Origin of the sequence: Micromonospora sp. NPDC049359, assembly GCF_044466585.1 — a bacterium.
Classification (GTDB): Bacteria; Actinomycetota; Actinomycetes; order Mycobacteriales; family Micromonosporaceae; genus Micromonospora.
The window spans coordinates 198,718-255,548 of record NZ_JBITMW010000011.1 but is presented as its reverse complement, the minus strand read 5'-3'; the positions used below and the strand labels follow the sequence as shown (position 1 = coordinate 255,548).

Genomic DNA, 56,831 nt, shown 5'->3' with positions numbered 1-56,831 from the left:
TACCGCCGGAACGCCGTCGCGTACCTGGGCGACCCGGCGGTCGCCGCCGTGGTCGTGGAGTCGGTCCGCTTCGGCGACCAGGGCCTGAACGGCGTGCAGGTGCGCACCGTCGACCCGGGCCGACCCAACCGACCGCTGGCCGTCGGCTACCGCGACCGTGTCCTCACGGTCACGCTCGCCACCGACGCCGCGGGCAAGACGGTGAGCACCACCGACGACGTCGCGGCGGCCGTGAACGCCCGCCAGGCGAACCGGTTCCGGGCCACCGTCGAGGACGGCTCGACCGGGCTGCCGATGCCCGTCGCCGGTCCGGCCCGCCTCGACGACGGGCTCCAGGGCACCGAGGTGCCGGCGAAGCCCTGGACGGTGCAGGCCCTGCGTCTCGGCGTACACCGGGACGGGTCCCGGATCGGCGTGCTGGCGTACTCCCAGGAACACGCCCGGGAGTGGGCCACGCCGCTGGTGACGCTGGAGTTCGCCGAGCGCATGCTGGCGAACGCGCGTACCGACCCGGCGACCCGTGAGCTGCTGGAGCAGGTCGACGTGTTCGTCATCCCGACGGTCAACCCGGACGGCGCGAACTACTCGTTCAACGACTACAACTTCCAGCGCAAGAACCTGGTCAACCACTGCGAGGGACCGGCACGGGACCCGAAGTACCGCACCTCCTGGGGCGTCGACGTGAACCGGAACTACACCGTCGGGTCGTACTTCGACGGGTACGTGGGCGCAAGCGCGAACTGCCTCTCCGGCAACTACGCCGGTACGGCGGAGCTGTCCGAGGCGGAGAGCGGCAACGTCATCGCGCTGGCCAAGGCCCATCCCAACATCAGGTTCGCGATGAACGTGCACTCCTACGGCGGGTACTTCATGTGGCCGCCGGGCGCGTACCGGGCCGACGGGCGGATCACCCTGCCCCGGCCGTCGATCGACGAGTCGACGCTGTTCCTCGACAGCGCCCGGCGGATCGTCGGCGCGATCGCGCAGGAGCGTGGCACGGTCACCTGGCCGTCGCAGACCGGCCCGGTCGCCGACGTGCTCTACTCCGCCGCCGGCAACTCGGCCGACCAGCTCTACTACGAGCTGGGCATCTTCGCCTGGGACTTCGAGGTCGGCAACGACCGCTGGAACCCGGCCACCGGCGAGTGGGAGGGCGTCGGTTTCCAGCCGCCGTTCGACGAGGCGCACGGCGAGTCCCAGGAGTATGCGGGCGGCCTGGTCGAACTGGTCCGGGTGGCCCGCGACCACGCCGCCGCCGAGGCCGCCACCGGCTGACCCGCTCCCGGTTGACCCGAACGACGGACGCTCCGGCCGGCCACGGATGAACCGTGGCCGGCCGGGTAAGCAGCAACACTGCCTGGTGGGGAGACGACCGGGTGCACGGGCGGGCGGCGCATTGCCGGCCCGTCCGTGCACGCCTCGTCACACGTTCGAGGTGACCCAGTTCCAGGCCGAGACGACCCACTCGGTCTGCTGGAGCCAGGCCACGCCCAGGCCGACGAGGAAGACCGCGGTGGCCAGGTGCGCGCCCCGCGCGCCGCGCCGAACTCGCCCGAGCTGCCGCTCCAGCACCAACCGTCCGACCGCGCGGGCCAGGGCGAACAGGCCGACCGCCACCAGCAGGCTCAACACGAGCACGAGCAGCGGGCCGGACAGGTCGCCACCGCCGGAGAGCGCCCAGATGCCCCAGCACACGAAGGCGAACAGGCCACCCGCCGCGCTCCACTCGCCGCCGCGACGCAACTGCGCCAGCCGCCAGCTCAACGGCCGGCGCGGGACGGGTTCGCCCGGCCAACCCGTACCGGTCGGCTCCTCGACCACGGGGAACGGTTCGGTGCGCGGGGTACGCGGTTGACCCACCGGCGCGACACCTCGGCGGAAGCCGTCCCGCTGCGCCGGCACATCGACGCCTGCCTGCGGTGGGACCTCCACGGTGCGTTCCGCCCACGGCTGCGTCTGGTCTGCCATCTCGTTCCTCCCCCTGACGGACGGCCTCAGCACCGCCCGAACCCGAGGGTAGCCAGCCGGCAAATCGGTCGCAGACCGCCGTCCGGCGTGACCAAGATCCGCACAACTTACGAGATGTTGCTGCCTCCGACGCTCGGGAAGCAGCAACATCCCTGATGTTGTGGGGATCTTGATGGCGTGGGGAGGTACGGTCGGCTGATGGGTGACCCGGACCGACGCCGGCGACGGCTGCGCCACCATCCCGAATCCGACGCGGCCCCTCGCAGCGCCGACGGCTCGACGGCCAGCACGGCCGGCGTCCACGACGGTGGAGATCCGCCACCGCGACGTCGAGGGGCCGGCGGCGACGACCGCGACGGCGAGCGGGGGCTACGCGGGCTGGTCGGCTCCGGCTCGTCCCAGGTGGGGCTGAGCGCGGCGCTGCGGGCCCGCGACGCCGCCCGGCCGAGCGACGACGACCTCGCCGCCGCAGAGGCCCGGGTGGTGGTCGTGCGCCGCAACTGGGTACCCCGCGAGGACCTGCCCCGCCCGCCGCGCTGACGGCGGGCGACGCGGGTCGGCAGGGTCAGGGCAGGTCGGGCAGTTCCCGGGTCTGCTCGTACTCGGCGACCTGGGTGATCCGGCGGGCGTGCCGCTCGTTTCCGGAGAACGGCGTGTTCAGGAACGCCTCGACGATGCCCGTGGCCTCGTCCAGCGTGTGCTGACGGGCGCCCACCGCGACGACGTTCGCGTCGTTGTGCTGCCGGGCGAGCTGAGCCGTCTCGACACTCCAGGCCAGGGCGGCACGAACCCCGGCGACCTTGTTCGCGGCGATCTGCTCACCGTTGCCGGACCCGCCGATGACGACCCCGAGGGAGGTCTCATCGGCGACCACCCGGTCACCGGTGTGCAGGCAGAACGTCGGGTAGTCGTCGTCCGGGTCGTAGCTGTGCGGGCCGACGTCGACCACGTCGTACCCCTGCTTGGCCAGGTGGTTGGCCAGGTGCACCTTCAACTCGAAACCGGCGTGGTCGGATCCCAGGTAGACGCGCATACCGGGCAGTCTGTCAGGCCGCGCTCCAGAGCGACGCAGGGGCGGCGCTCTGGAGGCGGGTACGTCACACGGTCGGGCGGTACGCGCTCAGCGGGGCAGCTCGGCGACCACCAGGCCACCGCGCGCCTTCGGGGTGAACCAGGTGCTCTTGCGGGGCATCTTCTCCCGGGCCAGATTCACCGCGACGAAGTCCGCCACGGTCACCGGCGCGATGAGGACGGCCAGCTCGGCACGCCCGGCGTCGACCTCTCCGGTGAGCCAGCTCGCCGGGTAGTCCCCGCCCACGTAGGTGATCCGCTTGTCGCCCGGGTCCAGACCCAGGGCGTCGCGCAGCAGCAGCCGCTCGACCAGGGCGTGATCCAGGTTTTCCAGGCGGGCGTCGGCGGTGGCGGGCAGGCGCACCGCGTACCCCTGGTCGGCCAGCCGGAGGTGGACGGTGCCGCCGGCCGTCGGGACCTCGACCGGGCCGTCGATCGGCTCGACCTCGGCCCCCGCCGCGCGCAACCGGTCGAGCAGCTCGGCCGGCGTGGTGGTCAGCTCGCTGACCAGCCGGTTGTACGGCTGGATGGCCACCGACGCCGGGGTGGTCACCACGGCCAGGAAGCGCGACAGCCCACCGCTCTGGGCGGCCAAGCTGCGGTGGTTGCCGTCGGCGACGACCAGCTCACCGCCGCCCGCCAGGGCGGTCAGCGCGTCCTGCTCCGGGCCGGGGCCGAGCAGCCAGATGGCGTGGGTGCGGCCCGCCTGGTCGGTGTCGGTCGCGGCCGGCGCCCCGGCCGCGTCGGTCGCCGCCGCGAGCGCGGCGTGCAGCTCGTCGCCACTTCCGGTCTGCAGCAGGAGTACGGGTGAGAGCAGGTGACCCAACGCCTCGGCCAGCGCCACGCGCTCGCGCACCTTGGCGATGAACACGTCCTCGTTGCGGATGACCAGGCCCGGCTCGTCGGCGCTGGTGGAGATCTGGTCGGTGTCCACCATCGCGAACAGCCCGTACGCCGGTTCCTCGCCCGGGGCGCTGATCCGGTACAGCACGACCACCTGCTCGGCGGGTGTGTAGCTGCCGTCGGCCTTGGCCTCGGCGAGTCGGGCCACCGAGGCCGGCAGCGCGTCGAGGAACGACGTCCCCAGGCTGTCCGGAGCGCGGTGCGGCATCTCGATGCCGAGGGCACTGTGCGGGTTCGCCTCGATGATCGCGGTGATCTCCGCGTCGTCGGCGAACTCGTCGTAGTTCTGCGCGCCGGTGCCGCCAGTGGTGATCCAGGCCCGGGTGATCGGATGCACGACCGTCATGCCCACTGACGCTACCGGCGTCGCCGGACCGGACGACGGGGACCCGCGCGGCGTCCACCAGATGAAAGCGCCCATCCGCCGGCGTGCGGTCAGCCGGCGCGGCCGGACGCGCCGTTGTGCCGGCGGTGTCGCCCCGCGACGACCGGTCCGGCGTTGCCGCGCCGACCGCCCCCGACCGGACCGGTGACCGCGTTGCGGCGAGGCGAGGCGGGCGGCCCCGGCACGGGACGCTCGGGCGGCGGCGCCGGAACGGGCCGCGGGTTCAGCGGCGGAGTGGGCACGGGGCGCGGCGCGGTGGGCGCCGGCGGGGGCGGAGCCGGTTCGGCCGGCGCGGCCGCCACCACAGCGACCGGTTCCAACGCCGCCACGACCGGTTCCAACGTCGCGACGACCGGTTCCAACGTCGAGGGCGCCGGGTCCACCGGTGCGGGCGTCGCCAGCGCGGCCCGCGCGGGTGTCAGGCGCGAGGTGACCGGCACCCGGGCCACGCCGACCACGATGGGCGGCGCGAGCAGGTCCGCCACGTCGGCGGGAAGGTCGGGGCGGACCGTCGGCCAGCGGGAACCGTCGACCGACCAGTACGCCGCGCCGGGAGTCTCGATCACCCCCTGCCGGGTCAGCTGATCGTCACCGGACGCACGGTGCTTGGCCATCGGGACTGCCTCCACGAGCTGCGGTGTGCGGCCCTGCGGGGCCACTGCGCGGACACCGAGGGAAACGACGTCCCCCGCCCAGCGGTGACGCTGTGACCGTTTCCGGCCCCCGCAGCCGCACCGGGCCTCCGGCGCGACGAACCCCCGCCCGGACAACCGAAGGAGTCCGGACGGGGGCGGGTGACGGTCGTGGTCAGTCGAAGATCGGGGACTGCTCGCGGGTGCGCTTGAGCTCGTAGAAGCCCGGGGTGCCGGCGACCAGGAGGACGCCGTCCCAGAGCCGACCGGCGGCCTCGCCCTTGGGACGCGGCGTGATCACCGGGCCGAAGAACGCGACCGGGCTGCCGTCCGGGCCGGGCGCGTGGACGACCGGGGTGCCGACGTCCTGCCCGACGGGGCGCATGCCGGCCTCGTGGCTGGCCCGCAGCGCCTCGTCGTACTCGGTGCTGTCGGCGGCGGCGGCCAGCGCCGGGTCCAGGCCGGCCTCGGTCAGCGCGGCGACGAACAACTCCGGCCCGAGCTGCTCCTTACCGAGGTGGATGCGGGTGCCCAGCGCGGTGTAGAGCTTGCGCAGCACGTCCGAGCCGTAGCGCTGCTCGGCGGCGATGCACACCCGCACGGGGCCCCAGCCGTTGTCCATCAGTTCCCGGTACTGCTCGGACAGGTCCCGGCCCTCGTTGAGCACCGAAAGGCTCATCACGTGGTAGCGGATGTCCACTTCGCGGACCTGCTCGACCTCCAGCAGCCAGCGGGAGGTGATCCACGCCCACGGACAGATTGGGTCGAACCACATGTCGGCGGTGACACGATCGGTCACGGTGAGGTCCCTTCGCGACGGGTGGCGCCGGCAGTCCGGCGTCTCGCCTCGATACTCACCCCGCGAAGCATGCACCGGCACCCGAATGAGAGCGTGACCTCGACCACCGATGGCAGGCCGTACGTGGAAGACTCGGACCGGGCCGAACGTCACGAGCGGTCGGCAGACGGGCGCCGCCGGGCGTACGGCGAGACGTGGGATGGAGACGAACAGTGCCGGGAGTGCGTAACCTGACGCAGGTCGAGGCGACCGAGCGGGCCCGCCTGCTTGAGGTGACCGGGTACGACATCAGGCTGGACCTGGCGACCGCCGTGCTGGCCGCCGACGGCCGCACCTTCCGGTCGACGACCGAGGTCAGGTTCCGTTGCGCCGAGCCGGGGGCGAGCACGTTCATCGAGTTGGCCGCCGAGTCGGTGCGGTCCGCCACGCTGAACGGCGACCCGGTGGACCTGTCCGACTGGTCGGCCGAGAAGGGCCTGACCCTGACCGGGCTGGCCGGCGACAACACCCTGGTCGTCGACGCGGACTTCGCCTACTCCAACAGCGGGCAGGGGCTGCACCGCACGGTCGACCCGGTCGACGGCGAGACGTACCTCTACAGCCAGTTCGAGACGGCCGACGCGCAGCGGGTGTTCGCCTGCTTCGACCAGCCCGACCTCAAGAGCGTCTACACCTGGCACGCGACGGTCCCGGCGCACTGGCGGGTCGTGTCCAACATGCCGGTGCAGAGCGAGGAGCCGGCCGGCGAGGACCTGAAGACCCTCCACTTCACCGAGTCGCCCCGGATGAGCACGTACATCACCGCGCTGTGCGCCGGCCCTTACCACGAGGTGCGCGACAGCCACGACGGCATCGACCTGGGCGTGTTCTGCCGGGCGTCCATGTCGCGCTACCTGGACTCCGACGACCTGTTCCTCATCACCAAGCAGGGCTTCGACTTCTTCCACGAGAAGTTCGGCGTGCGCTACCCGCTGCCGAAGTACGACCAGCTGTGGGTGCCCGACTTCAACGCCGGCGCGATGGAGAACTTCGGCTGCGTCACGCACGCCGAGTCGCACTACCTGTACCGCTCGCAGGTCACCGACTACGAGTACGAGCAGCGGGCCAACACGATCCTGCACGAGCTGGCGCACATGTGGTTCGGTGACCTGGTCACCATGCGCTGGTGGAACGACCTGTGGCTGAACGAGTCGTTCGCCGAGTGGGCCAGCCACTGGTGCAACACCAACGCCACCCGGTTCACCGAGGCGTGGACGACGTTCCTGTCGATCCGCAAGAACTGGGGTTACCGACAGGACCAGCTCTCCTCCACCCACCCGGTCTACACCGAGATGCCGGACATGGAGGCCGTCGAGGTCAACTTCGACGGCATCACCTACGCCAAGGGCGCGAGCGTGCTCAAGCAGCTCGTCGCGTACGTGGGCGAGGAGCCGTTCGTGGCCGGGCTGCGGGCGTACTTCGGCAAGCACGCGTGGGGCAACGCCACCTTCGACGACCTGCTCACCGAGCTGGAGGCGGCCTCGGGCCGGGAGCTGCGCAAGTTCGCGGCACAGTGGCTGGAGACCGCGCAGGTGAACACGCTGCGCCCGGAGGTGACCATCGGCGCCGACGGCACGTACGAGCAGGTAATCGTCCGGCAGGAGGCGCCGACGGCGTACCCGACGCTGCGCACCCACCGGATCGGCGTGGGCCTGTACGACCTGGCCGACGGCCGGTTGGTCCGCCGCGAACGGTACGAGGTGGACGTGACCGGTGAGCGGACCGACCTCGCCGAGCTGCGTGGCCTCCGGGCGGCCGACGTGCTGCTGCTCAACGACGATGACCTGAGCTACACCAAGCTGCGCCTGGACGACCGGTCGATGGCCACGGTGGTGCAGCACATCGGCGGCTTCGACTCGTCGCTGGCCCGCGCGCTGTGCTGGACGGCCGCGTGGGACATGACCCGCGACGCCGAGCTGGCGACCCGCGACTACGTGGCGCTGGTGCTGGCCGGGCTACCCGCCGAGACCGACATCAACCTGGTCACCGCCACCCTGCGCCAGGCCACCACCGCGCTGACCCTCTACGCCGACCCCGCCTGGGCGGCCACCGGCTGGGCGGGACTGGCCCGCACGGCGAAGGACGCGCTCGCCGCCGCCGAGCCGGGCAGCGGCTTCCAGCTCGCCTGGGCCCGGGCGTTCACCTCGGCCGCCCGCTCCGACGAGGACCTGGCCACGTTGCGCGGCTGGCTGGACGGCACCGGAGCGCCGGAAGGTCTGACCGTGGACACCGAGCTGCGCTGGACGGTGCTCGGCGCGCTGGTGGCCAACGGCGCGGCCGGCGCGGCGGAGGTCGAGGCGGAGCTGGCCGGCGACCGTACGGCCAGCGGCGAGCGGGAGGCCGCGTACGCGCACGCGCTGGTGCCGACGGCGGAGAACAAGGCGGCCGTGTGGGCGCTGCTGACCGGCCCGGACGCGCTGCCGAACTGGCGGAACCGGGCGCTGTTGCAGGGCCTGGCCCACCCGGCGCAGGTGGAGCTGGTCACCCCGTACCGGGAGCGGTACTTCGCCGCGGTCGGGCAGGTGTGGGCCAGCCGGGACAGCGAGCCGGCGCAGGAGTTCGCCCAGCTCGCGTACCCGACGTACCTGGTGGACGACGACACGGTGGCGGCCACCGACGCGTGGCTGGCCGGGGACGGCAACCCGGGCCCGCTGCGTCGCCTGGTCGCCGAGGGTCGTGACGGCGTGCTGCGGGCGCTCAAGGCCCGCGCGAAGGACGCCCAGCAGAGCTGACCCAGCGAGTACGCGGCCCGGGGCCGGCGTGGGTGCGAACCCGCGCCGGCCCGGACCCGTCCTCCTGGCCGCGCTGAGACAACCCGCGACACGTCGAAGCCCGACCCACCGTGCGGCGGGTCGGGCTTCGTCGTACGAGGGAGGGATCAGCCCTTGCCGGCGTGGCTGGCGAGCTGGTCGAGCCCGTTGATGATGCCGCCGGCCAGGTCGCCGCCGCTGAACGCGCCGACCATCGAGAGCGCGGCCAGCTTGGCGTACGTGTCGGGGATGCGCTTACGCGCGTGCCGCCCGGTGACGATCTCCAGCTGCCGCTGGTTGGGCGACAGGGCGATCAGCACCGACTTGTCCGGGTCGGCGAGCTGGCGGTGCAGCCGCTGGGCGTGCTCGCGGATCGGCTCGTCGAGGCCGCCGACGAACACCGAGAAGACCAGGCCGGTGCCCTTGTCGGCCAGGCGCAGGGCCTCGTCGATGCGCAGCAGCTGACGGGTCGAGAAGGGCCCGTCGAGCACCTCGGGCGGATTCTCCGTCCCGGTCTGCTTCTCACCAACGGTCACTTGCGCCTCCGGTTCCACCGGCCGGCGCCTCGACGCTGGCCTGCTCTAGCTTGTGGCTGGTCAGCGCGGGCGCCTGCGCGCCCGCCGTCAGCGCGGTGCCGGCCGAGTCGGCCAGCTGCTCCGGGCGGCCCAGGAACCAGACCGGAGTGAAGTCGAAGGGCCGGCCCGGCCGGTAGCGCTTGGCGCCACCACCACCGCCGGTGGCACCCCCACGGCTACCGGCGTACGACAGGCCGGCGATCACCAGCACTGCCGCCAACGGGATGCCGGCGAAGATCAGCACCGTCTCGGTAACAGACAATCCCAACGCCCCCAGGCGGAAGAAGGACCTCGAACAAGCGGGTCGGATGGACGATCATGATGGCAACCGGCCAACTCCGTCGCCATTCACGTTAGCGGAGTCGACGGCCCGCCAGATTGCGGGGTGCCGATCCCACCCGTCACTGGCGTGCTCCAGTTGCGCAGCGGTAGCGATGAGCCGCGCGTCGTCGCCGTACCGGCCGGTGAGCAGCACCCCGACGGGCAGCCCGTCGGTGGTCGTGGTGCCCAGGGGCAGGGAGACCGAGGGGGCGCCGGTGACGTTGAAGATGGCGCAGTAGGGCGAGAAGCGGCGCTGCCGGTCGAAATCGGCCGCCGGATCGCCGTCGGCGGTGAACCAGCCGACGGGCGCCTGCGGGGCGGCCAGGGTGGGGCAGAGCAGGAGGTCGCAGTCGGCGGTTCGGGCCGCGCCGAGGCGTACCTGCGCCTGTAGTTCGCCGAGGGTCGCGGACAGTGTCCCCGCGGACACCTCGGCGCCCCGGGCGCGGAGCAGCCGGGTCAGCGGCAGCAGCTCCGACTCGCGGTGCGCCGGGACTGGGGCGAGCGCCAGGACGTACCAGATGATCTCGAACAGCGGCCACACCGCCGGCGTGAGCGGCGGCGGCACCTCGACCACCTCGTGGCCGGCGGCGGCGAGCAGCGCGGCGGCGGAGTCGACGGCCGCGACGCAGTCGGGGTGCACCGGCTCGTCGGCGAGCATCGGCGTGGTGAACCGGCCGATCCGCAGGCGGCCGGGCTCGGCCCGACGGGCGGCGGCCAGGTATCCGCCGGGCGGCGCGGGCGGCGACAGGTACGGCTCGCCGGGCACCGGGACGGCCATGACGTCGAGCAGCGCGGCGATGTCGGCCACCGTCCGCCCGATCGGCCCGCTGGTGGGCAGACCGAACGCGCCGGAGCCGAGCGGCCCGCCGGAGACCAGGCCACGGCTGGGCTTGTAGCCGACCAGGCCGCAGAGTGACGCCGGGATGCGCAGCGAGCCGCCGCCGTCGGAACCCTGGGCCACCGGCACGAGGCCGGCCGCGACCGCCGCCGCCGCGCCGCCACTGGAACCACCGGCGGTGTACGCCAACTGCCACGGATTGCGGGCCGGTGGCGCGACGCGGCCCTCCGAGTAGAGCGAGCAGCCCAGCTCCGAGGTGGTCGTCTTACCGAGACTGACGAGGCCGGCGGCCTTGATGAACCGGACCACGTCGGCGTCGACCGGCGGGACGAAGTCGGCGAAGGCGGCCGAGCCGAAGGTGGTGCGTACCCCGGCGGTGAGGGTGAGGTCCTTGATGGCGGTCGGTACGCCGTGCAGCGGGCCGCGCGCCTCGATGGGCACCGCGTCGGCGGCGCGCGCGGCCTGCCGGGCGAGGTCCGGCGTGACGGTGACGAACGCGCCCACGGTGTCGCCGAGCGCCGCCACCCGGCGCAGGGAGTGCTCGACCAGCTCGACGCTGGACAACTCGCCGCGGGCGATGGCGGCGGCCTGTTCCAGCGCGGTCAGGTCGTGCGGCTCGGCCATTACGCCATCCTGCCGCCCGTCAGCACTTCGCGCAGCCGACACGCGCGGGCGACCATCGGACGCCCCACCGACGAATGGCGTGTCGAGCCGGCGGCGTGAGCCGTGCTCAGCCGTGCAGGAAGCGCAGGGCGTTGGTGGACCGGAGCTTGTCGCGCTGGGCATCGGTGAGGAAGTCGGCCGCGTCGACCACCGCGCCGACGGGCCGCTCCCCCAGCGGGTACGGGTAGTCGCTGCCGACCAGCACCCGGTCCTCCCCCAGCGTGTCGACCAGCAGCCGCAGCGCCGGCGGCGCGAAGACCACCGAGTCGACGCTGAACCGATCGACGTAGCTGCTCGGCGGGGCTGCGGACGCGCCCCGGACCAGGTCGCCACGGCGGTGCCAGGCGTTGTCGGCGCGGCCGAGCCAGAACGGGAAGCTGCCCCCGCCGTGCGCGAAGCAGATCCGCAGCGCCTCCGGCACCCGGTCGAAGACGCCGCCCAGGATCATCGCGAGCACCGACAGGTGCGTCTCGGCGGGCATCCCGGTGAGCCAGCGGGCCATCCAGCGGTCCAGCCGGGGGCTGCCCGGCATGTCCCAGGGGTGGACGAAGACCGGGGCGCCCACCTCGGCGCAGTGCTGCAGGAAGGTGACCACCCCGGCGTCGTCCAGGTCCCGGTCGCCCACGTGGTTGCCGATCTCCACGCCCACGTGCCCGGCGGCCAGGCTGCGGTCCAGCTCGGCGCAGGCGGCGTCCGGGTCCTGAAGGGGCACCTGACAGAACGGCACCAGCCGGTCGCCGCCGGCCGCGGTGACCTTCAGGGTCAGGTCGTTGAAGATCCGGGCGACCTTCACCGCCTGGTCGGCCGGGCGGTCGTAGCTGAAGAAGACCGGCGTCGGCGACACCACCTGCACGGCGACGCCATCGGCGTCCATGTCGGCGAGTCGGCGCGACGCGTCCCAGCACTCGGCGCCGATCGGGCGGAACTCCGTCTCCCCCACCATGATCATGGCGGCGCGCTCGGAGTCCACCCGCAACCACGGCCAGCCGGACCCGCCGCACGCCACGCCGAGGTCCGGCCACCCCTTCGGTACGACGTGCGTGTGCACGTCGACCACACCAGCGGGCATCAGCCCTTGCCCGGGTGCAGGGTGCCGCAGTTCGCGCAGGTACGCGCCGACTCGTCCGCGTAGAACGCCTGGAACACCGGCGGCAGGTCGGCCGCGATGTCGCGGACCTGCAACTCCACCTCGTGCACCTTGTGCCCGCACTCCGGGCAGTACCACTGGAACGTCTCCAGCGTGCCCTCCTCGCGGACCCGCTCCACGACCACACCGATCGAGCCGGCCTCCGGCCGCTGCGGCGAGTGCGGGGTGTTGCGCGGCAGCATCCACATCTGACCTTCGCGCACGTGCACCGTACGCGGCCCCTGCGGGGTCATCAGGTTGATGTGCATGTTGCCCTTGACCTGGTAGAAGAACTCCTCGTACGGGTCCACGTGAAAGTCGGTGCGCTGGTTGGGCCCGCCCACCACCATCACGATGAAGTCGTCCCCGCCGGGGAACATCTCCTTGTTGCCCACCGGCGGCTTCAACAGGTGCTGGTTGTCGGCGATCCAGCCCGGAAAGCTGAACGGCTCGGCGATCTCACTCACGACTGACCTCCCGAGGGAAGAAGGGCCACGGCCTGGATCTCGATGAGCAGGTGCGGGTGCGGCAACTGGTGCACCGCCACCGTCGTACGGGTCGGCCCGGACGCGTCGAAGAACTCCGCCCACACCTCGTTGTAGCCACCGAAGTCGTTCATGTTGACCAGGTACGACGTCACCTGGACGAGGTCGGTGAGGTCCGCGCCGACCGATCGCAGCAGATCCCGGACGTTCTCGATGACCGCCCGCGTCTGCACCCGGATATCGAGGCTCGTGGTGCCGAACTCGTCCACCTCGACACCGGCGAAGCTGTTGTCCGGCCGCCGGGACGACGTACCGGAGACGAAGACGAACCCACGGGCGACCTTGACGTGCGGAAAGGCCCCCCGCGGAACGGCCTTGCCGGCGACGACGACCCCGCTCACGACGACGCCCGCAGAGACGCGGTGCCGAGCTTCTCGACGACCGCGCGGACGTGCGCGCCCGGGCGCAGCGGGACGGCGGCGGTGGCCGCGCCGGCCAGGAACACCCAGCCCGACTCCAGTCGCACCCCGTGCCGGCCCGCCAGTCGGATGCCCTCGTCGAGCGCGCGGCGCGGATCGCCGAGGATCGCCGCCGTCGAGCCGACCTGGGCCACCCGGCCGTCGACCTCCAGCAGCACGCCCAGGTTGTCCAGGCCGGCCGGCACCGGGGACCACGGGCCGATCACGAACGCGGCGGCCGAGGTGTTGTCCGCGATGACGTCCGGCAACGAGAAGCGGAAGTCCGCGTACCGGGAGTCGATCAGCTCGATGGCCGGAGCGACCGCGCGCACCGCCGTGGCGAAGTCGCCGACCGGCTCCCCCGGCTCGGGCAGCCGGTCCAGCAGGAACGCCACCTCCGGTTCGACCCGGGGATGGATGTACGCGGTCGGGTCGACCGCGCCGCCGTCGGGCACCCGCATCGCGTCGGTGAGCCGTCCCCAGATCACCTCGTCCACGCCGACCTGGGCCATCTTCGCCTTGCTGGTGAGCCCCATCTTCAGCCCGACCAGCCGCTCGCCGGCGTCGATCCGGCGCTGCGCGAGCGCGGCCTGCACGGCGTACGCGGCGTCCACGTCGAGGCCGGTCTCGGCGGCGAGCTGCGGGATCGGGGTGGCGGTGGTCGCTGCCGCGCCCAACTTCTCGGCGATCCCGGCGATGTCAAGTCCGATCATGATTGCTGCTCCTTGCCGGCCAGGTCGAGTGCCACGTCGACGATCATGTCCTCCTGGCCGCCGACCATCCGACGCCGGCCCAACTCGACCAGGATCGAGCGCACGTCCACGCCGTACTTCGCCGAGGCCCGCTCGGCGTGCCGCAGGAAGCTGGAGTAGACCCCGGCGTACCCGAGGGAGAGCGTCTCCCGGTCCACCTGCACGGGCCGGTCCTGCAACGGGCGGACGATGTCGTCGGCGGCGTCCATCAACGCGAACACGTCACAGCCGTGCTTCCAGCCGTGCAGTTCGGCGACCGCGACGAAGACCTCCAGCGGCGCGTTGCCGGCGCCCGCGCCCATCCCGGCCAGGGAGGCGTCGACGCGGACGGTCCGACCCGACGGCGACCCGAGTGGACCGTCACCGAGGATCCGGCCGTGCTCCACGGCGAGCACGCTGTTCGCCACCCCGAGGGACAGGTTGTGGTGCGCGTGGATGCCGATCTGCGTCTCCGGGTCGAGGACCTGCCGGTACGCGTCGACCCGCTGCGCCACGTCGGACATCAGCAGCCGACCGCCGGAGTCGGTGACGTAGACGCAGTGCGCCCCGTACGACTCCATGAGTTTGGCCTGCCCGGCCAGCCCGGCCGGATCGTTCATGTGCGACATCATCAGGAACCCGGCCACGTCCATGCCGTTCTCCCGGGCCCAGGAGATGTGCTGGGCGGAGATGTCCGCCTCGGTGCAGTGGGTGGCGATCCGGACGCTCGTCACCCCGAGCGCCTGGGCGGCCTTCAGGTCGGCGATGGTGCCGATGCCGGGCAGCAGCAGGGTGGTCAGCTTCGCGGTGGTCAGCACCTCGGCGGCCGCGGAGATCCACTCGGCGTCGCTGGCCGCGCCGTGGCCGTAGTTGACGCTGGACCCGGCGAGCCCGTCGCCGTGCGCGACCTCGATGGCGGCCACCCCGGCGGCGTCCAGCGCGGCGGCGATCGTGCGCACCTGCTCGACGGTGTAGCGGTGGGCGATGGCGTGCATGCCGTCGCGCAGGGTCACGTCCTGGATGTACAGGTCGGTCATGCCACCGCTCCCGTCGCGCGCAGGGCCACCAGCCGCTCGGCGGTCCGCAGCGCGGCCGACGTCATGATGTCCAGGTTCCCGGCGTACCCCGGGAGGTAGTGGCCCGCGCCGGAAACCTCCAGGAAGACCGACACCTGCAGGGCGGTGAGCTGTCGTCCGAGCGACGGCAGGTACGCCCGCACCCGGTCGAACTGCACGTCCTGCTTGAGCCGGTAGCCGGGGACGTACTCCTGCACCGTCGCCACCATGTCGCTGATCGAGGCGGCGATGGCGGCGCGGTCGGCGTCCGCGTCCGGGCAGAGGCAGTAGACGGTGTCCCGCATCAGCAGCGGCGGGTCCGCCGGGTTCAGCACGATGATGGCCTTGCCCCGCTCGGCGCCGCCGACCACCTCGATGGCTCGCGCCGTGGTCTCGGTGAACTCGTCGATGTTGGCGCGGGTGCCCGGCCCCGCGGACTTCGAGGCGATCGACGCGACGATCTCGCCGTACGCCACCGGGGTGACCCGACCGACGGCGGCGACGATCGGCACGGTCGCCTGGCCGCCGCAGGTCACCATGTTGACGTTCGGCTCGTGCAGGTGCTCGTCGAGGTTGACCGGCGGCACCACGTACGGGCCGATCGCGGCCGGGGTCAGGTCGACCACCGTGCGGCCGTGCGACCGCAGCACCTCGTCGTGGCGGCGGTGCGCGCCGGCCGAGGTGGCGTCGAAGACCAGTTCGACGTCGGCGAACTCGGGCAGCGCGACGAGGCCGTCCACGCCGTCGGCGGTGGTGGCGACGCCGAGGCGGCGGGCCCGCGCCAGGCCGTCGGAGGCCGGGTCGATGCCCGCCATCGCCACCATCCGCAGCTCGCTACTGAGCCGAAGAACCTTGATCATCAGGTCGGTGCCGATGTTTCCCGATCCCAGCACCGCCACTCCGGTGGTCATGCGGCAGCCTCCTTGCTGAAGCAGGTGCGTACCGAGCCGAGCCCGGAAATCCGGGCCTCGTACGCGGCCCCGGGGGTGACCGGGACCATCGGGCCGAGCGCCCCGGAGAGCACCACGTCCCCGGCCCGCAGCGGGTCACCGGCCCGAGCGAGGGTGGTGGCCAGCCAGTGCAGGGCGTGCAGCGGGTTGCCCAGGCAGGCCGCGCCCGCGCCCACCGAAACCGGCTCACCGGCGTGCTCCAGCACCATCCCGCACAGTCGCAGGTCGACGTCGGCGAGCCGCCGGGGCGTGGTGCCCAGCACGAACAGCCCGCTGGAGGCGTTGTCGGCGATCGTGTCCACGATGGAGATGTCCCAGCCGGCGACCCGCGAGTCGACGATCTCGATGGCCGGCAGCAGGTGGTCGACCGCGCGGATCAGGTCGACCGTGGTGATCCGCTCCTCGGTGAGGTCGCCGCCCAGCACGAACGCGATCTCCGCCTCGACCCGTGGCTGGAGCAGCCGGTCGATGGGCACCTCGACCCCGTCGCCGACGGCCATCTCGTCGGTCAGCATCCCGAAGTCGGGCTGGAACACCCCGAAGGTCTCCTGCACCGCCCGGGACGTCAGCCCGATCTTCGCGCCGACGCGGCGCTCGCCCCGGCCCTGCCAGGCCCGCGTCTGGAGCTGCTGCACGCGGTACGCGGACTCGACGTCCCCCTCCGGCAGCAACCGGCCGCGCAGCGGCGGGCACGGCTTGCCGGTGCTGCGCGCCTCGGCCAGTTCCCGGTTGGCGGCCTCGATGTCGGCTTCCACGTTCACTCCCTCGGTCACGACAGGTCCACGCAGACGTTTGTGAGTTCGGAGTAGAAGTCCAGCGAGTGCACGCCGCCCTCGCGGCCGATGCCGGACGCCTTCACCCCGCCGAACGGGGTTCGCAGATCCCGCAGGAACCAGGTGTTGACCCAGACAATGCCGGCGTCCAGCCGCGCCCCGGCCCGGTGCGCCACACCGACGTCCCGGGTCCACACCGTCGCCGCCAGGCCGTAGTCGGTACCGTTGGCCAGGGCGTACGCCTCGTCCTCGGTGTCGAACGGCGCGACGTGCACCACCGGGCCGAAGATCTCCTCCCGGTTGGTGCGGGCGCGGGCGTCGAGGCCGGCGAGCACCGTGGGCTGCACGTACGAGCCGCCGTCCCGGGCGTCGCCGAAGGTGGGCGTACCGCCGCCGGTCAGCACCTCGGCGCCCTCGGACCGGGCCAGGTCGTACGCGCCGAGCACCTTGGCCCGGTGCTGCGGGGAGATGAGCGGCATGGTGGCCGTGGCCTCGTCGGTCGGCCAGCCGTACGCCAGCTCGCCGGCCCGCTTCGCCAGCCGGGCGGTGAACTCCTCGAAGACCGGCCGCTGCACGTAGATGCGTTCGGTGCAGAGGCACACCTGACCGCCGTTGGTGAAGCTGGACCGCACCGACCCGGCGATCGCCGCGTCCAGGTCGGCGTCGGCGAAGACCAGGCCGGCGTTCTTGCCCCCCAGCTCGAAGCTGACCGCCTTCACCCCGTCGGCGGCGGCCCGCATGATCGCGCCGCCGGTGGCCGACTCGCCCGTGAAGGTGATCGCGTCCACGCCCGGGTGGCGGGTCAGGAACTCCCCCGCCGAGTCCGGACCGAAGCCGTGCACGAGGTTGAACACACCCTCGGGTACGCCGGCAGCGGCCATCACCTCGGCCAGCACCGTCGCCGAGGCGGGTGTCTCCTCACTGGGCTTGACCACCACGGCGTTGCCGCAGGCGAGCGCCGGGGCGACCTTCCAGGTGAGCAGCAGCAGCGGCAGGTTCCAGGGCACGATGACCGCGACCACGCCGACCGGCTTGCGGACCGCGTAGTTGAGGGCCCGGCCACCGGTCGGGGTGACCGTGGTGAACGACTCGGTGGGCGCGGTCGCCACGATCTCGGCGAACGCCCGGAAGTTCGCCGCGCCGCGCGGGATGTCCAGCGTACGGGCCTGGGCGATGGACTTGCCGGTGTCGGCGACCTCGGCGGTGACCAGGTCGTCGAAGCGGCGTTCCAGCTCGTCGGCGACCCGCCGGAGCACCTCGGCACGCTCGCGCTCGCCCATCCGGCCCCACGGCCCGCGCAGGGCCGCGCGGGCGGCGGCGACCGCGTCGTCCACGGTGGACCGCGACGCCTCGGCCACCTCGAAGACCGGCTCGCCGGTCACCGGGCTGACCTTGGTGAACGTCGACCCCGCGTCGACGAACTCGCCGCCCACGAAGTTGCGCAGCCGTGGCAGCCCGGCCGGCGCGTGGCCGGTCATCAACGTCGGGTCCCAGAGGTTCGTCACGCGCGCCTCCCTCGGTTGAGCACCGCCGTGGTCGCGCCGGCCAGCAGCAGCGCCGCCCCACCGGCGACCGCGCCGAGCACCCGGTGCTGCCGGCGGACCCGGCGGCGCACCTCGGCGTACGGGGTGGTGGAGAAGGACACCAGCTCGTACTGCGAAACGTACCGGCCGGGCAGGGCCCGTTCCAGCGCGTGCTCCACCCGCCGTCGTGCCTGGAAGACCGGGGACGCGACCTTGTCCCGCATCTCCACGAAGTTGGTCAACGCCATCTGCGCGATGGCCTCGGCGTTCTCCTGCCGGCGGCGCTGGAACAACGGCAGCGCCGCCGTCCACTCGTCCGCGCACTCGTCGAGGCAGCGGTCCAGCTCGACGACGTCCTCGAAGGCGCAGTTCGCGCCCTGGCCGTAGAACGGCACGATGGCGTGCGCGGCGTCGCCGATCAGGCCGACCGTCCCGTTGACCTGCCAGGGCGTGCTGCGGACCGTGCCGAGCACACCCACCGGGTTGTGCTGGTAGTCGTCCACCAGAGCCGGGGCCAGGGGTACCACGTCCGGGTACCGCTCGGCGAAGTGCGCCCGGATCGCGGCCGGATTGTCCAGGGCGGCAAAACTGCCGGCGCCCTCGTTGGGCCAGAACAGCGTGCAGGTGAACGAGCGGTCCGGGTTCGGCAGCGCGATCATCATCGACGTGCCGCGCGGCCAGATGTGCAGGGCGTCCGGATCGAGGGCGAAGTCCCCGCCCAGCGGCGGGATCGTCAGCTCCTTGTAGCCGTAGTCGAGGAAGTCCACGCTCTCGCTCAGCGACCCGTGCGCCAGGAGCTGCCCGCGTACGGCGGAGCCCGCGCCGTCCGCGCCCAGCACCACGGACGCCTGGGCGGCGACCGGGCCCTTCGGGGTGTCGAAGCTCAACGAGCCGTCGGTCGGGTCGAGTCCGACGAGACGGTGGTCGAAGACGACCCGTACCCCGGGCAGCGCGGTCGCGGCGTCCAGCAGGGCGTTGTTCAGCGCGCCCCGGCTGATCGAGTTGATCGCCCGGTCGCCGGCCGCGCTGTACGACTGGAACTGCGGCTCCCCCTCGACCGGGTGGATCATCCGGCCGCGCATCGGCAGGGCGTCGGCCATCACCTGTTCGGCCAGGCCGATCCGGCGCAGCGCGTCCAGCCCGCGCTCGGAGAGCGCCAGGTTGATCGAACGCCCGCGCTCGGCCGTGCCGGTGCGCGGGTCCGGCCGCCGCTCGTACAGGGCCACCGGGTAACCCCGCCGGGCCAGGAAGCAGGCGGCCAGGCACCCGGCCAGGCCGGCTCCGATGATCGCGACCTCGTCCCGCCGGGCGGTCATGGGTTCACCCGTCCCACCGTGGCCTCCAGTGCGGCGGCGGCCCGCCAACAGTCGAGGTACGTCGAGTAGAGCGGCACCGGGGCGAAACGGACCACGTCCGGCTCCCGGGCGTCGGCGATGACGCCGTGTTCGTACCGTAGGCGTTTGGTCAGCTCGGCGGCGTTGCCGGCGCCGATGCGGACCGAGAGCTGGCAGCCCCGGCGGGCCTCCTCGCGCGGGGTGACCACCCGCAGCGGTCGGTCGGCGGTGACCTCGTCGAGCAGCGACTCCAGCCAGCCGGTGAGGCGCAGGCTGCGGGCGCGCAGCGCCGGCATGCCGACCGCGTCGAACAGCTCCAGCGAGGTACGCACCGGACCCATCGCGAAGATCGGCGGGTTGGAGATCTGCCACGCCTCCACGGTGGACGGTGGGCGGGACACCGGCGTCATCTCGAACCGGGTGGCCGCCGCGGTGCTCCACCAGCCCTCGAAGCGCGGCAGGTCCGCATCGCCGAGGTGCCGCTCGTGCACGAAGACGCCGGCCAACGCCCCGGGACCGGAGTTCAGGTACTTGTACGAGCACCAGGCCGCGAAGTCGACATCCCAGTCGTGCAGCGCGAGGGGCACGTTACCGACCGCGTGGGCGAGATCCCAGCCGACCACCGCGCCGGCCGCGCGGCCAGCGGCCGTGATCGCCGGGATGTCCAGCAGCTCACCGGTCAGGTAGTTGACGCCGCCGAGCAGCACCAACGCCACCCGGTCGCCCTCGGCGGCCAGGTAGTCGGCGATGTCCTCGGTGCGCAGCGCGTCCTCGCCGGGGCGGGGGCGCAGCCGGACCACCGTGTCGTCCGGGTCCAGGCCGTGGAACCGGGCCTGGCTGCGCACCGCGTAGCTGTCCGAGGGGAAGGCGCTGTCCTCGATGACGATGCGGGTACGCGCGCCGGCCGGGCGGTAGAAGCTGACCATCAGCAGGTGCAGGTTGACGGTGAGCGAGTTCATCACCACGGCCTCCGCGGGCCGGGCGCCGACCAGTCGCGCGGCCGGGCCGGTCAACAGCTCGTGGTACGGCAACCAGGCGCGCTCGGCCTCCAGGTGCCCCTCGACGCCGAGCCGCCCCCAGGCGTCCAGGTCGGCGAGGAGCTCGTCGCGGGTGGCCCGGGGCTGCAGACCGAGCGAGTTGCCGGCCAGGTACGCCGATTCGGGGTGGAGACCGCCGTCGGCGGGCGGCACGTGGAAGAGGTGCCGGTGACCCGGGTCGGCCTCGTCGAGGCGGTGCGCCTCGTCAACAGGAATGTGCATGTCTCGCTCTCCGGTCACATCGCGGTGCGGGCCGACCACAGCTCCGGGAAGACCACCCGGGCCATGCTCCGTTGCAGCCACGCCAGGCCGGCGGAACCGCCGCTGCCGACCTTCGCGCCCATCGTCCGCTGCACCGCCTTGACGTGGTTCCAGCGCCAGTCGCCGAACTCCTCGGCGACACCGCTGAGCGCCTCGCCGAGCAGCCGCAGGTGATTGTCGGGGCCGTTGTCGGCGTAGATCCGCACCCAGGCGGCCTCGACCTGCGGCTGCGGGTCGTGTTCGACCGCCACGTCGCGGTCCAACAACTCGGTTGGGATGTCGAATCCACGCCGGGCCAACAGCGCGACGACATCGTCCCAGAGGCTCGGGGCGGCCATCGCCGCGCTGAGCGCGGCGTGCACCTCGGCCTGCCGACGGAACGGGCGGATCAGCGCCGGGTCGCGCAGCCCGAGCAGGAACTCGAGGTGCCGGTACATCGCGGACTGGAAGCCGCTGCCCTCGCCGAGCAGGTTGCGGAACCGGTTGAAGTCGGCCGGGGTCATCCAGCGCAGGCCCTGCCAGGCGGCGTTCAACCCCTCCAGGTGCAGGGTGGCCCGGCGCAGCGGGGCCAGCGCGTCCCAGATCTGGTCGGCGCGCACCAGGCGCTGGGTCTCGCGCAGTTCGTGGCAGGTCAGTCCGAAGTACAGCTCCATGATCTGGCTGACCATGAGGAACGACATCTCGCCGGGGTCGTCGCTGAGAGGTTGCTGCAACTGGTGCAGCGCGCTGGCCCGCACGTACGCGTCGTACGGCACCAGGTCGGCGAACTCGAGAGTCGGCTCACCGCCGTTGCGTGCGGCGCGGGCCGCCCGTTGTCGCGGGGTCACCGGTCGCACCGTGGCGACGCGGTTCGAGGCCCGCCGCTCCGTCGATTCCACCAGTCGTCTCCCTTCCCCGAACTACCGACGTCATGATCTCGCGGTGGGATCGGCGTACGGAATGCCGGATCAACGGCACTTGCCGTCCTGACCTGGCGAACGGAAGGCAGCTGGGCGAATCCGGTTCACGAAAGTAAGGTGCGAGCGTGGACGACATGGACTGGGCGCTGCTGCGCGAGTTGCAGGCCGACGCCCGGCTCTCCTTCAGCGAGTTGTCCCGCCGGGTGCACCTGTCCCCACCGGCGGTCGCCGAGCGGGTCCGCCGGCTCGAGGAGACCGGCGTGATCACCGGCTACCACGCCCACGTCGACCTGACCCGGGCCGGTCGTACGGTGGTCGCCCTGATCCGGATGTCCTGTTACGGGGCGCGCTGCATCCTGCACGACCCCGAGGTGTCCAACTGGCCGGAGATCCTGGAGATCCACCGGATCACCGGTGACGCGTGCAGCATGCTCAAGGTGGCCGCCGGATCGATCGGGGACTTCGAGGCCGTCATCGACCGCCTGGCCCCGTACGGCCAACCATCGAGCACCATGGTCCTGTCCTCCCCCCTACCCTGGCACCCCATAACCCCCCACCCCTAACCCCCCGCCCCCTCCCCACCCCCACCCCCCCATTCGCGATCTTGCACTTTCTGTCGTCGAAATACGAGGAATGCCCGGGTATGCGGCGACAGAAAGTGCAAGATCGCGGGACTCTCGGCGCAGTCCCGGGTCGATCATGGAGTTGCGGTGGGTAGATGGTGATCAGATGCACCTTTTGCGGGGCACCACAACTCCATGATCGACGCGCGGGAGGGGGCGGGGCGGGGCGCGGGGGTGTGGGGCGGGGCGGGGGGTGGGGGTGAGGTGGGTTTGCCTTTGGGGTGGGGGGAAAGCAGCGCGCGTGCCCAGGGGAGGGTTCCGGCGGTCGTCGCCGGTTGGGGGGAAATCATGCAGGGTCTTCGCACGATCAACCGCGCGCTCTCGTCCGCTCTGACACTGGTCGGACTCATCGGGGCGTTCGTCCTGCTGTCGGTCGCGCCGGCCCACGCGGGCGAGAACACCTTCGTCGAAGTGACACCGAACAGCGTCCCGGCGGGCAGCCGGGTCACGATCCGCGCGAGCTGCGACAACAACAACGATCGGCAGGCGAACGTACGCTCCGACGCGTTCGGGCACGTCATGCTCAGGCCGGACAACGGCTTCCTCAAGGGGGAGGTCACCGTTCCGGGCAACAAGGAGCCCGGTGACTACCAGGTCGACCTGCGCTGCCAGAACAACCAGACCGCGCAGACGATGCTGACCGTGCTCAACATGGCCTCGCCCAGCAAGGGGCCGGCGACCGGGGGCGGCGGGACCGCCGGCGGCCGGGGAACCGGCTCGGTCCTGGTCCTCGGCGGCGTGGCACTGGTGGCCGCCGCGGTCGCGCTCGGCATGATGGGCGGCCGGCGTCGGCCCGGAGCCGGCTCCTGACCCGGAGCTGCCATGACCCGCAGATCCGCGCGTACGCGGCCGGATGGCCCTGCCCGCTCCGCGCGGTCGGACCGTACGGCCCGCGTCCGGGCCGCGAGGACGCTGCGCGCCGCCGGCCGGCTGGTGGCCCGGGCCTCGGGCCGGCTGCGGCGGGTCGCCGGGCAGGCGGTCTCCGCCAGTGTCGCCACCACCGACCCGGACGCGCGGCCGCTGCCGCCGCGCCGTCCCGGCGGGTCACCGTTGGCCCGGCGTCGGCTGGGCGGTACCGGTCCGGGGGTGCCGGTCCTGGTCATCGCCACGCTGATGGTGCTGATCGTGGCGATGCTCGGCGTCGAACGGGTGACCGGGGTGAGTCTGCTGCCGGACCGGATCAGCGCGGGCCTGCGGCCTCCGCCGAAGAAGTTCCCGGTGCTGCCGGCCAGCCCACCGACCGCCCTCGCCATCGACACGATCGACCTGCGGGCGCCGCTGCACGACGTGGGCATCGCCCCGGACGGCACCATCGCCGTGCCCGACGTGGCCCGCGCGCAGGAGGCCGGCTGGTACGACCAGGGCCCCACCCCGGGGCAGTACGGGCCGGCGGTGATCGTCGGGCACGTGGACACGACCACCGGGCCGGCCGTCTTCCACCGGCTACGGGAACTGCGCTCCGGCGACCGGGTCGACATCACCCGCGCCGACGGGCGGGTGGCGGTCTTCGAGGTGGATTCGGTGGAGCGGTTCAGCAAGGAACGGCTACCGGTGGACGAGGTGTACGGCGACTTCAGCCGTCCCAGCCTGCGACTGATCACCTGCGGCGGCCGGTGGGTGGGCGGTGAGACCGGCTACTCGGACAACCTGGTGGTCTTCGCCTCGCTGGTCGAGGCACGTGGCGGGTGACCTCCCGCGCCGTCGTCGAGGTACGCGGCGAGCCGGGCGGCCCCGGTGAGCATGGCCCGGCCGCGCTCCGTGAGTCGTCCGCGCCACTGGGTCAGCGACGCGGCCAGTGGTTCGGCGCCGCCGGCGTCCCGTACGCGACGCAGCACGTCGGCGATGTGGCTCAGCCGGTACCCGCCCCGGCGCAGCAGGTGCGCGAGTTCGGCGTCCCGGACGTCGTCGGGCGAGTAGACGCGGTGGCGGGTGGCCCGGTCGCGCTCCGGTCGCAGGATTCCGGCCGACTCCCACTTGCGCAGCGTCGCCGGTCGTACGCCGAGCCGGTGCGCGAGCACGCTGATCGGTACGGCCCGCCGGGTCTGCGGCGCGGGCTTCGTGGCGGTGAGCGTGCCGACCGCCACCTCGACCGCGTCCAGGGTCTCCCGGTCGCGTCGCAGCAGGCCGTGGCCGTCATCGATCGCCCGCAACGCGGTGTCGAGCTCGCCCCGGTTGACGGCGCGCATGATGTCACCGCCGGCCGCGTGACCGTGGCCCGCGACGAGGGCGAGGTAGGCGTCAAGTGCCCGGGCGTGCGTCTCGGTGAACCGACGGTACCCGCTGACGGTGCGCTCGGCCGGCGGCAGCACACCGTCGCGTTCGTAGTTGCGGACGGCCTGCGCCGACAGCCCGTGCCGCCGGGCGAGGTCGACCGGCCGGCGTACCCCTGGGTTTGAGGGTTTTGGGGTGACCACCGTGCTCTCCTGCTCTGAAGTCTCAACCGCTGGTTCAACGATACGGTCGATGCAATGACCACTGTTCTCGACCTGCTCGCCGGCTCACCGACCCTGCTCGCGATCGGCGAGCCGACGCACGGTGAATCCGCCTTCCTCCAGATCCGCAACGACACCTTCCTGACGCTGGCCGAGCACGGTTACCGCTCCATCGCCCTGGAGAGCGACCGGGCCGCCGGGCTGCTCGCCGACGAGTTCGTGGACGGCGGGCCCGTGCCGCTCGACCGCGCGCTCGCCGAGGGGTTCAGTCACGGCTTCGGCGCCGCCCCGGCCAACCGTGACCTGCTGCTGCGGATGCGGGAGTGGAACGCCGGACGACCCGCCGCGCAGCGCCTGCGGTTCCACGGTTTCGACGCGCCGCTGGAGATCGAGGGCGCCCCGAGCCCGCGCCGGCACCTGACGTTCGTCTGCGACTTTCTCGGCCTGGACCGGTCGGCGGAGATCGACGACCTGGTCGGGGACGAGGCCCGGTGGAGCGACACGGCCGCGGTGTGGGAGCCGGGCCGGTCCGTCGGACGCTCGACGGACGCCCACCGGCTGCGGGTCCTCGCCGACGACCTGCTGACCGAGCTGTTTCTCCAGGCGCACCGCCGGCCCGCGGGCTGGCGGGAGGCCCACGTGCACGCCATGTCCGCGGTCGCGTTGCTGCGGTACCACGCCGCCGCGGCGACCGACCTCGCGCCGGAGGAACGGTTCGCGCGCCTGGCCGGGGTCCGGGACGCGCTGATGGCCGAGAACCTGCTCGCGATCCGGGCGGTCGAGGCCGACCGGGGACCGACGCTGGTCTTCGCGCACAACACGCACCTGCGACGCCATCCGGCCACCATGACGATCGGTGGCGCGACGGTGTCGTGGGCCGGCGCTGGCGCGATCGTCGGAGCGCTGCTGGGCGAGCGGTACGCGGTGGTGGTCGGCGCCCTCGGCGCGAGCCCCGCGCTCGGCATCGACGCGCCCGCCGCGTCGACCTACGAGGGTCGGCTCCAGCGTCTGGGCGACCTCCCCGGGTACGTCCCGACGGCCGACATCGAGCCGGCCGAGCGCAGGACGCACGACTACCGCTACTTCCCGCTGGACCAGGCGACCATCGACAACGCCGAGGCGGTGCTGCATATCCCGACCGGCGTCGACGCGGCCGTGCTCGCCGAGCGGATCGGCGCGCTGCCCGGCGTCGAACAGGTGGTGGCGGGCGCGGAGAACGGATCACCGGAGGCCGCGTGGGGCGATCGCTTCTTCCACGTCGGGCCGGACCGCCGCCAACCGTTCGCCACCATCGTCGAGCACGACGTGCCCGGCTTCGACGAGGCCGGGCAGCTCGACCGCCCCGGCGTCTTCCGCCTCAACCTGGAGCTGGGCCGGGCCGAGTTCGAAAAGGCGTTCGGCTTCGCGCCGGCTGCCTTCGAGGAGCACCGGGAGGACTTCGACTACGCCCGGCTGGACACTCTCACGCCGCACCCGGGCTACGCGCTGTACGGCTTCGCCAGCATCGTGATGCCGGGTCCGCAGATGCTGCCCGAGGTCGACCGGCTTCTCGCCATCGCGCACCGGCGGGCGGTCGACCGGCACGAGCGCGCGACGCGCCGGGCCGCCGGCCAGCAGGACTGAGCCCGACGCCGGCCTGCCGTCCTGCACGGCGGGGCCCGCGGGTGCAGCCGGGCCCGCACGGGTACGGGTCAGGCCGCTGCTTCGGGCTCGCGCAGGTCGAGCCAGTCGGCCCAGCGCGGGTCCGGAGCGCGGTGCCCGAGGACCCGCCACGCGGTGCCCTTCGGCGCGGCCGGCAGGGCGTGCAGCCGCCAACCCAGCTCGGCCGGAGTCTTGTCGCCCTTGGTGTGGTTGCACCGCGCGCACGCGGCGACCACGTTCTCCCATGCGTGCCGGCCGCCCCGGCTGCGCGGGAAGACGTGGTCGATGGTCTCGGCCGGGCCCCGGCAGTAGGCGCACCGCCAACCGTCCCGGGCGAAGATCGCCCGGCGGGACAGCCCGACGTGGGTGCGGTAGGGCACCCGGACGAAGCGGGTCAGCCGCACGACCGATGGCACCGGCAGCGCGTCCCGGGCGCTGTGCAGGATGCCGTCGCCGTCGGCGACGCAGACGGCCTTGGAGGAGAGGACGAGGATCGCGGCGCGACGCACCGACACGACACACAGCGGCTCGTAGGTGGCGTTGAGAACCAGCGCGCCGGAGCCCACCGCGGGTCGTATGTCAGGCATCGCGATCACCCTCCCGGTTCAGCGGCTGCTGCGAACCTGCCGCCGACCGGAGTTGGGCACGAGGGCCCGCACCGTCGACGCCCGTTCGATCACCGACGTCCGTTGCGCCAATAGTCCCTGATCGGACCCCGGATTGCACGTACTAATCCGGGGTCGGATGTGAAGCTCTTTTCCGCACCTGTCACGATGGCCGGTTCGCCCCGGTCCGACCCGGCGCTCCGGCGCATCTCACCCGGCTGGTGGGTCGGCGGCGACCGGTCCGAGGTGTTGCGGTACGAAGACAGGGTGAGTGCCGCCAGCGTGACGCCCCTTGCCCTGCCCGACGTCGTGTCGGTGAACTGTCAGGGCAGCACCTCCTGCGAATGGATCTACGGGATCACCCGCTCGGCGTGGTTCGCCGAGGGCAGCTACTGGATCCTGCTCAAGCCACTGCGGGTCCTGCTGATCCTGGCGCTGGCGATGGTGGCGCGCTGGGCGCTGCACCGGACGATCAACCGGCTGGTCCGGACGACCACCGACGGCGCGGTGCCGACGATGCTGCGGCCGCTGCGCGAGCGGGTGCCGACCGCGGCGGTCGACCCGACCGAGTTCGTGCCGGAGCGGCGGCGGCAGCGGGCCGAGGCGATCGGCTCGGTGCTGCGCAGCCTGACCACGGCGTTCGTCTTCGGCATCGCGCTGTTGATGATCCTGCGCGAGTTCAGCTTCGACCTGGCGCCGCTGCTGGCCAGCGCCGGCATCGCCGGCGTCGCGCTGGGCTTCGGCGCGCAGAGCCTGGTCAAGGACCTGATCGCCGGCCTCTTCATGCTCATTGAGGACCAGTACGGCGTGGGCGACAACGTCGACCTCGGCGAGGCGTCGGGCGTCGTGGAGTCGGTCGGGCTGCGCGTCACCACGGTCCGGGACGGACGTGGCGTGCTGTGGTACATCCGCAACGGCGAGATCATCCGGGTCGGCAACAAGAGCCAGGGCTGGGCGCTGGTGGTGGTGGACCTGCCGATCGGCTTCAGCGGCACGGAGGAGGCCAACGCGGTGCTGCGGACGGCCGCCGCGTCGGTGGCGGTGGACCCGGACCTGTCGCCGGAGATCGTGGAGGCGCCGGAGGTGCTGGGCGTCGAGCAGATGACGGTGGAGGGCGCCGTGATCCGAACGGTGGTCAAGACGACTGCCGACGGCCAGTTCGCGGTGGGCCGGGAACTGCGGCGCAGGTTGGCGGAGGCGCTGGAGAACTCGGGCATCACCGCGCAGATCGCCGCTGCCCGCAGCTATCCCGGCGTGCCGAGCCGGCCCTTGCCGGACGGTGAGACCGGTCAGGGCGGCGCCACCTGACCCGGTGAGAATGGCCGGCAATCCAGGGGTCGCGGTCCAGCCGGCCCCTGGAGTATCGTCCGTTCGTTCAGTCGGGGATGCGACGAACGATCCGTTCACCCTAGCTAGTCGTCGGACGATCGGGCAGAATCCCGAAGCACGCGTTCCCGCTGGAGCGCGGTCACATCCTCGCTGATCCGACAGATCTGACGAGTGTTCCCGGCCCGGCGGCCACAAGCAGCCGTGCCCGGGGGCCGATGGAGGCGACGGTGCCCGACGAGCGACCTTCCGCGGAAGGTCCGGCCACTTTTCGCGAAGTGTTTGCCCAACGTGAGTTCCGGGCTGTCTTCACCGCCGGGTCGCTGTCCTGGGTCGGTGACTACGTCGCCAGGGCCGCCGTGACCCTCCTCGTCTACCAGCAGACCAGGTCCGTCGCGCTCTCCGCCGCCGCGTTCGCGGTGAGCTACCTGCCGTGGCTGCTCGGTGGTCCGCTGCTCGCCGCGCTGGCCGAGCGGCACCCGTACCGGCGGGTGATGGTGGCGTGTGACGTCATCCGGATGGTGCTGATGGTGCTCATCGCCCTCCCTGGTCTGCCGGTCCCGGTGGTGCTGGTGCTCCTCTTCACCACCACGCTGGCCAACCCGCCCAGCCAGGCGGCGAAGTCGGCGCTGATGCCGCAGATCCTCACCGGAGACCGCCTGGTGGTCGGACTGTCGCTGAACGGCAGTATCGGGCAGGCCGCACAGGTCGTCGGGTACCTGTTCGGCGCCGCCGTCGCCTCGATCGACCCGACCGTCGCGCTGCTGTTCAACGCCGCGACCTTCGGCGTCTCGGCGCTGCTGCTGCGCTTCGGCGTCCGGAATCACGCCGCCGCGATAGCCACCGCCCACCGGGGCCACCTGCTGCGGGAGACCGCCGAGGGCTTCGGGATCGTCTTCCGTACGCCGGTGTTGCGGGCCATCGCGGTGCTGGTGTTCAGCGCGATGCTCTTCTCGATCGTCCCGGAAGGGCTGGCCGCCGCCTGGGCCAACGACGATGCCAGGAGCGGCATGGCCGCCGGTACCGCGCAGGCCGTCATCATGGTCGCCAGTCCGGTGGGCTTCATCCTCGGCGGGCTGCTGGTGAGCCGGTTGTGCGGCCCGGCCCGCCGGTTGGCCATGATGCGCCCGCTCGCGGTGCTCGCCCCGCTGGCGCTGGTGCCCGCGCTCTTCGATCCGCCACCGCTGGTGGTGGCGCTGCTGGCCGCCCTGTGCGGATTCGCGGTCGCCGGCATGCTCCCGATGGCCAACGGGCTGTTCGTCCGGGCCCTGCCGGCCGGGTTCCGGGCTCGCGCGTTCGGCGTGATGGCCACCGGTGTGCAGGTCATCCAGGGGATCGCCGTGCTGGTTACCGGGTTGCTCGCCGAACGGTTCCCCATCCCGGTGGTGGTCGGCCTCTGGAGCGCCGCCGGAGTGCTGCTGATGACTGTCGCCACCCTGCGCTGGCCGAGCCGGCAGACGATGGAGGAGGCGGTGGCGGCAGCCACGGCCGCCAACGTCGCGCAGGCCCGCGCGGCGGGCGACGTCGCCGTCAGCGGGACGACGGGGCTCACCGACCCCCGGGCAGCCGGAGGCCACCGTCGGCACGCGGTCACGTGATCCACGGGGTGAGCCGACGCACGGCCTCCGGGTCGGGTCCACGGCCGACGCACCTGGCAGGATGGAATGGTGAACCCCGCAGGTGAATCCGACCGTCCCGACGCGTCGATGACGCTCTTCGAAGCGGTCGGCGGCGAACCCACCTTCCGCCGGCTGGTGGACGAGTTCTACGTCGGCGTCGCCAGCGATCCGCTGCTGCGACCCATGTACCCGGAGGAGGACCTGGGCCCGGCGGCCGACCGGTTGACCCTGTTCCTGATGCAGTACTGGGGTGGGCCGAACACGTACTCCGCGCAGCGCGGTCACCCACGGCTGCGGATGCGGCACGCCCCGTTCCGGATCGGGGTGGCCGAGCGGGACGCCTGGCTGCGGCACATGCGCCAGGCGGTGGACCGGCTCGACCTGGAACCGCAGCTCGCCGTCGCCCTCTGGGACTACCTGGAGCGGGCCGCGTACTTCATGGTCAACGCCATGGAGGACCCGGCCGAGCGCGCCTGACGGCGCGCGCACCGGGCACCCGGGCCGCGGCCCGTCTCAGAGCAGCGCGCCCTCGTCGTGCAGCCAGTCCACGAAGCTGGTGGCCACGGCCGCGCCGCAGTCGAGCATCTCGACCAGCAGCGCGTCGTGCGTACCGGCGCCGAGGGGGACCTGCAGCTCGGCGTAGATCGGTAGCTGGCCGCGCTCGGTCGGATCACCGATGTACGCCTTGCAGAAGCGGCGGGTGTGGTTCCACTCGTTGACCACCCGGTAGGCCCGGTCGGCCCAGTCGGGCGGGACCGTGGCGTGCGGGCGGGCCCGCATCACCAGGATCTCGTCCTCCGGACCCTCAAGGGTCACCAGCACGGCGTGGCGCTCCCACATGGCCAGCAGGTTGCCGTCACCGTCGGCCAGGTAACGCACGTCGAGCAGGTCGAGTGCGTCACAGACCCGGCGCAGGCTCACCGGCTCGATGCTGGCCGCCATTTCGGCCAGTACGGGTCGGTCGCTGCCCGGGCAGTCGTCCCCCGGCTGGCGAGGACTCGGCGGCCCGACCCGGACCGCGCTCTCCACTGTGATCCCGCTTCGGGTTTCCGGATCACCGCCGTCGGCGGGACCGGGGCGCCATGACCACCACGGCATCGCTCGTCGCACCTCACTCCCCAGCGGATCCAGCCGCCTACGGTGCGTTGGATCCGAGGATGGACGGTACCCGGACAGCCGGGTTGAAGCACCCCCCCAACGACCGCACCGGCCCAGAAGAATGAATGGGGGTCATCCGTTCGGACGAGTAGTGAGCGGAGTCACGGCGAGATCGGTGGCCTTCTGCAACCAGGCCGCTCCGTACGGTCCCACCAGGCCCACCCAACGGCCGGCGACCCTTACCCGCACCGCGGCGCGCGCCGCAGGGACGGCCGGCTCGTCGACCGCGCCGAGGAAGCCCATCCGGACCAGTCCCTGCACCAGTCGCTGCGGCACCTCGACCGGCGGGCCCGGCGGATCGTCCGGCGTGACCACCACCGCCACGTGGTCGAGCAGCGCGTCGCGCAGGACCCGCTGACCCACCGCGCGGCCCGCCACCCCCTCGGCGCTCGCCGTACGCAGGGTGCCCGCCGCCGCGGCCGCGATCCGGCGCACCTCGACGCCGGGCAGCACCTCGACCGGCTCGCTGCGCGCCGGCGGCAGGGGCCAGCGCCACTGCGCGTCCCGGCGCTCCGGCAACGCGGTACCGCCGCGTCCCAGCTCGGCCAGCAGGTCGGCCGCGCCCACGGTGACGTCCCCGGCGGCGTCGCCGGCCACCGTGGAGGCGACCAGCACCTGCCACGGCAGCCGGGCCCACAGGACGACCCGCCCGGAAGCGCCGGCCGGCCGCAGCCGCACCGGCGCCGCCGGGTCCAGCCGGACCAGCCGGGCCAGGAAGGCGCCCGCGTCGGCCACGCCGGCCAGGCCGTGGCTGGACGCCGACGACGCCACCCGTTCCGGCCGCGTCACGATCCGCCGCCCTGCGGGGCGTACGTCAGCAGGAAGTCCCGCTCCTCGACGGTGATCCGCCGGGGCACCTGACGCGTCAGGTCGAACGGCACCAGCACCGAGCGGGCGCGACTGGCCAGCACCTCACCGTCGTACAGCTCGTAGGCGACGGTGAACCGGGACGCCCTGATCTCCTCCACCCACAGCTCGATGCGGACCGTGGGCGCGGACTCCGCGGTGGCCCGTCCGAGCGCGTAGTCGACCGGGCGCAGGTAGTCGACCTCGTGCCGGCGGATCACCACCCCGTCGGCGAACGAGCCCACTCCCCAGGCCCGGCCGCCGGCGAACATCAACGCCACCCGCGCCTCCTCGTACAGCGTGAGGAAGCGCGAGTTGTTGACGTGTCCGTACGCGTCCAGGTCGGACCAGCGCAGCGTGCAGTGGTAGACGAACCGGTCAGTCACGGGTCAGCTTGCGGTAGGTCACCCGGTGCGGTCGGGCGGCCTCCGCGCCGAGGCGGTCGATCTTGTTCTTCTCGTACGCCTCGAAGTTGCCCTCGAACCAGAACCACCTGGACGGGTCCTGGTCGTCGCCCTCCCAGGCCAGGATGTGCGTGGCGACCCGGTCCAGGAACATCCGGTCGTGGGAGATGACCACGGCGCAGCCGGGGAACTCCAGCAGGGCGTTCTCCAGGCTGGACAGCGTCTCCACGTCCAGGTCGTTCGTCGGCTCGTCGAGCAGGATGACGTTGCCGCCGATCTTGAGGGTCAGCGCCAGGTTGAGCCGGTTGCGCTCACCGCCGGAGAGCACCTTCGTCGGCTTCTGCTGATCCGGCCCCTTGAAGCCGAACGCCGCGATGTACGCCCGCGACGGCATCTCGACCTTGCCCACCATCAGGTAGTCCAGCCCGTCCGAGACGACCTCCCAGACGGTCTTGTCGCCGTTGAGGCCCTCGCGGTTCTGGTCGACGTACGACAGCGAGACCGTCTCGCCGACGCGCACCGAGCCGGCGGTCGGCTCCTCCAGCCCGACGATGGTCTTGAACAGCGTGGTCTTGCCGACGCCGTTGGGGCCGATGATGCCGACGATGCCGTTGCGCGGCAGCGAGAACGACAGGTTGTCGATCAGCAGCCGGTCACCGAAGCCCTTGCTGAGGTTCTGCGCCTCGATCACGGTGCTGCCCAGGCGCGGGCCCGGCGGGATCTGGATCTCTTCGAAGTCCAGCTTGCGGGTCTTCTCCGCCTCGGTGGCCATCTCGTCGTACCGGTCCAGGCGGGCCTTGGACTTGGTCTGCCGGGCCTTGGCGTTGGAGCGGACCCACTCCAACTCCTCGGTGAGGCGCTTCTTCATCTTGGCGTCGCGGCGGCCCTCGACGGCCAGCCGGGCGGCCTTCTTCTCCAGGTAGGTGGAGTAGTTGCCCTCGTACGGGTACGTCCGGCCACGGTCCAGCTCAAGGATCCAGTTGGCCACGTTGTCCAGGAAGTACCGGTCGTGCGTGATCGCCATGACGGTGCCGGCGTACTTCGCCAGGTGCTGCTCCAGCCAGGAGACGCTCTCCGCGTCCAGGTGGTTGGTGGGCTCGTCCAGCAGCAGCAGGTCGGGCGCCTCCAGCAGCAGCTTGCAGAGCGCGACCCGGCGGCGCTCACCACCGGAGAGCTGGGTCACGTCGGCGTCCGGCGGCGGGCAGCGCAGCGCGTCCATGGCCAGTTCGAGCTTGGAGTCGACGTCCCAGGCGTCGAGGTGATCAAGCTCTTCCTGGAGCTTGCCCATCTCCTCCATCAGCTCGTCGGAGTAGTCGGTCGCCATCTGCTCGGCGATCTTGTTGAACCGCTCCAGCTTGGCCTTGGTCTCGGCGACCGCCTCCTCGACGTTGCCGAGCACGGTCTTGGCCTCGTTGAGCGGGGGCTCCTGGGCGAGCATGCCGACGGTGTAGCCGGGCATGAGCCGGGCCTCGCCGTTGCTCGGCTTGTCCAGCCCTGCCATGATCTTGAGGAGGCTGGACTTACCGGCGCCGTTGGGGCCGAGCACACCGATCTTGGCCCCCGGCAGGAAGCTCAACGTGACGTTGTCGAGCACGACCTTGTCGCCGTGCGCCTTGCGCGCCTTTTCCAGGACGTAGATGTACTGGGCCACGGTGCGGGCTACCTCCGTCGGTTTGCTGTCGCCTGAGTGGGCGGCGCGGCGCGAGCTGAGACCTCCGCCCGCCGCCGCCGGCCGGGAGCCGGCCGCGCGCACGCCATCGTCAATCCTGACAGGTACGACGCGCTTCGCCCACATCACCCCGCCCCAGGAGTACGCCGGCGAGCGCGTCGACCTCTGACCGTCGGGCTGTCGACAAGATCACCTTCAGGATTCACCGCACACTGGGCGGGTAGGAGACTCCGGCACGGGGGCCCAGACACCGCAGCTACGCTCAGTACGCTCATCGCGGTGGACCCGTCAGTACCCGGAGGTGGCCGATCGTGACCGTCCGTAGCTCCTTTGTCGTAGTGGCGAATCGTCTGCCGGTCGACGAGGTGAGCACACCCGAGGGACGGCAGTGGCGACGCAGCCCCGGTGGGCTCGTCACCGCGCTGCATCCCGTACTCGCCGAGCACCAGGGCACCTGGGTGGGCTGGGCCGGCGGCACCGGTGCCGCTCCCGAGCCGTTCGACCTGGAGGGCATCCGGCTGCACCCGGTCCCGTTGAGCGCCGAGGAGTTGGAGCGCTACTACGAGGGCCAGTCCAACGCGACGATCTGGCCGCTCTATCACGACGCGGTGGAGACACCGGCGTACAAGCGTCGCTGGCGTGAGGCGTACCGGCTGGTCAACGCCCGGTTCGCGGAGGCCGCAGCCGACGTCGCGGCCGAGGGCGCGACGGTCTGGGTGCAGGACTACCAGCTCCAACTGGTGCCGGCCATGCTCCGCGAGCTGCGCCCCGACCTGCGGATCGGCTTCTTCCTGCACATCCCGTTCCCGCCGATCGAGCTGTTCATGCAGATGCCGTTCCGTACCGAGCTGCTGCGCGGTCTGCTCGGCGCGGACCTGGTGGGCTTCCAGCAGCGGTTGGCCGCGCAGAACTTCGTCCGGCTGGCCCGGCACCTGCTCGGGCTCCGCTACGAGGGTCAGATGATCCAGGTCGACGGTCGGCAGGTGAAGGCGGGCGCCTTCCCCATCTCCATCGACACGCAGGAGATGGAGCGGATGGCGGCCGACCCGGCGATCCAGGCGCGGGCCAAGCAGATCCGCGCCGAACTGGGCGACCCGAAGACGATAATCCTGGGCGTGGACCGGCTCGACTACACCAAGGGCATCGAGTTGCGCCTGAAGGCGTTCCGCGAGTTGCTTGCTGACGGAAAGTTGACAGTTCCGGACGCCGTTATGGTGCAGGTGGCCACGCCGAGTCGCGAGCGCGTCGAGCACTACCAGGCACTTCGGGTCAAGGTGGAGCGCGAAGTTGGTCGGATTAATGGCGAATTCGGCCGAGTCGGCGTGCCGGCCGTGCATTACCTCCATCAGTCGTACAGTCGCAGTGAACTGGCCGCGATGTACGTTGCTGCGGACGTGATGATGGTGACCCCGCTGCGAGACGGCATGAATCTCGTGGCCAAGGAGTACGTCGCATCCCGTGCCGACCAGGGCGGTGCGCTCGTGCTCAGCGAGTTCGCTGGCGCCGCAACGGAGCTGCGCCAGGCATTCCTATGTAACCCGCACGACCCGGACGCGGTGAAGGACGCCCTGCTCCGGGCCGTGCACGTGGAGAAAACCGAGGCACGCCGCCGGATGCGGACAATGCAACGTCACCTGCGTACCCACGACGTGGGGCACTGGGCCAAGTCTTTCCTCTCCGAACTGGGAGTTTCCGAGGCGGAGGCCGCGTGAACACGGCCGTCAACGACGGAACGGCGATCGCCACCGGGGTGATGGACCCCGAACTGCGATCCGCCATCGGCCGGATCGCCCGGGTTCCGCAGCTCCTGATCGCCTGCGACTACGACGGCACACTCGCGCCGATCGTCGAGGATCCCAGCACCGCCGTACCGCTGCCCGAGTCGGTGGCCGCGATCCGCGCGCTCGCGGCGCTGCCGCAGACGAGCGTGGCCGTGGTCTCCGGTCGCGCCCTGCGCGACCTGGCCGCGCTCTCCCGGCTGCCCAGCGAGGTACACCTCGTCGGCAGCCACGGCTCCGAATTCGACATCGGCTTCGTCGAGCGCCTCTCCCCCGAGCTGGTCGCGGTCCGCACCCAGGTGCGCAACGCGCTGCGCGAGATCGCCGCCGAACACCCGGGCATCCGGCTCGAACGCAAGCCGGCCAGCGTCGCGGTGCACACCCGGGGCGTCGACCCGCAGGTCGCCGCCGCCGCCATCGAGGCCGTCCGCAACGGCCCGGCCGCCTTCGACGGCGTCACCGTGACGCAGGGCAAGGAGGTCATCGAGCTGTCCGTGGTGGCCACCCACAAGGGCACGGCCGTCGACCAGCTACGGACCCAGCTCTCGGCGAGCGCGGTGCTCTTCATCGGCGACGACGTCACCGACGAGAACGCCTTCGGCAACCTGCACGGGCCGGACCTCGGTATCAAGATCGGCCCAGGCGACACCAAGGCCAACTTCCGGGTGGCCGAGCCCATCGAGGCCGCCCGCGCGCTCGGGCTGCTGCTGGAGACCCGCCGGCACTGGCTGTTCGGCGAGCGGGCGGTGCCCATCGAGCGGCACTCGATGCTGGCCAACGGTCGTACCGTCGCCCTGCTCACCCCCGAGGCGAAGGTGAGCTGGCTCTGCCACCCCAAGCCGGACTCGGCGGCGATCTTCGCCGACCTGGTCGGCGGCAGCCCGGCCGGTCACTTCAGCATCGCCCCGGAGCGCGGCGGCATCCCGCTGGGCCAGCGCTACCGCTCCGGCACGATGACCGTCGAGACCCGGTGGTCCGGGCTCACCGTCACCGACTGGCTGGACAAGCCGGCCCGCGAGACGACGCCCGACGGTCCCGCCGTGGTCACCGGCGACTCGACCCTCGTCCGGGTCCTCAGCGGCAACGGGCGGGTCCGGGTGGAGTTCGCGCCGCGCCCCGAGTTCGGCCAGGTGGCCGTGCAGTTGCAGCCCGTCGGCGACGGCCTGCTGGTGCTCGGCTCGAACGAACCGGTCGCCCTCTACTCCCCCGGGGTCGAGTGGCAGGTCAACAACGACGGTGGGTACGAGACCGCCAAGGCGGTCGTCGACCTCTCCGCCGCTGGTGGGCAGGTCGTGCTGGAGCTGCGCTTCGGCACGCACAGCCTGGAGCACCACCGGGTGCCGATCCACGAGCGGCAGGCCGCTGCCGAGCAGCCGTGGAAGGACTGGGTGGCCTCGCTGCGGCTGCCGTCCACCTCCCGTGACCTGGTCGCGCGCAGCGCCCTCACCCTGCGCGGGCTCTGCCACGAGACGACCGGCTCGATCCTCGCCGCGGCCACCACCTCCCTGCCGGAGGAGCTGGGCGGCGTCCGCAACTGGGACTACCGCTACTGCTGGCTGCGCGACGCCGCGCTGACCGCCCGCGCGCTCGTCGACCTCGGCTCCATCGACGAGGCCGAGGCGTTCCTGCGCTGGGTGGACGGCTGCATCGAGCGCACCGGCGGCCACCCGGAGCGGCTGCACCCGCTCTACACCATCGACGGGTACGAGCTGGGGGCCGAGGCGGTCATCGACACGCTGCCCGGGTACGCCGGCTCCCGGCCGGTCCGGGTCGGCAACCTCGCCAACCACCAGCTCCAGCTCGACGTGTTCGGCCCCATCGCCGACCTGATCGCGGCCGTCGCCGACGCGCGCGGCTCGGTCCGCGACGACGAGTGGCGGGTCCTGGAGAACATGGTCGAGGCGGTCCGCCGCCGCTGGCACGAGCCCGACCACGGCATCTGGGAGGCGCGGCTGCCACCCCGGCACCACGTCTTCTCGAAGGTGATGTGCTGGATGACCGTCGACCGGGCGCTGCACGTGATGCGCCAGCACGGCGGCGAAGACCGGCCCGAGTGGACGGACCTGCGCGACCGGATCGGCGCGAACGTGCTGGAGCACGGCTGGCACGACGACGTCGAGGCGTACAGCGTCGCGTACGGGGACGAGGACATGGACGCCTCGTCGCTCTGGATCGGCCTCTCCGGCCTGCTCCCGGGTGACGACCCGCGCTTCCTGTCCACGGTCCTGAAGATCGAGGCGGACCTGCGCAGCGGCCCGGTCGTCTACCGGTACCACTGGGACGACGGCCTGCCCGGCCGCGAGGGCGGCTTCCACATCTGCACGGCGTGGCTGATCGAGGCGTACCTGCGCACCGGCCGGCGCACCGACGCGGAGGAGCTGTTCGCGCAGATGGTGCTGACCGCCGGCCCGACCGGCCTGCTCCCCGAGCAGTACGACCCGCTCGCCGAGCGCGGCCTGGGCAACCACCCGCAGGCGTACAGCCACCTCGGGCTGATCCGCTGTGCCCTGCTGCTGGACAACATGCTCAAGCAGTAACGACAGCACGTACGACGGGGCCGGGAGCGCTGACGCTCCCGGCCCCGTCGTCACGTGGCACCACCTCGCCGATCATGGCGCCGTGGTGGGCAACAAAACGCCGGTAAGGCACCAACCCGGGCACCACAACTCCATGATCGCCGCATCCGGACTACCCTGCTCGCCGATCTTGCACTTCCTGTCCCGACACAAGGGACATATCACGCATGTTGCCCGCCGAAACCGCAAGATCGGTGGGCACCCGTTGCTCAGGCGTCGAGGGCACCCACCACGTCGCCCACGACGACCACGGCGGGTGGGCGCACCTCGGCTGTGTGCACGTCGGCGGCGACCGCTTCGAGCGTGGACCGCAGCACCCGCTGAGTGCCCGTGGTGGCTTCCTGGACCACGGCGGCCGGTGTCTGCGGCGACCGGCCATGCGCGATCAACGTCTCGGCGATAGCGGCGAGGTTCTTCAGCCCCATCAGGATCACCAGGGTGCCGCGCAGGCCGGCCAGGGCGTCCCAGCGCACCAGCGACGCCGGCGAGTCGGGCGCCACGTGCCCGGAGACCACGGTGAACTCGTGCGCCACCCCCCGGTGGGTGACCGGGATGCCGGCCGCAGCCGGCGCGGCGATCGAGCTGGTCACCCCCGGCACGACGGTCACCGGCACACCGGCCGCCGCGCAGGCCAGCAACTCCTCGCCGCCCCGGCCGAAGACGTACGGGTCGCCGCCCTTGAGCCGCACCACGGCAGCACCGGCCAGCGCCCGGTCGACCAGGATCTGGTTGATCTCCTCCTGGGCGCGTGACGGGCCGTAGGGGATCTTCGAGGCGTCCACCAGCTCGACGTCGGGGCGCAGCTCGTCCAGGAGCAGGCCGGGTACCAGCCGGTCGGCGACCACCACATCCGCCTCGGTGAGCAGCCGCCAGCCCTTCACGGTGATCAGCTCCGGGTCACCCGGCCCGGACCCGACGAGAGCCACCCGCCCGCCGGTCGAGTTAGGAAGGGCCCCTTCCTCTACCCCAGGCGTTAAGAGGGGGCCCTTCCTTGCAGCGAGCAGGTCGCGGATGGCGTCGCGGACGCTCATCGCCCGTCGGGGGTCACCACCGCCGAGCACCGCCACGGTGACCGGTCCCTGCCGGGTCACCGCCGGAGTCCAGGCGGTGGCGGCCGCCCGGTCGTCGGCGCGTACGCAGAAGATCCGCCGCTCGTCCGCGACGGCACTGACCGCGGCAGCCGCGGTCGGATCGTCGATCGCCACCTGGACCAGCCAGGCCCCGTCCAGGTCCTCGGGCACGAAGCGGCGCGGCACCCAGCGCAGCCGACCCGCGTCGACCCGGGCCTGCAACGCCGGGGTCAGCTCCGGTGCCACCAGCAGGACATCCGCGCCGGCGTCCAGCAGCGCCGGCACGCGCCGGGTGGCGACCGCGCCGCCACCCACCACGACCACCCGCCGTCCGTCGAGCCGCAGACCAAGGGGGTACGGGTTCGCGCTCATCCGGCACCACCGGACCGCTCGCTGGACGTGGTCACTTCTCGGCCACGCCGGCCGAGTCGAACGTGGCGACCTCGTGCAGCACCCGGACCGCGCCGGTGACCACCGGCAGCGCCAGCAGCGCGCCGGTGCCCTCGCCGAGGCGCAGCCCCAGATCGATGAGCGGGTCGAGGCCGAGGTGTCGCAACGCCACCGTCGCGCCGGGCTCCGCCGAGCGGTGTCCGGCGACCATGGCGGCGACCGCGTCCGGAGCGAACGCGGCGGCGGCGAGCGCGGCGGACACCGCGATCACCCCGTCCAGCAGGACCGGCGTACGACGGGCGGCGGCACCGAGGATCAGCCCGGCCAGGGCGGCGTGCTCCAAACCGCCGACGGCGGCGAGGACACCCAGCGGGTCGGCCGGGTCGGGGGTGTGCCGGGCCAGCGCGGCCCGCACCACGGCCACCTTGTGGGCGTACGTCGCATCGTCCACTCCGGTGCCCCGACCCGTGGAGTCGAGCGGGTCGACGCCGGTGAACGCGGCGATCAGCGCGGCGGCCGGGGTGGTGTTGCCGATGCCCATGTCCCCGGTGAGCAGGATGCCGGCGCCGGCGTCGATCAGCTCGTCGGCGACCCGGACGCCGGTCAGGACCGCCGCCAGCGCCTCGTCCCGGGTGAGCGCTGCGGTCACCGACAGGTCGCGGGTACCGCGGCGTACGGACGCGTCGATCAGCCGCGGCGCGGCCAGGTCCGACACGGGCGCGGCCGAGCCCGTGGGCGCGGCCAGGTCCGACGCGGGCGCGGCCGAGCCCGTGGGCGCGGCCAGGTCCGACGCGGGCGCGGCCGACCCGGTGGACGCGGGCGCGGCCGACCCGGTGGGCGCGGGCAGCGGGTGGGCCACCCCGACGTCGATCACGGTGACCGACGCGCCGGCCTGCCGGGCGAACGCGTTGACGACCGCGCCACCGGCCAGGAAGTTGCCGATCATCTGCGCGGTGACCTCCTGCGGCCACGGGGTGACTCCCTGGGCGTGCACCCCGTGGTCGCCCGCGAAGATCGCCACGGCGGCGGGCTCGGGCACCGGCGGCGGGCAGATCCCGGCCAGTCCGGCGAGGCGTACCGACAGGTTCTCCAGCAGGCCCAGCGAGCCCGCCGGCTTGGTCAGCCGGCCGTGCAGCTCGCGGGCGGCGGCCATCGCCGCCTCGTCCGGGGGCCGGATCGCCGACGTCGTGGTCTCCAGCATCATGCCTCCATGATCTCGCGCAGCACCGCGATGAACGCGTCGGTGGTGTCTCGGTCGCGTACCGCCACGCGCAGCCAGTCCGGGCCGAGCCCGGGGAAGGTGTCGCCCCGGCGGACCGCCCAGCCCCGGTCGCGCAGGGCGGCCCGTACCCGGGTCGCGTCGGGCAGGCGCAGCAGGACGAACGCGCTGGCGGGGCGGCCGGCGACGCGTACGCCCGGCAGGTCGGACAGGCAGGCGACCAGGTGGTCGCGGTCGGCGGCGAGTTCGGCGGCGATCGCGCGTTCGGCCTGGACCGCGACGGGCGTGGCGCAGGCCTCGGCGGCGGCCAGCGCGGGCGTGGAGACGGCCCAGAGCGGCTGGACGGCGGCCAGCCGGGACAGCAGGGCCGCGTCGCCGAGCAGGTAGCCGATCCGCAGGCCGGCCAGGCCCCAGGTCTTGGTGAGGCTACGCAGGACGAGCAACCCGGGCAGGTCGCGCCGCTCGGCGAGCGACTCGGGTTCACCGGTGTCCGCGCCGCCCGTGGTGTCGGCGAACGCCTCGTCGACGACCAGCACCCGGCCGGGACGGGCGAGCGCGGCGATGGTCCGGGCGGGGTGCAGCACCGAGGTGGGGTTCGTCGGGTTGCCGATCATGACCAGGTCCGCGTCGGCGGGCACGAGGGATTCGTCGAGGCGGAAGCCGTCGGCCGGGTCCAGCAGGACCCGTTCGACCGTGTGCCCGGCGGCCCGCAGCGCCGCCTCCGGCTCGGTGAACTGCGGGTGCACCACCACGGGCCGGCGCACGCCGCGCAGCGCCTGGGCGATGAGCACGAAGCCCTCGGCGGCCCCGGCGGTGAGCAGTACCTCGTCCGGGTGACGCCGGTGCCGGGCGGCGACGGCGGCGCGGGCCGGGGCCGGGGCCGGATAGCGGGCCAGGTCGGTGAGGGTGGCGGCGATCGGATCGGCCAGCCAGGCCGGTAGCGGCGCCCGGCGGACGTTGACGGCGAGGTCGACCAGACCGGCGCTGGCCTCGGCGTCGCCGTGGTGCGCCAGGTCGGGCTCGGCGTCGACGAACGGCGACACCCCGCACGGCTGATCACGCATGTCCGCGATCCTGCCGGGAAGGTGGCCGGCGGGACAGTCGATGTCGACGTAAGCCATGTCACCACCTCGCGGGTTTATGAGTTTTTCTCATGCACGAATCGGAAATGTCATAACTTTGCGACGTGAGCAACCGACCCCTTGCTGCCGCTGGTCGTCTCGTTCCTCTCCTGCGCGCCGGGCTCATCGCCGGCATCGTGATCGCCGCCGCCGCCTACCCGCTGGTCGCCCTCACCGGGCTCGGCGCGAAGGCCACCGCGCACGCCACGGAGCAGAAGACCCGGCTGCTGACCAAAGCCCTGCCCGCCGAAACCTCCTACCTGTACGCCCCGGACGGCAAGACCGTGCTGACCATGTTCTACGAGGAGTACCGGCAGTACACGAAGCTGTCGGACATGTCGCCGAACATCCAGCAGGCGATCGTCGCCGCCGAGGACTCCCGCTTCTACCAGCACCACGGCGTCGACCCGAAGGGCGTGGCCCGCGCCTTCGTGGCCAACGCCCACTCCAGCGGGGTGTCCCAGGGCGCGTCGACGCTGACCATGCAGTACGTCCGGATGGCCCTGCGGGACAGCGCCACCACCCCCAAAGAGGTCCAGGAGGCCACCCAGCAGACCAGCCTGCGCAAGGTCAAGGAGATGCGCATGGCGCTGGACCTGGAGAAGGAGATGAGCAAGGAAGACATCATGGAGCGCTACCTGAACTCGGCGTACTTCGGTCACCGGGCGTACGGCATCTACGCGGCCAGCGAGATCTTCTTCTCCAAGACCCCGAAGGACCTCACCCCGGTCGAGGCGGCCACCCTCGCCGGGCTCGTCAAGTCCCCCTCCGAGTACGACCCGGCCGACTCCGACCAGAAGGAGGCCACCGGGCGGCGCAACTACGTCCTGGACCGGATGAGCCAGCTCGGCTACCTGTCCCCCGACTCGGCCGCCGCCGCGAAGTCCGAGCCGATCCGGCTGAAGCTCACCACCCCACCGAGCGACTGCGCCTCGATCATCGAGAAGTACCAGAGCTGGGGCTTCGCCTGCGACTACGTGAAGAACTGGTGGAGCGCGCAACCGGCGTTCGGCAGCAACCGCCTCGAACGGATGGACAAGCTGCGCCGGGGCGGCTACCGGATCGTGCTCAGCCTCGACCAGAAGGTCCAGGAGGCGGCCGAGAAGAACGTCGGCGCGAAGGAGGGCACCGGCAGCCCGTTCGCCAACGGCATCGTGGTCTCCGAACCGGGCACCGGGCGGGTCAAGGCGATGGCGGTCAACCGGAACTACTCCCTGGATCTGGCCGACAATCCACCCAGCTCCAATCCCGAGGCCGGGCCGAAGGTGAAGGCCAACTACCCCAACACGGTGGCGCCGCTGCTCGGCGGCGGAGACCTGCCCGGCTACCAGGCCGGATCGACGTTCAAGATGTTCCCGATGCTGGCCGCGCTGGACTCCGGGATGACGTTGTCCACCTCGTTCAACGCCCCGTACCGCTACAAGTCGTCCGTCTACGACGGCTGGGCGCCGTCGAACGCCAGCGGCGCGATGACCGGCCAGCAGACCATGTGGTCGGGCTTCGGCAAATCCGTCAACACGTACTTCGTGTGGCTGGAGGAGAAGGTGGGCGCGGAGAAGGCGGTCCGACTCGCCGAACAGCTCGGCCTGCGCTGGCGCACCGACGTCGACCGGGAGCAGGCGTCACCGGGCAAGGCCAACAAGTGGGGCGCGTTCACCCTCGGCGTCTCCGACGCCACCCCGCTGGAGATGGCGAACGCCTACGCGGCCATCGCGGCCGACGGCCGCTACTGCGAGGCGATACCCGTGCAGGCGATCATGAACCGGGACGGCACACCGGCCACGTACACCACGCCGGGCGGCATCCAGCGCGAGGTGGCGAAGCCTCGCTGCCGCCAGGTGGTCAGCGCCGACGCCGCCCGCGCGGCCACCGACGCCGCCCGCTGCCCGACCGGGGACACCCCGGCACGCGGGGGCTGCGGCGGCTGGTCGACGGCCGACAGCGTCCGGGGTACGGTCGGCCGCCCGGTCGCCGGCAAGACGGGTACCACCGACAGCACCCGGTCCGCCTGGTTCGTCGGGTTCACACCGGAACTGGCTGCGGCGAGCTTCATCTCCGACCCGGACAATCCGTTCAACGCGGTCGGTGACGGGCAGTCCCAGATCCCGATCGCGGCGGTGGCACAGACCCTGCGCGACGGCCTCAAGGGCACACCTACCCGCCAGTTCACGCCGCCCTCGGACGCCATCGTCGGGTGACGGCGGGGGTCGGCGAAAGGTCCGCCGGGCGGCGGGGCTCAGCGAAGGTCCGCCGCCACGAACGACCAGACTTCGAGGTCGACCCGGCCACCGCCGACGAAGCCGGCGTTGCGCAACAGGCCCTCGTAGCTGAAGCCGGCCTTCTCGGCGACCCGGCGGGACGCCAGGTTGCCGGGCGCGACCCGCAGCTCGACCCGCTGGAAACCGTGCTCCAGGATCAAGGCGATGGCCACCGCGTCCACCGCCTCGGCGGCCAGGCCGAAGCCCCGGGCGTGCGGAGCCATCGCGTAGGAGACCTCGGTGAGGCGGGCACCCCAGTCGGTACGCCGGGTCCAGAGGGAGCCGACCACCTGGTCGTCCTCCCGGCGGATCACTCCGTAGTGGTCGCCCTCGCCGCTGTCGCGTCGCTGCCGGGCCAGGTCGGTGCACCAGGCGTGCCCGTCGATCGGACCGGAGTCGCCGGGCAGCGGCAGCCAACGCCGGGTCAGCTTGTCGGCGAAGATCTCGCCGGCCGCCGCCGCGTCGGCCGCGGTGAGCCGGCGCACCTCCGTACGCGGGGTGGAGACGGTCAACACCGGAAACCGGCGGACCGCCACCTGACCGATCACGCCGGCACCACCGGCTGTGACACCGCCTCGGCTGCTGGCTCGCCCACCGCCGCGGCCACCACCCGGGCGGCGGTCGCCGGATGACCGGCCCAGTGCAGGGTGAGCTGCGAGGCGTGCACGTTGCGCCAGACGAACCCCTCCGGCGTGCCACCTTCCCACCGCCACGCCGGCCGCTGACCGGCGCGCGGGGTGAGCACCGCCCGGTGCTCCTTGTGCCCGACAACCACCGTGCCGCTCGCGGCGACCACGCTGTCGGTCTCGGCGGTCGCCTCCCGGTAGCCCACCACCAGGCCGTCGCGGCTCGCGCCCACCGCGTCCAGCACACCGCACATCGGCAGCCCGTCCAGCTCCCGGGCCAGCCAGAGCAGACCGGCGCCCTCGGCGACCACCGGCCGGCCGGTACGCGCCAACTCGGCCACCGCGATGCAGAGCCGACGGTTGGCCGACAGTTGCTCGGCGTACGCCTCGGGCAGCGCTCCCCCGACGACCAGCGCCCGCGTGCCGACGGGCAACGCCTCGTCGCGCAGCGGGTCGACCGTGACCACCTCGGCGCCGGCCGCCGTCAGCAGCTCCGCGGCCTCCGGGTGGCTGAAGCTGCCACCCGGACCACCGGCCACCGCGACCAGCGGACGCTGCGCGGGCACGACCAGCTCACCGAGCGCGTCCCCCGGCGACCAGGCCACCGCCGGCAGGGGCGGAGCGGAACGGGCCAGCCCGAGCAGACGTTCCAGGTCGACAGTGGCGGCGACGGCCTCACCCAGGCGACGCACCGCGCGGACGGCGTCGGCCGAGGAGTCGACGACCGGCGCGACCCCGTGCCGGCGGGACGGCAGCACGGCCGGCAGATCCTGGCGGCGCAGCGCGCCGTAGACGGGCACACCCACGTCGTCCAACGCCTCGCGCAGCATGCTCTCGTGCCGCGACGACGCCACCCGGTTGAGGATCACCCCGCCCAACCACAACTGCTCGTCGTACGAGCGGAACCCGTGCACCAGCGCGGCCACCGACTGACCCATCGCGGCCACGTCGACCACCAGCACCACCGGGCTGCGCAGCGCCGCCGCGGCGGCGGCCGTGGACTCCTGCTCGGGCCGGCCGCCCACCGAGTCGTACAGGCCCATGCTGCCCTGCACGACCGCGAGACCGGCACCGGCGGCGCCGTGCGCGACCAGCGGGGCGAGCCGGTCGACGCCGACCAGCCGGGGATCGATCACCCGGCCCGGTCGGCCGGCGGCGAGACCGAGGTACGCGGCGTCGACGTGGTCCGGGCCGAGCTTGAACCCGGCGACGTCGACACCCCGCTCGGCCAGGGCGGCGAGCAGCCCGATCGCCAACGCGTTCTTTCCGTGCCCGGAGGACGGCGCGCTGAGCACCAGGCGCGGCACGACGGTCATCATCGACTCCTCGCGGGCGGCGGCGGGTACGCGACGGACAACCGAGGGGGTCGATCCGTCGGCGTGACGATACTCGCCCGCACCGACGGGCGAGCACCGCCAACCGGGGGTCGGCGGACCGTCCCGGCCCGGTCGCGGTGAGTGGCCCCGGTCATACGGGTAGCCTCGGTGCCGTGTACCGGTTCCTGCTGAGCCCACGCTGGTTGGGCGCCCTCGCGCTGACGCTGGTCGCCGCCGCCGTCATGGTGTGGCTCGGCAACTGGCAGCTGGACCGCTACCGGGGTCGTACCGAGATCAACGAGCGGATCGACGCGGGCGAGCGGATGGCCCCGGCGCCCCTGGCCGACGCGTTCCGCCCGCCGGCCGGCGGGCCCGGCACCGCCGGTCCGGCTCCCGCGAAGGACCGGGTCTGGACCCGCGTCACCGCCACCGGCCGGTACGACACGTCGAACACCGTCCTGGTCCGGGGCCGGACGGTCGACAGCCGGGTCGGCTTCGAGGTGCTCACCCCACTCGTGCTCGCCGACGGCACCGCGCTGCTGGTGGACCGGGGCTGGATCCCGCCGGCTCCGGGCGGCGCGACCGCCCAGCCGTCGGTGCCCACCCCGCCGGGCGGCGACGTCACGGTCAGCGGCCGGGTGCACGAGACCGAGAGCGGCGCCGGCGTGGTGGACCGCCGCGACGGACGGCTGGAGACCCGGCGGATCGCCGTGCCGCGGCTGGCCCGCGAGCTGCCCTACCCGGTCTACGGCGGCTACCTGCTGCTGGACGAGCAGACCCCGGCCGCCGACCCGCTCTTCAAGGCCGTCCCGGTCGGGCACACCAACAACTGGCAGAACTTCGGCTACGTCGTGCAGTGGTGGCTCTTCGCCGCGATGGCGATCTTCGGCTACGGCTGGGTGGCCCGCCGCGAGGCACGCCGGGCCGCCGGCCTCGGTGGCGCGCCGGCACCGCTGGACCGGGCGGCCGAGCCGACGCCCAGCGCCTCCGCCTGACCCCGCCCTGACAGCCTGAACCGGCGTCCGCCGGTGGGCTGGCCCCGACCGCCGTCAGCCGGTGACCCGGCCCGCGTGGATGGCGCGGACGGCGTCGATGGTGTCGGCCTCGGCGGCGGACTTGTCGTCCCGGTAGCGCACCACGCGGGCGAACCGCAGCGCCATTCCACCGGGATAGCGGGTGCTCGTCTGCACCCCGTCGAACGCGATCTCCACGACCTGCTCGGGACGCACCCGGACCACCCAGTCGCCGCGCTCGACGGCGAGGCCGAGGAACCGCTCGGTCTGCCACCGCAGCAGCTCGTCGGTGAGCCCCTTGAACGTCTTGCCGAGCATCACGAAGTCGCCGGTGCGCGGGTCACGGGCGCCGAGGTGCAGGTTGGAGAGCCAGCCCTTGCGCCGGCCGCTGCCCCACTCCACGGCGAGCACCACCAGGTCGAGGGTGTGTCGGGGTTTGACCTTGACCCAGGCCGCCCCACGACGGCCGGCGTCGTAGGGGGCGTCCGGCGCCTTGACCACCACGCCCTCCTGGCCCGCGTCGAGGGCGGCGGCGAACGCCGCCCCGGCCTGCTCCGGACCGTCGACCTCCATCCGACCGACCAGCAGTGACGCGTCCACCGCGCCGGCGAGCGCGGCCCACCGCTGGTGGCCGGGCAGGTCGATCAGATCCTCACCGTCGAGGTGCAGCAGGTCGAAGAAGTACGGGGTGAGCACCGTCGTGCCGGTGCTGGCGGCGGCCGCGAGCACCGCCGGGGCGACCGGCGTACGGCCGGTGGTGCTCGGGGTGGTGCGCCGGGCGGCCCGGCTGGAGGTCTGCTGGAACGGCAGCGGGCGGCCCGTCTCGTCCAGGCCGATCGCCTCGCCGTCGAGCACCAGCTCGCGGCCGGGCAGGGCGCGCACCGCCGCGACGACCTCGGGCACCCGGCTGGTGATCTCGTCGAGGCTGCGGGTGAACACGGCGATGTCGGCGCCGGAGCGGTGCACCTGGATGCGGATGCCGTCGAGCTTCACGTCGACCACGGCCGGCGTGCCGGTCGCGGCCAGCGCCTCGTCGACCGAGGGGGCGCTCTGGGCGAGCATCGGCGCGAGCGGCCGGCCGACCCGCAGGCCGAAACCAGCCAGCTCGGCGGCCCCTCCGCGCAGCGCGGCCACCGCCACGGCCCGCAGGTCACCGGCGAGCAGCAGGGCACGGCGGACGGTGGCGGCCGGCACCTCGGCGGCCCGGGCCACGGCATCGGCGAGCAGCCCGGCCTGCGCGCCCTGGCGCAGTTCACCACCGAACAGGCCGGTCAGCAGCCGTTGCTCGTCGGCGGTGGCCGCCGCGTAGAGGGCGCCGAGCAGAGCGCGGCGGCGGGCCTGCGCCCCCGAGCCGTGCACAGCGGCGATCTGGGCGATGGCCGCGTCGACGGCGGCCACGGTCAGCGTCGGCTCGACGGCCGGCGCGGGCAGGTCACGCAGACTGGCGTAGCCCACGCCGGTCTGGCGTTGCCGCAACTCACCGGCGAGATAGCCGGCGCCGGGCTCCACCTCGGCCGGGTCGAGCCGGCGCAGCGCGTCGGCGAGCAGCTCCACCTTGGCCCGCCGGCCGCTGGTGGCGCCCACGGCGGCGGAGGTGGCCGCCAGGTCGATGAACCGCACGACGCTCATCCTGCCAGTCACCTCCGACACCGCCCGGGCATTGCCGTGCCCGGGCGGTGTCGGCGCGGTGCCGCAGCCCGCTGGCCCTGGTTCTCAAGGCACTCAAGGGGCGGCGGGAATCAGGCGGAGACGGGCTCCTCGATGCGCAACCCTCGGGCGCGGACCTCACCGGCCACCCGGGAGAGCACCGAGTCGAGGGCGACCAGGGCGGCGGAGAGCTCACCGAGCTGTTCGTTGAGCGTGTCCTCGGACCACGCGGAGACGTCGACGTCCCCCAGTGCGCTGACGGCGGCCCCCAACCGGGCCATCACCTCGTTCGTACTCATGTTCGAAAGCCTATAACAACCCCATCGACGACACGCCGTAAACACGCAGTTCAGGCGCAAACTTGCCGTTATCACTCCGCCGCAGCGGCCACCTTGCCCAACAGCAGCGCCTCGGCGAGGCAGACCTTGGCGAACTCGCCGAGGTGCAGGCTCTCGTTCGGACCGTGCGCGCGGGCGTGCGGGTCCTCCACGCCGGTCACCAGGATCGCCGCCTGCGGGAACATCTCCTGGAAGGTGGCGATGAACGGGATCGAGCCGCCGACGCCGATGTCCACCGGCTCGGTGCCGTCCCAGGCGGCCTGGAACGCCGAGCGGGCGGCGTCGAACATCGGCCCGGACGCGTCGATCACGCACGGGTTGCCGTCGTGCTCGAAGGTGACCGTGACCTGAGCGCCCCACGGCGCGTGCTTCTCCAGGTGGGCGCGCACCGCCGCGTACGCCCGCTTGGGGTCGTCGCCTGGGGCGAGACGGACGCTGAGCTTCGCCTTCGCGGCCGGCACCAGGGCGTTCGGGGCCTCGCCGGTGGCCGGGGCGTCGATGCCGAGCACCGCCAGCGCCGGCTTGGTCCAGAGCCGGTCGGTGAGCCGGCCGGTACCGATGAACTGCACACCCTCGACCAGCCCGGCCTCGGCGCGTACCCGGTCCTCCGGGTAGTCGACGGCGGCGCCCACCCGGCCGACGAGCCCGTCCACCGCCACGTCACCGGCGTCGTCGTGCAGGGTCGCCAGCAGCCGGACCAGCGCGGTCAACGCGTCCGGGATGGCGCCGCCGAACATGCCGCTGTGCACGGCGTGGTCCAGCGTGCGCACCTCGACGAAGCAGTTGACGATGCCGCGCAGCGAGGTGGTCAGCGCCGGTACGCCGATGTCCCAGTTGCCCGAGTCAGCGATCACGATGACGTCCGAGGCGATCTCGTCGCGGTGCTCGACGAGCAGCCGCTCCAACGAGTCGGAGCCGAACTCCTCCTCGCCCTCGATGAACAGCACCACACCGACCGGCAGCGCGTCCCCGTACGCCCGCAGGGCCGCGACGTGCGCCATGATGCCGGCCTTGTCGTCGGCCGCGCCCCGGCCGTACAGGCGGCCGTCGCGCTCCACCGGCTCGAACGGGTCGGACTCCCACAGCGACCGGTCGCCGACCGGCTGCACGTCGTGGTGGGCGTAGAGCAGCACGGTGGGCGCGCCGGGCGGTGCCGCGCGACGGCCGATCACGGCCGGCTGCCCGCCGGAACGCACGATGTCGACGTCCAGGCCGCAGCCGCGCAGCAACTCGGCGACCGCCTCGGCGGAACGCTCGACGTGCGAGTGGTCGAAGCCGTCGAAGGCGATGCCGGGGATACGGACGAGGCGTTCGAGGTCGGCCCGGACGCCGGGCATCTCCCGCTCGACGGCGGCCCGCACCTCGGACTCGGACATGATCGGTGAGGTCATGACCGGCATCGTATGCCGGCCTTACCCAGGCCGGCCGGCCGAGCCCGCACCCGCAGCGGGGACCCGCACGAAGTAGCGCGACGCGTCGAGCGGCAGCGTCGACGCTCCGTCGACCACCAGGTCGGCGTGCGCGGCGGTGTCGTCGGCGCTGAAGTGCGCCCGCTCACCGACATGCCAGCGGCGCAGCTCCGGCAGGATCTCCGCCCCGTCCCGTTCGACCGCGCGGGCCAGCCGCAGCGGCGCGGGCGCGGTCACGAAGACGGCGAGAGTCAGCTCCGGCCGGACGACGGCACGCGCGGCGCTGACCCCCTCCACGATCAGCACCGGCGTCACCGGCACCGGCACCGGGCGGGGCAGGAAGGACCGCCGTACCCAGCTGTACCGCCGGTACGCGCCCGGCTTCCCCTGGCGCAGCCGGGCCAGCACCTCGCCGTCGAGCCGGGGCCAGAAGGTCAACTGGTCGCCCCAGCCGTCGAGCAGGTCGTCGGTGTGCACCACGGGCGGCCGCCCGCCGGGCAGCGCCGCCAGGGCGTCCGCGAGGTGCGCCGCGAACCGGCTCTTGCCCGCGCCGCTCGGCCCGTCGACGGCGACCAGCCGGGTCCGTCCCAACCGCGCCGGGCCCGCGAGCACCCGGCGCGCCACCTCGGCGTACGCCTCGACGACTGCCACCGGTGCCACCTGCGCGGCGGAACCCTCGGTCGGCCCATCGGCGTCGTTTCGGTGTCGAAGGGTGCCGGGCTCACGCAGCGGCGGCCCCGTGCGTCCGAGCGGTCCCCTGGCGAAGAGTCCGTGCACGAGCGCAGTATGCCCCTCCCCTGGTCCGCGCTCGCCAGGCTCGGCGGTCTGGCCGTGATCGACTCGGTTTCACGGATGTCGCTCTCTCCCGCCCGCCACGACACCCCGACCTCACGGAAATCGAGTCGATCATGCCGATCCCGGCCGGGTGACACGTCTGGCTGAGCCTGTTGGGGCGGCCATTCTCACGTCCGGGGGAATTGGGGTGGCGAGGGGTGACGGGCGATCGGTTCGCCGCGCGGGCCGGTAGCCGAGTCGGCATGATTCGGTGGTGCTCCGAGACGTGATGAGCCCCGGCATCGACGCCCTGCTCGAACAGGCCCGCGCCGGGCTGCACCGACTGACTCCACAGCAGACCGTCGAGGCGGTCCGCGGTGGCGCTCTGCTTGTCGACACCCGTACCGACACGCAGCGCCGCGAACAGGGTGACCTCCCGGGGGCGGTCGTCATCGACCGTACGGTGCTGGAGTGGCGGCTCGACCCGGCCAGCGCCTGGCGCATCCCGGAGGCCACCGCGTACGACCGGGAGATCATCGTGGTGTGCCGCCAGGGCTACAGCTCCAGCCTGGCCGCCGCGAGCCTCCAGACCCTCGGGCTGCGCCGGGCCACCGACATGATCGGCGGCGTCGACGCGTGGCTGGCCGCCGGTCTGCCCACCACCGACCGCCCCGCCGACATCCGCCTCTGACCAGCCCGCTATCCCACCTCGCCGATCATGACGTTGTGGTGGCGGACGCAGAGGGCCATCAGCGACATATCAGGCACCACGACTCCATGATCGACGCCGGAGGCGGTGGTCTGTCGCGGGGTGGCGCTGTCGGCGCTGGAGGCGGTGGTCCGTCGTGGGGGTGGTGCTCAGGTGGGCGGGGCGCCGGGCGGGATGAAGGGAAGAGCCTCGGGTGCGCCGGTCTCGATGAGACGCCAGAGGGCGTCGGTGTCGAGGTGCTCCTCGACGAGGTCGCCGAGCAGGTCGAGCGAGCGTTCCCGGGCGGCGGCGAAGCTGGTGGCCGGCGCGACCCGGAAGCCGGTACGCCCGGCCAGCCGCGCCGCCTCGGTGAGGAACCAGCGGCGGAACCCGTCGGACTCGAACGCGCCGTGCCAGTGCGTGCCGTGCACCGCGCCGAGCACCGCTCCCTCGCCCGCGCCGTCGGCCCCGGTCAGCAGCGGGGGCAGGTCCGGGTCGGACTGCGAGACGTACCCGTGGTGGATCTCGTAGCCGCGGACCGTCACGTCGCCGGGGCCGGCGCCCACCGACTGCCGGACGGTCTTGCGGGGATCGAAGGTGATCTCGATGGGCAGCAGACCGAGCCCGGCTACGCTGCCCTGCCGACTCTCGACCGGGTCGTGGATGGCTCGACCGAGCATCTGGAACCCGCCGCAGAGGCCGAGCAGCGGCTTGCCGGCTGCCGCGTGGGCGGCGACCGCGTCGGCGAGGCCGGTCTCGCGTAGCCAGGCCAGGTCCGCGACGGTCGACTTCGAGCCGGGCAGGACGATCACATCGGCGGAGGCCAGTTCGGCCGGCTCGACGGTGAGACGCACGCGGACACCCGGCTCGGTGGCGAGCGCCTCCACGTCGGTGGCGTTGCTGATGCGAGGCAGCCGGACGACGGCCACGTCCAGCCATTCGGTGCCGTGTGGGGCGGCGGGACGGCCGAGTATCCGGCCGTAGGCGAGGGAGTCCTCCGCGTCCAGCCACAGGTCGAGCGACCACGGCAGCACCCCGTACGTGGGACGGCCGGTCACGCGACGCAGCATGTCCAGCCCCGGCTGGAGCAGGCCGAGGTCCCCCCGGAACTTGTTGATCACGAAGCCGGCGACGAGAGCCTGGTCGGCCGGGTCGAGCAGGGCCACCGTGCCGAACATCGACGCGAAGACGCCGCCCCGGTCGATGTCGCCGACCACGATGGCGGGCAGGTTGGCGTGCCGGGCGAGCCCCATGTTGACGTAGTCCCCGGCCCGCAGGTTGATCTCCGCCGGACTGCCCGCGCCCTCGCAGATCACCACGTCGTACGCGGCGCGCAGCTCGGCCAACGCCGCGTACGCGGTCTCGGCGAGGCGGGGTCGCAGCTGCCGGAAGGTGCCGGCGGTGATCGTGTCGACCGCTTCGCCGAGGAGCACCACCTGACTGGCGAGGTCACTGCCCGGCTTGAGCAGCACCGGGTTGAAGCGCAGGTCCGGTGCAAGCCCGCACGCCGCGGCCTGCATGGCCTGGGCGCGGCCGATCTCCCCACCCCGCCCGTCCGGCCCGACCACGACGGCCGAGTTGTTCGACATGTTCTGCGCCTTGAACGGCGCCACTTTCACGCCCCGCCGGTGCAGCCAGCGGCAGATGCCGGCGGTGAGCACGCTCTTGCCGGCGTCCGAGGTGGTGCCGGCGACCAGCAGCCCGCCGCTCATCGCCCGCTCCCCCACCCCGGGACGCCGCCGACCCGACTCGGCTCCGACCGGACGGGCGGCGGGCCGCCTGCCCAGCGGCCCCGCGCTGCCCAGCGGCCCCGCGAAAACGCCTCCCGGCCCAGCACCGGGCCGGTGCCCCGACCCGTCGCGACGCGCAGGCCCCGCCGCGCGACCGCGCCGGCGAGGCGACCGACGGTCAGCGGGTAGGCGGCGGCCAGCCCGAGGGCTGCCAGGCCGACAGCGCCGGAGATGCGCGCGGCCCGCTTGAGGTGCCGCGCCTCGGGACGGGGGCCGTCGCCCAGGAACGGGCGGACCTCGGAGCGTCCGAAGTACCTGTTGCGGCCACCGAGGCGGACGCCGAGCGCGCCGGCCATCGCCGCCTCGCACTGGCCGGCGTTGGGGCTCGGGTGGTCGTTGCGGTCCCGCCGCCACACCCGCCAGGCGCGCTCCCGGTCGCCGTGCGCCACCGGAGCGACGGCGATGGTGAGGAGCCCGGTCAGCCGGGACGGCACGAGGTTGAGCAGGTCGTCCAGCCGGGCGGAGGGGGTGCCGAACCGCGCGTAGCGCTCGGACCGGTGCCCGACCATCGCGTCCAGGGTGTTCGCGGCGCGGTAACCCAGCAAACCGGGCAGGCCGGCGACCGCGCCCCAGAGCAGCGGGGCGACCACCGCGTCGGAGGTGTTCTCCGCGACCGACTCGACGGTGGCGCGGGCCAACTCCGACTCGTCCAGGGTCGACGGGTCCCGCCCGCAGAGGTTGCCGAGGCGTTCCCGCGCGGCGGGCAGGTCGCCGTCGCGCAGCGTCCGACCCATGATCGCGGCCTCGCGCCGCAGGGTACGGCCGCCCAGCACGGTCCAGGTGCCGGCGGCGACGAGGACCGCGCGGCTCACCGGCCGGTGCCGGGTGGCCAGCGCGGCGGCCACCCCGAGCGCCACGGGCCCGCCGACCGCCAATGCCGTGAACACCGCCCCGGCGGTCCGGTCCGGGCGGTGCAGGCGACGCTCCAGAGCGCCGGCCACCTGGCCGAACCCGGCGACCGGGTGCCACCGGCGGGGGTCGCCGAGCAACCGGTCCAGGGCGTAACCGGCCACCAGGCCCACCGCGTTCGCCACCGGTGCTGTCCGTCGCACGCTCACCACCCCCGGCCGGCCAGCCTAGACGAGCACCGCATCAGCCAGCCGCGCCTGCCGTACTCCACCGAAGTCTCCTCCACCCGCTCTGCTCACGCGGGGTGACGACGCGAGCCGCGCCGCCACCCCGCCCCCGTCGTGCCCCCGGCGCGTACGGCGTCGGGACCTCACACGGCCGCGCTGCCGCCCCGGGACCCGACACTCATGCCGGCTGCGGCACCCGGCCTCGGCCCCGCCGGCCCCGACCGGACGACGGGACATCCGGCTGACCCTCGTCGGGTACCGGCCCCAACTCGTCGTCGGGGTCGTCCTCCGGGTCGGCGTCGTCCGCCGCCGCCGCGAGGGTGAGGCCGTCGTCGTCCAGGGCGACGTCGAGCGGGCCGTGGCCCAGGGGGCTGGTACGCGGTGCGGCGTACTCGGGCAGCTCGAAGTCGTCGTCGAGCGGACCGTCGTCGGGCAGCGCCGGGGCCTCCTCGGCGGGTACCGGCTCGGTGGGCTCGCCGTGCACGCGGCTCTCGGTGGCGGCGTCCTCGACGATGCTGGTGGTCATGGTCGGCCGGTTACGCAGGAAGCGGGCGCGTCCCCGGGAGAGGTCGTGGCCGACGGCGACCGCCTCCAGCTCGTAGAGGGTGCGGTGGGTGCCGGCCTCGTCGATCCAGTCGCGGGTGTAGAGCCGACCGCAGACCACCACCGGGTCGCCGACCATCACCGACGCGGCGACGCCCTCGGCGAGCTTGCGCCAGCAGTTGACGCGGACACGCAGCGAATTCCCGTCGACCCAACGGCCGCTGTCGCGGTCGAGGCGGCGTGCGGTGGAGGCGACCTTGAAATTGGCCACCAGCGTGTTGCTCTCCTTGGTCCGGCGCCACTCGGGCGCCGTCAGAATATTGCCGACAATCGTGACGTACGTGTCGAACATCGTCCCTCCAGGGGATCGGGGGTGTGCCAGCGCGAGTCGACTCGGCATCGAGCCTGTGCGATGTCGACGGCCACCGCCAGCGCCGCCACCCGGACCTGTGGACAACGGGCCACCTGTGGACAACGCCCTGATCAAGCCCCTGCTGTGGTACGGCCGACCCACCCGAACGGCCAAGGGCGGTTCCGGAGCCGACCGAACTGGGTATGGATTTGATCAACGCACCACCGACAAGCTCCACGTCGACGAGAGGTCAGCACCATGACGATCACTACCTTCGGCTCCGCGACCGTTTCCGAGGTGCAGCGATGAGCGCCGTGGCGAACCCGGCGACCGTGGGCGAGTGCCTGCGGGTCGGCGCGGGGTTCTCGCAGGGCGACCGCAACTGGATCGCCGAGCAGTTCGCCACCCTCGACGCCCGGCTGGCCGGTTTCCACGCCGACGCCACCGAGCTGGAGGTGTCGGTGAAGGACCGGGAGGCGCGGGGTCAGAAGGTCACGCTGGAGTGCTGGATCGCCGGCCGGCAGAAGATCGTCACCACCTCCACCGAGGAGGACCTGCACGCCGCCCTCAACGACGTCCGCGACGACCTGCGTCGCAAGCTCAACGACGCCAAGACCAAGCAGGAGCCGCGCAACAACAAGCACCTGCGCGACATCCCGCAGCCCCAGGGCGAGATCGACCCGATCGACGAGGACCCGGCCCGCGCCGACGCGGAAACGGTCTGACCCACGACCCGCCCGCCGCGCCCGCCCCCGCCCCGCCCGCGATCTTGCACTTTCGGACGCCGATATGCGGCTTTCCGGTGGTTATGCCGCAACAGAAAGTGCAAGATCGCGGGCCGGCGCGGGCGAGGGCCGGCGCGGGCGAGGGCCGGCGCGGGCGAGGGCCGGCGCGGGCGAGGGCCGGCGCGGGCGAGGGCCGGCGCGGGCGAGGGCCGGCGCGGGCGAG

Annotated in this window: 51 protein-coding genes and 2 pseudogenes (1 of these 53 running past the window's edge); 16 read left to right on the top strand and 37 right to left on the bottom strand. The window is 72.8% G+C overall.

Annotated features, from left to right (window positions below):
- Positions 1-1,275, top strand: partial view of a M14 family zinc carboxypeptidase gene (locus tag ACIBTX_RS24875; protein ID WP_396833068.1) — the 3' portion only. The gene continues 873 nt to the left of window position 1, outside the view; only the last 1,275 of its 2,148 coding nucleotides appear in the window; its start codon lies off the left edge, out of view; the stop codon is at positions 1,273-1,275.
- 147 nt (positions 1,276-1,422) lie between these two features.
- Here ACIBTX_RS24875 and ACIBTX_RS24870 read toward each other — a convergent pair whose 3' ends face one another.
- Positions 1,423-1,968, bottom strand: coding sequence for a hypothetical protein (locus ACIBTX_RS24870; protein WP_357133552.1), 546 nt, complete (start codon positions 1,966-1,968; stop codon positions 1,423-1,425).
- Between the two features lie 198 nt (positions 1,969-2,166).
- Between ACIBTX_RS24870 and ACIBTX_RS24865 the strand changes: the two genes are divergently transcribed.
- Positions 2,167-2,508, top strand: coding sequence for a hypothetical protein (locus ACIBTX_RS24865; RefSeq protein WP_357174792.1), 342 nt, complete (start codon positions 2,167-2,169; stop codon positions 2,506-2,508).
- Between the two features lie 25 nt (positions 2,509-2,533).
- Here ACIBTX_RS24865 and ACIBTX_RS24860 read toward each other — a convergent pair whose 3' ends face one another.
- From ACIBTX_RS24860 to ACIBTX_RS24845, 4 genes are all read right to left on the bottom strand, one after another.
- Positions 2,534-3,001 (bottom strand): ribose-5-phosphate isomerase, encoded by a 468-nt coding sequence (locus ACIBTX_RS24860; RefSeq protein ID WP_357133556.1) that lies wholly within the window; start codon positions 2,999-3,001, stop codon positions 2,534-2,536.
- 87 nt (positions 3,002-3,088) lie between these two features.
- Complete coding sequence (locus tag ACIBTX_RS24855; RefSeq protein ID WP_357133558.1) at positions 3,089-4,288, bottom strand: DUF1015 family protein; 1,200 nt, start codon at positions 4,286-4,288, stop codon at positions 3,089-3,091.
- A gap of 89 nt (positions 4,289-4,377) precedes the next feature.
- Positions 4,378-4,941: a hypothetical protein gene (locus tag ACIBTX_RS24850; protein WP_357133560.1), complete on the bottom strand. Its 564-nt coding sequence runs from the start codon at positions 4,939-4,941 to the stop codon at positions 4,378-4,380.
- A 193-nt stretch (positions 4,942-5,134) separates the two neighbouring features.
- Positions 5,135-5,758, bottom strand: a complete 624-nt coding sequence (locus ACIBTX_RS24845; protein ID WP_357133562.1) for a disulfide bond formation protein DsbA — start codon at positions 5,756-5,758, stop codon at positions 5,135-5,137.
- A gap of 221 nt (positions 5,759-5,979) precedes the next feature.
- Here ACIBTX_RS24845 and pepN point away from each other — a divergent pair, with 221 nt between their 5' ends.
- A complete protein-coding gene (gene pepN / locus ACIBTX_RS24840; protein WP_357133564.1) occupies positions 5,980-8,529 on the top strand; it encodes an aminopeptidase N in 2,550 nt (849 codons plus the stop codon).
- A 146-nt stretch (positions 8,530-8,675) separates the two neighbouring features.
- On the opposite strand, the gene ACIBTX_RS24835 is transcribed toward pepN, so the two are convergent.
- The 14 genes from ACIBTX_RS24835 to ACIBTX_RS24770 all read right to left on the bottom strand — a co-directional run bounded on the left by ACIBTX_RS24835 (position 8,676) and on the right by ACIBTX_RS24770 (position 21,555).
- Complete coding sequence (locus tag ACIBTX_RS24835) at positions 8,676-9,083, bottom strand: DUF5130 family protein (RefSeq protein ID WP_357133566.1); 408 nt, start codon at positions 9,081-9,083, stop codon at positions 8,676-8,678.
- Positions 9,070-9,366, bottom strand: a complete 297-nt coding sequence (locus ACIBTX_RS24830; protein WP_357133681.1) for a hypothetical protein — start codon at positions 9,364-9,366, stop codon at positions 9,070-9,072. The genes ACIBTX_RS24835 and ACIBTX_RS24830 overlap by 14 nt, the downstream gene beginning before the upstream one ends.
- Before the next feature lie 72 nt (positions 9,367-9,438).
- Positions 9,439-10,905, bottom strand: a complete 1,467-nt coding sequence (locus ACIBTX_RS24825; RefSeq protein WP_357133568.1) for an amidase — start codon at positions 10,903-10,905, stop codon at positions 9,439-9,441.
- Positions 10,906-11,011: 106 nt separating this feature from the next.
- Entirely contained in the window at positions 11,012-12,013 is a 1,002-nt protein-coding gene (locus ACIBTX_RS24820) for an amidohydrolase family protein (protein ID WP_396833067.1), read from the bottom strand.
- Positions 12,013-12,537 carry a 3-hydroxyanthranilate 3,4-dioxygenase gene (locus ACIBTX_RS24815; protein ID WP_357133572.1) on the bottom strand — a complete coding sequence of 175 codons (525 nt, stop codon included), beginning with the start codon at positions 12,535-12,537 and terminating at the stop codon, positions 12,013-12,015. The genes ACIBTX_RS24820 and ACIBTX_RS24815 overlap by 1 nt, the downstream gene beginning before the upstream one ends.
- Positions 12,534-12,956: a RidA family protein gene (locus ACIBTX_RS24810; protein ID WP_357133574.1), complete on the bottom strand. Its 423-nt coding sequence runs from the start codon at positions 12,954-12,956 to the stop codon at positions 12,534-12,536. The genes ACIBTX_RS24815 and ACIBTX_RS24810 overlap by 4 nt, the downstream gene beginning before the upstream one ends.
- Entirely contained in the window at positions 12,953-13,726 is a 774-nt protein-coding gene (locus tag ACIBTX_RS24805; protein ID WP_396833066.1) for a 2-keto-4-pentenoate hydratase, read from the bottom strand. The genes ACIBTX_RS24810 and ACIBTX_RS24805 overlap by 4 nt, the downstream gene beginning before the upstream one ends.
- Positions 13,723-14,781 carry a 4-hydroxy-2-oxovalerate aldolase gene (gene dmpG / locus ACIBTX_RS24800; protein ID WP_396833065.1) on the bottom strand — a complete coding sequence of 353 codons (1,059 nt, stop codon included), beginning with the start codon at positions 14,779-14,781 and terminating at the stop codon, positions 13,723-13,725. Before dmpG ends, ACIBTX_RS24805 begins: the two co-directional genes overlap by 4 nt.
- The gene (locus ACIBTX_RS24795) at positions 14,778-15,710 is read right to left on the bottom strand and encodes an acetaldehyde dehydrogenase (acetylating) (protein WP_396833064.1); all 933 of its coding nucleotides are present in this window, start codon (positions 15,708-15,710) and stop codon (positions 14,778-14,780) included. Before ACIBTX_RS24795 ends, dmpG begins: the two co-directional genes overlap by 4 nt.
- Positions 15,707-16,504 (bottom strand): fumarylacetoacetate hydrolase family protein, encoded by a 798-nt coding sequence (locus ACIBTX_RS24790; RefSeq protein ID WP_357133582.1) that lies wholly within the window; start codon positions 16,502-16,504, stop codon positions 15,707-15,709. The genes ACIBTX_RS24795 and ACIBTX_RS24790 overlap by 4 nt, the downstream gene beginning before the upstream one ends.
- A gap of 14 nt (positions 16,505-16,518) precedes the next feature.
- Positions 16,519-18,000, bottom strand: a complete 1,482-nt coding sequence (locus ACIBTX_RS24785; protein WP_396833079.1) for a 2-hydroxymuconic semialdehyde dehydrogenase — start codon at positions 17,998-18,000, stop codon at positions 16,519-16,521.
- 23 nt (positions 18,001-18,023) lie between these two features.
- Positions 18,024-19,361 (bottom strand): FAD-dependent oxidoreductase, encoded by a 1,338-nt coding sequence (locus ACIBTX_RS24780; RefSeq protein WP_396833063.1) that lies wholly within the window; start codon positions 19,359-19,361, stop codon positions 18,024-18,026.
- Entirely contained in the window at positions 19,358-20,638 is a 1,281-nt protein-coding gene (gene kynU, locus ACIBTX_RS24775; protein ID WP_396833062.1) for a kynureninase, read from the bottom strand. Before kynU ends, ACIBTX_RS24780 begins: the two co-directional genes overlap by 4 nt.
- A gap of 14 nt (positions 20,639-20,652) precedes the next feature.
- Positions 20,653-21,555 carry a tryptophan 2,3-dioxygenase family protein gene (locus ACIBTX_RS24770; RefSeq protein WP_357133588.1) on the bottom strand — a complete coding sequence of 301 codons (903 nt, stop codon included), beginning with the start codon at positions 21,553-21,555 and terminating at the stop codon, positions 20,653-20,655.
- 146 nt (positions 21,556-21,701) lie between these two features.
- Here ACIBTX_RS24770 and ACIBTX_RS24765 point away from each other — a divergent pair, with 146 nt between their 5' ends.
- The 3 genes from ACIBTX_RS24765 to ACIBTX_RS24755 all read left to right on the top strand — a co-directional run bounded on the left by ACIBTX_RS24765 (position 21,702) and on the right by ACIBTX_RS24755 (position 23,888).
- On the top strand, positions 21,702-22,139 hold the full coding sequence (locus ACIBTX_RS24765) for an Lrp/AsnC family transcriptional regulator (RefSeq protein ID WP_396833061.1): 438 nt from the start codon (positions 21,702-21,704) through the stop codon (positions 22,137-22,139).
- A 396-nt stretch (positions 22,140-22,535) separates the two neighbouring features.
- Positions 22,536-23,009 (top strand): hypothetical protein, encoded by a 474-nt coding sequence (locus ACIBTX_RS24760; protein WP_357174817.1) that lies wholly within the window; start codon positions 22,536-22,538, stop codon positions 23,007-23,009.
- Positions 23,010-23,111: 102 nt separating this feature from the next.
- Complete coding sequence (locus tag ACIBTX_RS24755) at positions 23,112-23,888, top strand: class F sortase (protein WP_396833078.1); 777 nt, start codon at positions 23,112-23,114, stop codon at positions 23,886-23,888.
- Here the strand turns inward: ACIBTX_RS24755 and ACIBTX_RS24750 are convergent.
- On the bottom strand, positions 23,834-24,613 hold the full coding sequence (locus ACIBTX_RS24750) for a TioE family transcriptional regulator (RefSeq protein ID WP_357133592.1): 780 nt from the start codon (positions 24,611-24,613) through the stop codon (positions 23,834-23,836). The genes ACIBTX_RS24755 and ACIBTX_RS24750 overlap by 55 nt on opposite strands.
- Before the next feature lie 54 nt (positions 24,614-24,667).
- Between ACIBTX_RS24750 and ACIBTX_RS24745 the strand changes: the two genes are divergently transcribed.
- A complete protein-coding gene (locus ACIBTX_RS24745; protein WP_357133594.1) occupies positions 24,668-26,254 on the top strand; it encodes a DUF6194 family protein in 1,587 nt (528 codons plus the stop codon).
- 68 nt (positions 26,255-26,322) lie between these two features.
- Here ACIBTX_RS24745 and ACIBTX_RS24740 read toward each other — a convergent pair whose 3' ends face one another.
- Positions 26,323-26,859: an HNH endonuclease gene (locus ACIBTX_RS24740; protein WP_357133596.1), complete on the bottom strand. Its 537-nt coding sequence runs from the start codon at positions 26,857-26,859 to the stop codon at positions 26,323-26,325.
- A 267-nt stretch (positions 26,860-27,126) separates the two neighbouring features.
- Here ACIBTX_RS24740 and ACIBTX_RS24735 point away from each other — a divergent pair, with 267 nt between their 5' ends.
- From ACIBTX_RS24735 to ACIBTX_RS24725, 3 genes are all read left to right on the top strand, one after another.
- Positions 27,127-28,185: a mechanosensitive ion channel family protein gene (locus ACIBTX_RS24735; protein WP_396833077.1), complete on the top strand. Its 1,059-nt coding sequence runs from the start codon at positions 27,127-27,129 to the stop codon at positions 28,183-28,185.
- A gap of 236 nt (positions 28,186-28,421) precedes the next feature.
- Positions 28,422-29,801 carry an MFS transporter gene (locus ACIBTX_RS24730; protein WP_357133600.1) on the top strand — a complete coding sequence of 460 codons (1,380 nt, stop codon included), beginning with the start codon at positions 28,422-28,424 and terminating at the stop codon, positions 29,799-29,801.
- A gap of 66 nt (positions 29,802-29,867) precedes the next feature.
- Positions 29,868-30,299, top strand: coding sequence for a globin (locus ACIBTX_RS24725; RefSeq protein WP_357133602.1), 432 nt, complete (start codon positions 29,868-29,870; stop codon positions 30,297-30,299).
- A gap of 36 nt (positions 30,300-30,335) precedes the next feature.
- On the opposite strand, the gene ACIBTX_RS24720 is transcribed toward ACIBTX_RS24725, so the two are convergent.
- The 4 genes from ACIBTX_RS24720 to ettA form a co-directional block, all read right to left on the bottom strand.
- Positions 30,336-30,920, bottom strand: a complete 585-nt coding sequence (locus tag ACIBTX_RS24720; protein ID WP_357133604.1) for a YbjN domain-containing protein — start codon at positions 30,918-30,920, stop codon at positions 30,336-30,338.
- A gap of 132 nt (positions 30,921-31,052) precedes the next feature.
- The gene (locus ACIBTX_RS24715; protein ID WP_357133606.1) at positions 31,053-31,769 is read right to left on the bottom strand and encodes a hypothetical protein; all 717 of its coding nucleotides are present in this window, start codon (positions 31,767-31,769) and stop codon (positions 31,053-31,055) included.
- The gene (locus tag ACIBTX_RS24710; RefSeq protein WP_357395260.1) at positions 31,766-32,212 is read right to left on the bottom strand and encodes a thioesterase family protein; all 447 of its coding nucleotides are present in this window, start codon (positions 32,210-32,212) and stop codon (positions 31,766-31,768) included. The genes ACIBTX_RS24715 and ACIBTX_RS24710 overlap by 4 nt, the downstream gene beginning before the upstream one ends.
- Positions 32,205-33,881 carry an energy-dependent translational throttle protein EttA gene (gene ettA / locus ACIBTX_RS24705; RefSeq protein WP_357133610.1) on the bottom strand — a complete coding sequence of 559 codons (1,677 nt, stop codon included), beginning with the start codon at positions 33,879-33,881 and terminating at the stop codon, positions 32,205-32,207. The genes ACIBTX_RS24710 and ettA overlap by 8 nt, the downstream gene beginning before the upstream one ends.
- Positions 33,882-34,210: 329 nt before the next feature.
- Between ettA and ACIBTX_RS24700 the strand changes: the two genes are divergently transcribed.
- Positions 34,211-35,611 carry a trehalose-6-phosphate synthase gene (locus ACIBTX_RS24700; protein ID WP_355052272.1) on the top strand — a complete coding sequence of 467 codons (1,401 nt, stop codon included), beginning with the start codon at positions 34,211-34,213 and terminating at the stop codon, positions 35,609-35,611.
- 41 nt (positions 35,612-35,652) lie between these two features.
- A complete protein-coding gene (gene otsB / locus ACIBTX_RS24695) occupies positions 35,653-38,214 on the top strand; it encodes a trehalose-phosphatase (protein ID WP_357133688.1) in 2,562 nt (853 codons plus the stop codon).
- A gap of 248 nt (positions 38,215-38,462) precedes the next feature.
- On the opposite strand, the gene cobA is transcribed toward otsB, so the two are convergent.
- The 3 genes from cobA to cobC are packed head-to-tail and all read right to left on the bottom strand — an operon-like array spanning position 38,463 to position 41,996.
- Positions 38,463-39,695 (bottom strand): uroporphyrinogen-III C-methyltransferase, encoded by a 1,233-nt coding sequence (cobA, locus tag ACIBTX_RS24690; protein ID WP_357133613.1) that lies wholly within the window; start codon positions 39,693-39,695, stop codon positions 38,463-38,465.
- Between the two features lie 31 nt (positions 39,696-39,726).
- A complete protein-coding gene (locus tag ACIBTX_RS24685; RefSeq protein WP_396833076.1) occupies positions 39,727-40,914 on the bottom strand; it encodes a nicotinate-nucleotide--dimethylbenzimidazole phosphoribosyltransferase in 1,188 nt (395 codons plus the stop codon).
- Entirely contained in the window at positions 40,914-41,996 is a 1,083-nt protein-coding gene (gene cobC / locus ACIBTX_RS24680; RefSeq protein ID WP_357174744.1) for an Rv2231c family pyridoxal phosphate-dependent protein CobC, read from the bottom strand. The genes ACIBTX_RS24685 and cobC overlap by 1 nt, the downstream gene beginning before the upstream one ends.
- Positions 41,997-42,118: 122 nt before the next feature.
- Here cobC and ACIBTX_RS24675 point away from each other — a divergent pair, with 122 nt between their 5' ends.
- Complete coding sequence (locus tag ACIBTX_RS24675) at positions 42,119-44,251, top strand: transglycosylase domain-containing protein (protein WP_357133617.1); 2,133 nt, start codon at positions 42,119-42,121, stop codon at positions 44,249-44,251.
- A 38-nt stretch (positions 44,252-44,289) separates the two neighbouring features.
- Here the strand turns inward: ACIBTX_RS24675 and ACIBTX_RS24670 are convergent, their stop codons facing one another.
- Together ACIBTX_RS24670 and ACIBTX_RS24665 are read right to left on the bottom strand one after the other, a co-directional pair.
- Positions 44,290-44,859 carry a GNAT family protein gene (locus ACIBTX_RS24670; protein WP_357133619.1) on the bottom strand — a complete coding sequence of 190 codons (570 nt, stop codon included), beginning with the start codon at positions 44,857-44,859 and terminating at the stop codon, positions 44,290-44,292.
- Positions 44,856-46,253, bottom strand: a complete 1,398-nt coding sequence (locus ACIBTX_RS24665) for a cobyrinate a,c-diamide synthase (protein ID WP_357174740.1) — start codon at positions 46,251-46,253, stop codon at positions 44,856-44,858. The genes ACIBTX_RS24670 and ACIBTX_RS24665 overlap by 4 nt, the downstream gene beginning before the upstream one ends.
- 173 nt (positions 46,254-46,426) lie before the next feature.
- Here ACIBTX_RS24665 and ACIBTX_RS24660 point away from each other — a divergent pair, with 173 nt between their 5' ends.
- Positions 46,427-47,248: an SURF1 family protein gene (locus ACIBTX_RS24660; protein ID WP_357133623.1), complete on the top strand. Its 822-nt coding sequence runs from the start codon at positions 46,427-46,429 to the stop codon at positions 47,246-47,248.
- Between the two features lie 54 nt (positions 47,249-47,302).
- Here ACIBTX_RS24660 and ACIBTX_RS24655 read toward each other — a convergent pair whose 3' ends face one another.
- The 4 genes and pseudogenes from ACIBTX_RS24655 to ACIBTX_RS24640 form a co-directional block, all read right to left on the bottom strand.
- Positions 47,303-48,895, bottom strand: a complete 1,593-nt coding sequence (locus tag ACIBTX_RS24655) for an ATP-dependent DNA ligase (RefSeq protein ID WP_357133625.1) — start codon at positions 48,893-48,895, stop codon at positions 47,303-47,305.
- A 110-nt stretch (positions 48,896-49,005) separates the two neighbouring features.
- The gene (locus ACIBTX_RS24650; RefSeq protein WP_030333429.1) at positions 49,006-49,212 is read right to left on the bottom strand and encodes a hypothetical protein; all 207 of its coding nucleotides are present in this window, start codon (positions 49,210-49,212) and stop codon (positions 49,006-49,008) included.
- Between the two features lie 71 nt (positions 49,213-49,283).
- Positions 49,284-50,627 carry a dipeptidase gene (locus ACIBTX_RS24645; RefSeq protein ID WP_357174811.1) on the bottom strand — a complete coding sequence of 448 codons (1,344 nt, stop codon included), beginning with the start codon at positions 50,625-50,627 and terminating at the stop codon, positions 49,284-49,286.
- Positions 50,620-51,314: pseudogene (locus tag ACIBTX_RS24640) on the bottom strand (uridine kinase); the annotation flags it as partial. The pseudogene ACIBTX_RS24640 and the gene ACIBTX_RS24645, both read right to left, overlap by 8 nt.
- A gap of 409 nt (positions 51,315-51,723) precedes the next feature.
- On the opposite strand from ACIBTX_RS24640, the gene ACIBTX_RS24635 reads away from it, so the two are divergent.
- Positions 51,724-52,125, top strand: a complete 402-nt coding sequence (locus ACIBTX_RS24635; RefSeq protein WP_355052319.1) for a rhodanese-like domain-containing protein — start codon at positions 51,724-51,726, stop codon at positions 52,123-52,125.
- Between the two features lie 167 nt (positions 52,126-52,292).
- Here ACIBTX_RS24635 and ACIBTX_RS24630 read toward each other — a convergent pair whose 3' ends face one another.
- The 3 genes and pseudogenes from ACIBTX_RS24630 to ACIBTX_RS24620 form a co-directional block, all read right to left on the bottom strand.
- The gene (locus ACIBTX_RS24630) at positions 52,293-53,834 is read right to left on the bottom strand and encodes a cobyric acid synthase (RefSeq protein ID WP_357133628.1); all 1,542 of its coding nucleotides are present in this window, start codon (positions 53,832-53,834) and stop codon (positions 52,293-52,295) included.
- 137 nt (positions 53,835-53,971) lie between these two features.
- Positions 53,972-54,964, bottom strand: a pseudogene (locus ACIBTX_RS24625) (cobalamin biosynthesis protein); the annotation flags it as partial.
- Between the two features lie 202 nt (positions 54,965-55,166).
- Positions 55,167-55,883, bottom strand: coding sequence for a single-stranded DNA-binding protein (locus ACIBTX_RS24620; RefSeq protein WP_357174731.1), 717 nt, complete (start codon positions 55,881-55,883; stop codon positions 55,167-55,169).
- A 305-nt stretch (positions 55,884-56,188) separates the two neighbouring features.
- Between ACIBTX_RS24620 and ACIBTX_RS24615 the strand changes: the two genes are divergently transcribed.
- Positions 56,189-56,608 (top strand): HPF/RaiA family ribosome-associated protein, encoded by a 420-nt coding sequence (locus ACIBTX_RS24615; protein WP_357174729.1) that lies wholly within the window; start codon positions 56,189-56,191, stop codon positions 56,606-56,608.
- Positions 56,609-56,831: the final 223 nt, after the last annotated feature.

Excerpts from the sequence above, each read along its gene's own strand:
- ACIBTX_RS24870 (WP_357133552.1), bottom strand. The coding sequence starts at position 1,968 with ATGGCAGACCAGACGCAGCCGTGGGCGGAACGCACCGTGGAGGTCCCA.
- ACIBTX_RS24865 (WP_357174792.1), top strand. The coding sequence starts at position 2,167 with ATGGGTGACCCGGACCGACGCCGGCGACGGCTGCGCCACCATCCCGAA.
- ACIBTX_RS24860 (WP_357133556.1), bottom strand. The coding sequence starts at position 3,001 with ATGCGCGTCTACCTGGGATCCGACCACGCCGGTTTCGAGTTGAAGGTG.
- ACIBTX_RS24855 (WP_357133558.1), bottom strand. The coding sequence starts at position 4,288 with ATGACGGTCGTGCATCCGATCACCCGGGCCTGGATCACCACTGGCGGC.
- ACIBTX_RS24850 (WP_357133560.1), bottom strand. The coding sequence starts at position 4,941 with ATGGCCAAGCACCGTGCGTCCGGTGACGATCAGCTGACCCGGCAGGGG.
- ACIBTX_RS24825 (WP_357133568.1), bottom strand. The coding sequence starts at position 10,905 with ATGGCCGAGCCGCACGACCTGACCGCGCTGGAACAGGCCGCCGCCATC.
- ACIBTX_RS24820 (WP_396833067.1), bottom strand. The coding sequence starts at position 12,013 with ATGCCCGCTGGTGTGGTCGACGTGCACACGCACGTCGTACCGAAGGGG.
- ACIBTX_RS24805 (WP_396833066.1), bottom strand. The coding sequence starts at position 13,726 with ATGATCGGACTTGACATCGCCGGGATCGCCGAGAAGTTGGGCGCGGCA.
- dmpG (WP_396833065.1), bottom strand. The coding sequence starts at position 14,781 with ATGACCGACCTGTACATCCAGGACGTGACCCTGCGCGACGGCATGCAC.
- ACIBTX_RS24795 (WP_396833064.1), bottom strand. The coding sequence starts at position 15,710 with ATGACCACCGGAGTGGCGGTGCTGGGATCGGGAAACATCGGCACCGAC.
- ACIBTX_RS24785 (WP_396833079.1), bottom strand. The coding sequence starts at position 18,000 with ATGACCGGCCACGCGCCGGCCGGGCTGCCACGGCTGCGCAACTTCGTG.
- ACIBTX_RS24780 (WP_396833063.1), bottom strand. The coding sequence starts at position 19,361 with ATGACCGCCCGGCGGGACGAGGTCGCGATCATCGGAGCCGGCCTGGCC.
- kynU (WP_396833062.1), bottom strand. The coding sequence starts at position 20,638 with ATGCACATTCCTGTTGACGAGGCGCACCGCCTCGACGAGGCCGACCCG.
- ACIBTX_RS24745 (WP_357133594.1), top strand. The coding sequence starts at position 24,668 with ATGACCACTGTTCTCGACCTGCTCGCCGGCTCACCGACCCTGCTCGCG.
- ACIBTX_RS24740 (WP_357133596.1), bottom strand. The coding sequence starts at position 26,859 with ATGCCTGACATACGACCCGCGGTGGGCTCCGGCGCGCTGGTTCTCAAC.
- ACIBTX_RS24730 (WP_357133600.1), top strand. The coding sequence starts at position 28,422 with ATGGAGGCGACGGTGCCCGACGAGCGACCTTCCGCGGAAGGTCCGGCC.
- ACIBTX_RS24725 (WP_357133602.1), top strand. The coding sequence starts at position 29,868 with ATGGTGAACCCCGCAGGTGAATCCGACCGTCCCGACGCGTCGATGACG.
- ACIBTX_RS24720 (WP_357133604.1), bottom strand. The coding sequence starts at position 30,920 with ATGCCGTGGTGGTCATGGCGCCCCGGTCCCGCCGACGGCGGTGATCCG.
- otsB (WP_357133688.1), top strand. The coding sequence starts at position 35,653 with ATGGACCCCGAACTGCGATCCGCCATCGGCCGGATCGCCCGGGTTCCG.
- cobA (WP_357133613.1), bottom strand. The coding sequence starts at position 39,695 with ATGAGCGCGAACCCGTACCCCCTTGGTCTGCGGCTCGACGGACGGCGG.
- ACIBTX_RS24685 (WP_396833076.1), bottom strand. The coding sequence starts at position 40,914 with ATGCTGGAGACCACGACGTCGGCGATCCGGCCCCCGGACGAGGCGGCG.
- cobC (WP_357174744.1), bottom strand. The coding sequence starts at position 41,996 with ATGCGTGATCAGCCGTGCGGGGTGTCGCCGTTCGTCGACGCCGAGCCC.
- ACIBTX_RS24665 (WP_357174740.1), bottom strand. The coding sequence starts at position 46,253 with ATGACCGTCGTGCCGCGCCTGGTGCTCAGCGCGCCGTCCTCCGGGCAC.
- ACIBTX_RS24655 (WP_357133625.1), bottom strand. The coding sequence starts at position 48,895 with ATGAGCGTCGTGCGGTTCATCGACCTGGCGGCCACCTCCGCCGCCGTG.
- ACIBTX_RS24650 (WP_030333429.1), bottom strand. The coding sequence starts at position 49,212 with ATGAGTACGAACGAGGTGATGGCCCGGTTGGGGGCCGCCGTCAGCGCA.
- ACIBTX_RS24645 (WP_357174811.1), bottom strand. The coding sequence starts at position 50,627 with ATGTCCGAGTCCGAGGTGCGGGCCGCCGTCGAGCGGGAGATGCCCGGC.
- ACIBTX_RS24635 (WP_355052319.1), top strand. The coding sequence starts at position 51,724 with ATGAGCCCCGGCATCGACGCCCTGCTCGAACAGGCCCGCGCCGGGCTG.
- ACIBTX_RS24630 (WP_357133628.1), bottom strand. The coding sequence starts at position 53,834 with ATGAGCGGCGGGCTGCTGGTCGCCGGCACCACCTCGGACGCCGGCAAG.
- ACIBTX_RS24620 (WP_357174731.1), bottom strand. The coding sequence starts at position 55,883 with ATGTTCGACACGTACGTCACGATTGTCGGCAATATTCTGACGGCGCCC.
- ACIBTX_RS24615 (WP_357174729.1), top strand. The coding sequence starts at position 56,189 with ATGAGCGCCGTGGCGAACCCGGCGACCGTGGGCGAGTGCCTGCGGGTC.